This window comes from Paractinoplanes rishiriensis, assembly GCF_016862375.1.
Taxonomy (GTDB): domain Bacteria; phylum Actinomycetota; class Actinomycetes; order Mycobacteriales; family Micromonosporaceae; genus Actinoplanes; species Actinoplanes rishiriensis.
Genome location: NZ_BOMV01000028.1, coordinates 1 through 56,417 on the forward strand (window position 1 = coordinate 1; position 56,417 = coordinate 56,417).

51 protein-coding genes (1 of these 51 running past the window's edge) are annotated in these 56,417 nt (G+C 71.1%); 29 read left to right on the forward strand and 22 right to left on the reverse strand.

Features of this window, described 5'->3' with window-relative positions; all coding sequences use genetic code 11:
* Nucleotides 1-1,040, forward strand: a 1,040-nt coding sequence (locus Ari01nite_RS14160) for a glycoside hydrolase family 5 protein (protein ID WP_203781684.1), incomplete at its 5' end; no start/stop codon positions are given.
* 35 nt (nt 1,041-1,075) lie between these two features.
* Complete coding sequence (locus Ari01nite_RS14165; protein WP_239162742.1) at nt 1,076-1,849, forward strand: esterase/lipase family protein; 774 nt, start codon at nt 1,076-1,078, stop codon at nt 1,847-1,849.
* Here Ari01nite_RS14165 and Ari01nite_RS14170 read toward each other — a convergent pair.
* From Ari01nite_RS14170 to Ari01nite_RS14180, 3 genes are read right to left on the reverse strand one after another with little or no spacing between them, the layout of a single operon-like run.
* Nucleotides 1,846-2,679: an ABC transporter permease gene (locus Ari01nite_RS14170; protein WP_203781685.1), complete on the reverse strand. Its 834-nt coding sequence runs from the start codon at nt 2,677-2,679 to the stop codon at nt 1,846-1,848. The two genes, Ari01nite_RS14165 and Ari01nite_RS14170, sit on opposite strands and share 4 nt — an antisense overlap.
* Nucleotides 2,676-3,584: an ABC transporter ATP-binding protein gene (locus Ari01nite_RS14175; RefSeq protein WP_203781686.1), complete on the reverse strand. Its 909-nt coding sequence runs from the start codon at nt 3,582-3,584 to the stop codon at nt 2,676-2,678. Before Ari01nite_RS14175 ends, Ari01nite_RS14170 begins: the two co-directional genes overlap by 4 nt.
* A complete protein-coding gene (locus tag Ari01nite_RS14180; RefSeq protein WP_203781687.1) occupies nt 3,581-4,702 on the reverse strand; it encodes a LolA-like protein in 1,122 nt (373 codons plus the stop codon). The genes Ari01nite_RS14175 and Ari01nite_RS14180 overlap by 4 nt, the downstream gene beginning before the upstream one ends.
* A gap of 86 nt (nt 4,703-4,788) precedes the next feature.
* On the opposite strand from Ari01nite_RS14180, the gene Ari01nite_RS14185 reads away from it, so the two are divergent.
* Nucleotides 4,789-6,585 (forward strand): arylamine N-acetyltransferase, encoded by a 1,797-nt coding sequence (locus Ari01nite_RS14185; RefSeq protein ID WP_203781688.1) that lies wholly within the window; start codon nt 4,789-4,791, stop codon nt 6,583-6,585.
* 34 nt (nt 6,586-6,619) lie between these two features.
* Here Ari01nite_RS14185 and Ari01nite_RS14190 read toward each other — a convergent pair whose 3' ends face one another.
* Entirely contained in the window at nt 6,620-7,504 is an 885-nt protein-coding gene (locus tag Ari01nite_RS14190; RefSeq protein WP_203781689.1) for a phosphotransferase, read from the reverse strand.
* 36 nt (nt 7,505-7,540) lie between these two features.
* Between Ari01nite_RS14190 and Ari01nite_RS14195 the strand changes: the two genes are divergently transcribed.
* Genes Ari01nite_RS14195 through Ari01nite_RS14215 form a run of 5 tightly spaced genes read left to right on the forward strand, consistent with a single transcriptional unit; the run spans nt 7,541 to nt 10,589 of the window.
* Nucleotides 7,541-7,954 carry a VOC family protein gene (locus Ari01nite_RS14195; RefSeq protein WP_203781690.1) on the forward strand — a complete coding sequence of 138 codons (414 nt, stop codon included), beginning with the start codon at nt 7,541-7,543 and terminating at the stop codon, nt 7,952-7,954.
* A gap of 55 nt (nt 7,955-8,009) precedes the next feature.
* A complete protein-coding gene (locus Ari01nite_RS14200; protein WP_203781691.1) occupies nt 8,010-8,798 on the forward strand; it encodes a phosphotransferase in 789 nt (262 codons plus the stop codon).
* A complete protein-coding gene (locus Ari01nite_RS14205) occupies nt 8,780-9,535 on the forward strand; it encodes an SDR family oxidoreductase (RefSeq protein ID WP_203781692.1) in 756 nt (251 codons plus the stop codon). The genes Ari01nite_RS14200 and Ari01nite_RS14205 overlap by 19 nt, the downstream gene beginning before the upstream one ends.
* A gap of 45 nt (nt 9,536-9,580) precedes the next feature.
* Nucleotides 9,581-10,069, forward strand: coding sequence for a hypothetical protein (locus Ari01nite_RS14210; RefSeq protein WP_203781693.1), 489 nt, complete (start codon nt 9,581-9,583; stop codon nt 10,067-10,069).
* A 43-nt stretch (nt 10,070-10,112) separates the two neighbouring features.
* Nucleotides 10,113-10,589 carry a hypothetical protein gene (locus Ari01nite_RS14215; RefSeq protein ID WP_203781694.1) on the forward strand — a complete coding sequence of 159 codons (477 nt, stop codon included), beginning with the start codon at nt 10,113-10,115 and terminating at the stop codon, nt 10,587-10,589.
* Nucleotides 10,590-10,595: 6 nt separating this feature from the next.
* Here the strand turns inward: Ari01nite_RS14215 and Ari01nite_RS14220 are convergent, their stop codons facing one another.
* Together Ari01nite_RS14220 and Ari01nite_RS14225 are read right to left on the reverse strand one after the other, a co-directional pair.
* Entirely contained in the window at nt 10,596-11,027 is a 432-nt protein-coding gene (locus Ari01nite_RS14220; protein WP_203781695.1) for a VOC family protein, read from the reverse strand.
* 37 nt (nt 11,028-11,064) lie between these two features.
* On the reverse strand, nt 11,065-12,033 hold the full coding sequence (locus Ari01nite_RS14225; protein WP_203781733.1) for an AraC family transcriptional regulator: 969 nt from the start codon (nt 12,031-12,033) through the stop codon (nt 11,065-11,067).
* A 106-nt stretch (nt 12,034-12,139) separates the two neighbouring features.
* On the opposite strand from Ari01nite_RS14225, the gene Ari01nite_RS14230 reads away from it, so the two are divergent.
* From Ari01nite_RS14230 to Ari01nite_RS14240, 3 genes are all read left to right on the forward strand, one after another.
* Nucleotides 12,140-12,964: an NmrA family NAD(P)-binding protein gene (locus Ari01nite_RS14230; protein ID WP_203781696.1), complete on the forward strand. Its 825-nt coding sequence runs from the start codon at nt 12,140-12,142 to the stop codon at nt 12,962-12,964.
* A 33-nt stretch (nt 12,965-12,997) separates the two neighbouring features.
* Nucleotides 12,998-13,843: an SDR family NAD(P)-dependent oxidoreductase gene (locus Ari01nite_RS14235; protein ID WP_203781697.1), complete on the forward strand. Its 846-nt coding sequence runs from the start codon at nt 12,998-13,000 to the stop codon at nt 13,841-13,843.
* Between the two features lie 86 nt (nt 13,844-13,929).
* Entirely contained in the window at nt 13,930-15,021 is a 1,092-nt protein-coding gene (locus Ari01nite_RS14240; protein WP_203781698.1) for a hypothetical protein, read from the forward strand.
* Nucleotides 15,022-15,062: 41 nt separating this feature from the next.
* On the opposite strand, the gene Ari01nite_RS14245 is transcribed toward Ari01nite_RS14240, so the two are convergent.
* Nucleotides 15,063-15,338, reverse strand: a complete 276-nt coding sequence (locus tag Ari01nite_RS14245; RefSeq protein WP_203781699.1) for a hypothetical protein — start codon at nt 15,336-15,338, stop codon at nt 15,063-15,065.
* Between the two features lie 566 nt (nt 15,339-15,904).
* Between Ari01nite_RS14245 and Ari01nite_RS14250 the strand changes: the two genes are divergently transcribed.
* The gene (locus Ari01nite_RS14250; protein WP_203781700.1) at nt 15,905-16,069 is read left to right on the forward strand and encodes a hypothetical protein; all 165 of its coding nucleotides are present in this window, start codon (nt 15,905-15,907) and stop codon (nt 16,067-16,069) included.
* Nucleotides 16,070-16,084: 15 nt separating this feature from the next.
* Here Ari01nite_RS14250 and Ari01nite_RS14255 read toward each other — a convergent pair whose 3' ends face one another.
* From Ari01nite_RS14255 to Ari01nite_RS14265, 3 genes are all read right to left on the reverse strand, one after another.
* On the reverse strand, nt 16,085-16,591 hold the full coding sequence (locus Ari01nite_RS14255; protein ID WP_203781701.1) for a hypothetical protein: 507 nt from the start codon (nt 16,589-16,591) through the stop codon (nt 16,085-16,087).
* Nucleotides 16,592-16,626: 35 nt separating this feature from the next.
* Nucleotides 16,627-18,582: a putative bifunctional diguanylate cyclase/phosphodiesterase gene (locus tag Ari01nite_RS14260; RefSeq protein WP_203781702.1), complete on the reverse strand. Its 1,956-nt coding sequence runs from the start codon at nt 18,580-18,582 to the stop codon at nt 16,627-16,629.
* Nucleotides 18,583-18,665: 83 nt separating this feature from the next.
* Complete coding sequence (locus tag Ari01nite_RS14265; protein WP_203781703.1) at nt 18,666-19,607, reverse strand: substrate-binding domain-containing protein; 942 nt, start codon at nt 19,605-19,607, stop codon at nt 18,666-18,668.
* 255 nt (nt 19,608-19,862) lie between these two features.
* On the opposite strand from Ari01nite_RS14265, the gene Ari01nite_RS14270 reads away from it, so the two are divergent.
* Both Ari01nite_RS14270 and Ari01nite_RS14275 read left to right on the forward strand, forming a co-directional pair.
* On the forward strand, nt 19,863-20,768 hold the full coding sequence (locus Ari01nite_RS14270; protein WP_203781704.1) for an NADP-dependent oxidoreductase: 906 nt from the start codon (nt 19,863-19,865) through the stop codon (nt 20,766-20,768).
* A gap of 12 nt (nt 20,769-20,780) precedes the next feature.
* Entirely contained in the window at nt 20,781-21,215 is a 435-nt protein-coding gene (locus Ari01nite_RS14275) for a Clp protease N-terminal domain-containing protein (RefSeq protein WP_203781705.1), read from the forward strand.
* A gap of 9 nt (nt 21,216-21,224) precedes the next feature.
* On the opposite strand, the gene Ari01nite_RS14280 is transcribed toward Ari01nite_RS14275, so the two are convergent.
* From Ari01nite_RS14280 to Ari01nite_RS14315, 8 genes are all read right to left on the reverse strand, one after another.
* Nucleotides 21,225-21,779 carry a hypothetical protein gene (locus tag Ari01nite_RS14280; RefSeq protein WP_203781706.1) on the reverse strand — a complete coding sequence of 185 codons (555 nt, stop codon included), beginning with the start codon at nt 21,777-21,779 and terminating at the stop codon, nt 21,225-21,227.
* A gap of 95 nt (nt 21,780-21,874) precedes the next feature.
* Nucleotides 21,875-23,050, reverse strand: coding sequence for an erythromycin esterase family protein (locus tag Ari01nite_RS14285; RefSeq protein WP_203781707.1), 1,176 nt, complete (start codon nt 23,048-23,050; stop codon nt 21,875-21,877).
* 84 nt (nt 23,051-23,134) lie between these two features.
* Nucleotides 23,135-24,769: a fatty acyl-AMP ligase gene (locus Ari01nite_RS14290; protein ID WP_203781708.1), complete on the reverse strand. Its 1,635-nt coding sequence runs from the start codon at nt 24,767-24,769 to the stop codon at nt 23,135-23,137.
* Nucleotides 24,770-24,805: 36 nt separating this feature from the next.
* A complete protein-coding gene (locus Ari01nite_RS14295) occupies nt 24,806-25,594 on the reverse strand; it encodes a family 16 glycosylhydrolase (protein ID WP_203781709.1) in 789 nt (262 codons plus the stop codon).
* A gap of 112 nt (nt 25,595-25,706) precedes the next feature.
* Nucleotides 25,707-30,206, reverse strand: a complete 4,500-nt coding sequence (locus Ari01nite_RS14300; protein WP_203781710.1) for a glycoside hydrolase family 2 TIM barrel-domain containing protein — start codon at nt 30,204-30,206, stop codon at nt 25,707-25,709.
* Between the two features lie 143 nt (nt 30,207-30,349).
* Nucleotides 30,350-31,372: a neprosin family prolyl endopeptidase gene (locus Ari01nite_RS14305; protein WP_239162743.1), complete on the reverse strand. Its 1,023-nt coding sequence runs from the start codon at nt 31,370-31,372 to the stop codon at nt 30,350-30,352.
* 139 nt (nt 31,373-31,511) lie between these two features.
* Complete coding sequence (locus Ari01nite_RS14310) at nt 31,512-33,608, reverse strand: 3-hydroxyacyl-CoA dehydrogenase NAD-binding domain-containing protein (protein ID WP_203781711.1); 2,097 nt, start codon at nt 33,606-33,608, stop codon at nt 31,512-31,514.
* 17 nt (nt 33,609-33,625) lie between these two features.
* A complete protein-coding gene (locus Ari01nite_RS14315) occupies nt 33,626-34,840 on the reverse strand; it encodes an acetyl-CoA C-acetyltransferase (protein WP_203781712.1) in 1,215 nt (404 codons plus the stop codon).
* A 116-nt stretch (nt 34,841-34,956) separates the two neighbouring features.
* Here Ari01nite_RS14315 and Ari01nite_RS14320 point away from each other — a divergent pair, with 116 nt between their 5' ends.
* The 3 genes from Ari01nite_RS14320 to Ari01nite_RS14330 all read left to right on the forward strand — a co-directional run bounded on the left by Ari01nite_RS14320 (nt 34,957) and on the right by Ari01nite_RS14330 (nt 38,857).
* Entirely contained in the window at nt 34,957-36,129 is a 1,173-nt protein-coding gene (locus Ari01nite_RS14320; protein WP_203781713.1) for a TetR/AcrR family transcriptional regulator, read from the forward strand.
* Between the two features lie 104 nt (nt 36,130-36,233).
* A complete protein-coding gene (locus Ari01nite_RS14325) occupies nt 36,234-37,046 on the forward strand; it encodes an oxygenase MpaB family protein (RefSeq protein ID WP_203781714.1) in 813 nt (270 codons plus the stop codon).
* A gap of 14 nt (nt 37,047-37,060) precedes the next feature.
* On the forward strand, nt 37,061-38,857 hold the full coding sequence (locus Ari01nite_RS14330) for an AMP-dependent synthetase/ligase (protein ID WP_203781715.1): 1,797 nt from the start codon (nt 37,061-37,063) through the stop codon (nt 38,855-38,857).
* A gap of 319 nt (nt 38,858-39,176) precedes the next feature.
* Here Ari01nite_RS14330 and Ari01nite_RS14335 read toward each other — a convergent pair whose 3' ends face one another.
* Nucleotides 39,177-39,914 carry a DUF4142 domain-containing protein gene (locus Ari01nite_RS14335; RefSeq protein ID WP_203781716.1) on the reverse strand — a complete coding sequence of 246 codons (738 nt, stop codon included), beginning with the start codon at nt 39,912-39,914 and terminating at the stop codon, nt 39,177-39,179.
* A gap of 83 nt (nt 39,915-39,997) precedes the next feature.
* Between Ari01nite_RS14335 and Ari01nite_RS14340 the strand changes: the two genes are divergently transcribed.
* Together Ari01nite_RS14340 and dgoD are read left to right on the forward strand one after the other, a co-directional pair.
* Nucleotides 39,998-40,747 (forward strand): SDR family NAD(P)-dependent oxidoreductase, encoded by a 750-nt coding sequence (locus Ari01nite_RS14340; RefSeq protein ID WP_203781717.1) that lies wholly within the window; start codon nt 39,998-40,000, stop codon nt 40,745-40,747.
* Nucleotides 40,744-41,889 carry a galactonate dehydratase gene (gene dgoD, locus Ari01nite_RS14345; RefSeq protein ID WP_203781718.1) on the forward strand — a complete coding sequence of 382 codons (1,146 nt, stop codon included), beginning with the start codon at nt 40,744-40,746 and terminating at the stop codon, nt 41,887-41,889. The genes Ari01nite_RS14340 and dgoD overlap by 4 nt, the downstream gene beginning before the upstream one ends.
* A 1-nt stretch (nt 41,890) precedes the next feature.
* Here the strand turns inward: dgoD and Ari01nite_RS14350 are convergent, their stop codons facing one another.
* Complete coding sequence (locus Ari01nite_RS14350) at nt 41,891-43,036, reverse strand: acyl-CoA dehydrogenase family protein (RefSeq protein ID WP_203781719.1); 1,146 nt, start codon at nt 43,034-43,036, stop codon at nt 41,891-41,893.
* 74 nt (nt 43,037-43,110) lie between these two features.
* Between Ari01nite_RS14350 and Ari01nite_RS14355 the strand changes: the two genes are divergently transcribed.
* Complete coding sequence (locus Ari01nite_RS14355; protein WP_239162744.1) at nt 43,111-44,529, forward strand: aldehyde dehydrogenase family protein; 1,419 nt, start codon at nt 43,111-43,113, stop codon at nt 44,527-44,529.
* A gap of 3 nt (nt 44,530-44,532) precedes the next feature.
* On the opposite strand, the gene Ari01nite_RS14360 is transcribed toward Ari01nite_RS14355, so the two are convergent.
* On the reverse strand, nt 44,533-45,192 hold the full coding sequence (locus Ari01nite_RS14360) for a GntR family transcriptional regulator (RefSeq protein ID WP_203781720.1): 660 nt from the start codon (nt 45,190-45,192) through the stop codon (nt 44,533-44,535).
* A 48-nt stretch (nt 45,193-45,240) separates the two neighbouring features.
* Between Ari01nite_RS14360 and Ari01nite_RS14365 the strand changes: the two genes are divergently transcribed.
* The 4 genes from Ari01nite_RS14365 (at nt 45,241) to Ari01nite_RS14380 (ending at nt 51,333) form a co-directional block, all read left to right on the forward strand.
* Nucleotides 45,241-46,269, forward strand: a complete 1,029-nt coding sequence (locus Ari01nite_RS14365; protein WP_203781721.1) for an LLM class F420-dependent oxidoreductase — start codon at nt 45,241-45,243, stop codon at nt 46,267-46,269.
* Nucleotides 46,269-47,144: an oxygenase MpaB family protein gene (locus Ari01nite_RS14370; protein ID WP_203781722.1), complete on the forward strand. Its 876-nt coding sequence runs from the start codon at nt 46,269-46,271 to the stop codon at nt 47,142-47,144. Before Ari01nite_RS14365 ends, Ari01nite_RS14370 begins: the two co-directional genes overlap by 1 nt.
* Nucleotides 47,145-47,468: 324 nt before the next feature.
* Nucleotides 47,469-48,590, forward strand: a complete 1,122-nt coding sequence (locus tag Ari01nite_RS14375; RefSeq protein ID WP_203781723.1) for a type 2 periplasmic-binding domain-containing protein — start codon at nt 47,469-47,471, stop codon at nt 48,588-48,590.
* A 52-nt stretch (nt 48,591-48,642) separates the two neighbouring features.
* Entirely contained in the window at nt 48,643-51,333 is a 2,691-nt protein-coding gene (locus Ari01nite_RS14380; RefSeq protein WP_203781724.1) for an AfsR/SARP family transcriptional regulator, read from the forward strand.
* 4 nt (nt 51,334-51,337) lie between these two features.
* On the opposite strand, the gene Ari01nite_RS14385 is transcribed toward Ari01nite_RS14380, so the two are convergent.
* Complete coding sequence (locus Ari01nite_RS14385; protein ID WP_203781725.1) at nt 51,338-52,096, reverse strand: calcium-binding protein; 759 nt, start codon at nt 52,094-52,096, stop codon at nt 51,338-51,340.
* A gap of 126 nt (nt 52,097-52,222) precedes the next feature.
* On the opposite strand from Ari01nite_RS14385, the gene Ari01nite_RS14390 reads away from it, so the two are divergent.
* The 5 genes from Ari01nite_RS14390 to Ari01nite_RS14410 form a co-directional block, all read left to right on the forward strand.
* Complete coding sequence (locus Ari01nite_RS14390) at nt 52,223-52,735, forward strand: Uma2 family endonuclease (RefSeq protein WP_239162745.1); 513 nt, start codon at nt 52,223-52,225, stop codon at nt 52,733-52,735.
* Nucleotides 52,736-52,761: 26 nt separating this feature from the next.
* Complete coding sequence (locus tag Ari01nite_RS14395) at nt 52,762-53,508, forward strand: SDR family oxidoreductase (protein ID WP_203781726.1); 747 nt, start codon at nt 52,762-52,764, stop codon at nt 53,506-53,508.
* Between the two features lie 155 nt (nt 53,509-53,663).
* Nucleotides 53,664-54,956 carry an ABC transporter substrate-binding protein gene (locus tag Ari01nite_RS14400; RefSeq protein ID WP_203781727.1) on the forward strand — a complete coding sequence of 431 codons (1,293 nt, stop codon included), beginning with the start codon at nt 53,664-53,666 and terminating at the stop codon, nt 54,954-54,956.
* A 3-nt stretch (nt 54,957-54,959) separates the two neighbouring features.
* Nucleotides 54,960-55,865: a carbohydrate ABC transporter permease gene (locus Ari01nite_RS14405; protein WP_203781728.1), complete on the forward strand. Its 906-nt coding sequence runs from the start codon at nt 54,960-54,962 to the stop codon at nt 55,863-55,865.
* Nucleotides 55,862-56,417 carry the 5' portion of a carbohydrate ABC transporter permease gene (locus Ari01nite_RS14410; protein ID WP_203781729.1) on the forward strand. 296 nt of this gene lie beyond the right edge of the window, so 556 of the gene's 852 nt are visible here — the first part of the coding sequence; its start codon is at nt 55,862-55,864; the stop codon falls past the right edge of the window. The genes Ari01nite_RS14405 and Ari01nite_RS14410 overlap by 4 nt, the downstream gene beginning before the upstream one ends.

The window sequence follows — 56,417 nt, forward strand, 5'->3', positions numbered from 1 at the left end:
AGCTGCAGACCTGCAGCCTCGATCAAAATGCGGCTCCGGAGCCGGAAGCCACGACGGCAGCCCCGGAACCGGAAGTGCCGGCGGCGCCGGTGGTCAACGACGCTCCGGCCGGTTCCCCGGTCGCGGTCAACGGCAAGCTCAGCGTCTGCGGCGTCAACCTGTGCAACGAGGCCGGCACCGAGATCCAGCTGCGCGGCATGAGCAGCCACGGCCTGCAGTTCTTCCCCAACTGCGTGAACACCGACTCGCTGGAGGCGCTGCGCAACGACTGGAAGGCCGACTTCGTCCGGTTGTCCATGTATGTGCAGGAGGGTGGCCTGGAGACCGACCCGGTGGGCTTCACCGCCAAGGTGAACGGCCTGGTCGACGACGCCACCGCGCTGGGCCTCTACGTGATCGTCGACTTCCACATCCTCACGCCGGGTGACCCGCTGTTCAACCTCGACCGGGCCAAGACGTTCTTCGAGGACGTGAGCACGGAGCACGCCGACAAGGACAACGTGATCTACGAGATCGCCAACGAACCCAACAACACCAGCTGGGACAACATCAAGTCGTACGCCGACCAGGTGATCCCGGTGATCCGGGGCAACGTGCCGGACAGCGTGGTGCTGGTCGGTACCCGCGGCTTCTCCTCGCTGGGCCTGAGCGACGGCTCCGACGAGCGGGAGGTCATCGAGGACCCGGTCGACTTCGAGAACATCATGTACACGTTCCACTTCTACGCGGCCTCGCACGGCGCGGACCGGCGTGCGGTGGTGCAGCGGGCGGCGGCCAGCCTGCCGCTGTTCGTCTCCGAGTTCGGCACCCAGACGTTCACCGGGGACGGCAACAACGACCTGGCCAGCGCCACCGCGTGGCTCGATCTGCTGAAGAGTCTCAAGATCGGGTACGCGATGTGGAGCTTCTCCGACGGCCGGGAGACCAACTCGGCGTTCAAGCAGGGCACCTGCGCGGGCACCGACTACGCCGGCAACGGCGTGCTCACCGAGTCGGGTGCGTTCATCCGGGACCGGATCCTCTCCGGTTCGTCCAGCTGACCATGCGTGGGCGGCAAGCGCGGCATGATTGACCGGTGTCTCCCCGGCGGCGGCTCCTGCTGATCTGTGTCGGCGTCGCGCTTGCCGGCCTGCTGACGGTGCTCGGCCTGCGGCTGGTCGCGGGCGGCGGCGACTCGGGCGTCCGCCCCGACCAGGCGCGGCCGGGCACCGTTCTGCTGGTGCCCGGCTACGGCGGCAGCCGCGCCGCCCTCACCACCCTGGCCGGCCGCCTCGAGGCGGCCGGCCGCACCGCGAAGGTGCTGACCCTGCCCGGCGACGGCACCGGCGAGCTGGAGATCCAGGCCGACATGCTGGACGAGGCGGTCCGCGCCGAACTGTCCGGGGGAGCCGCCTCGGTGGACATCGTCGGCTACTCGGCCGGCGGCGTGGTGACCCGGCTGTGGGTCGACCGGCACGACGGCGCCGAAGTGGCCCGCCGGATCGTCTCGCTGGGCTCGCCGCTGCACGGCACCCGGATCGCCGGTGTCGGCGCGGCCCTCGCCCCCGGCTCGTGCCCGGCGGCCTGCCGCGACCTGGCCCCCGGCAGCACCCTGCTGGACGACCTCGACGACGAGCCGCTGCCCGACGACCTGCCCTGGCTGTCGATCTGGACCGAGAACGACGAGACCGTGCAGCCCCCCGACTCGGCCCGGCTGGACGGCGCGGTCAACCTGTCGCTGCAGAGCCTGTGCCCGGCGGCCCGGGTCTCGCACAGCGAGCTGCCCACCAACCCGGCGGTGACCGCGCTGGTGCTGACGGCGCTCGGCACCGAGCCGCTCACCGAGCCGGCGAGCTGCCCGTCGGCCTAGTTGGCGATGTCCTTGGTGAGGAAGTTGGCCCAGGCGGCGCCCAGCAGCACCACCAGATAGACCAGTTGGATGCCGGCGCCGCGTTCGATGTCGCGCCACAGCACCGGGTCGCGGAAGAAGTCGATCCAGGCCAGCCAGTACCGGGTCGGCAGGTAGGGCCGGATCGCCGCGGCCGCCTCCAGCGTCACCAGCACCTGGCTGGTCACCAGCACCGCGAGCGCGCCCATCGCGGCGCCCAGCGCCGAGTCGGTCACGGTGGACAGGAACAGCGCGATCGCGGCCACCCCGAGCATCGAGACGACGATGTACGCGACCGTGCCGAGCAGCCGCAGCACCAGGCCGAACGGGCTGATCGTCACCCCGGACAGCGAGGTCACGTCGGGTGGCAACACCACGCCGGCCGAGGACGCCTGCACGCCGAACAGGGCCAGCCCGGTCAGGTAGGACGTCACCAGCACCGCGCCGATCGCGAACAGCACGAACACGATAAGCGAGATCAGCTTGGCGACCAGCAGCCGGGTGCGTCCCACCGGCCGGATCAGCAGGTAGCGCAGGGTGCCGGAGGTCGCCTCGCCGGCCACCGCGTCACCGGCCAGCACGGCCACCGACACCGGCAGGAAGATCGGCAGCACCAGCGCCATCGCGGCGGCCGGATAGAGCGCGCCGTTGCTCAGCACCGCGGACAGGAACACGCCACCCTGTCCCGGCGGCGGCGGGATCCGGGTGGTGGCCAGGAAGACGGCCACGATGAAGGGCAAGGCACAGAGCAAACCCGCGATCACGTACGTGCGGCGGCGGCGGAACATCTTGGCCAGTTCGACCCGGATCATCGGCTCGCCTCCACCCGGTCGGAGCTGCCGGTGGTCGCCTCGAGCACCACCTGTTCGAGGGTGCGCCGCTCGGCACCGATCGCGTCAACCGTGATCCCGGCGGCGACCAGTTCGGCGTTCAGCGCCCCCGCGTCGGTGTGCCGGACGGTCAGCGTCTCGCCGTCGCGCACCTCCACCCGCCCGTCCAGCAGGGCGACGACCTTGTCCGGGTCGGGTGTGCCGACCACCACCCGGCCGGTCGGCGCCCGCAGCGTGGCCAGGTCGTCCTGGAGCACGAGCCGGCCGCGGTCCATCACGCCGACCCGGTCGCACAACGCGTCGATCTCGGCCAGCAGGTGGCTGGAGAGGAAGACCGTGGTGCCCTCGCCGTTCAGCTCGGTGAGCAGGTCGCGCACCTCGCGGATGCCGCGCGGGTCGAGCCCGTTGGTGGGCTCGTCCAGGATCAGCAGGCGCGGCCGGCGCAGCAGGGCGCCGGCCAGCCCGAGCCGCTGCCGCATGCCGAGGGAGTATGCGCGGACCGGCCGCTTGTCGATCCCGGCCAGCCCGACCCGTTCGAGGGCCTCGTCGACCCGGTGGCGCCGGTCGCGCCGCGCCGACCCGCCGGCCGCGTCGAACAGCGCCAGGTTGGTGCGCCCGGACAGATGTGGGTAGGCCCCCGGGCCCTCGACCATCGCGCCGATCGACGGCAGCACGTCGTGCACCTGCCTGGGTACCGGCCGGCCGAGCACCTCGATCTCGCCCCGGGTCGCGAAGACCAGCCCCAGCAGCATCCGGACCAGCGTGGTCTTGCCCGACCCGTTCGGACCGAGCAGCCCGTACCGGTCGCCCTCGCGCACGTCGAGCGCCACGCTGTCGACCGCCACGATCCCGCCGTACCGCTTGGTCAGATCTTTGGTTTTGATCATGGAACGGTCCTCGCGAGATCGGCGGCCGCGCGCTGGAGCACGACCGGCTGCACGAACCCCGCCGCCAGGTAGGTGCGCTCGCCGGTCTGGACCACCAGCACGGTGAGAAGTCCGGTGGCGATCAGCGCGGCGGCTCCCGCGGGCACCTCCACCGCGGTGCCGAACGCGGCCACCCGCTGATAGGCCTGGCCGCCGATCCGGCGGGGCAGGGCGGTGACCACGAACGAGGTGAGCCCGGTGCCGTAGGCGGCCGCCGCGGTCAGCCCCGGCACCCCCTCGCGGCGCGCGTGACCGCCCAGGTCAGCCGGCAGAGCCACGGGACGGCGGCGGTTGATGAGGCCGAGGATGTCCGGTGCCTCGGTGACGTGGAAACCGATCTCCGGGTTGCGCACCGGCGGCACCAGCACGGCCGGATCGGGCGCCGTGAAGTGCACCTCGAGGAACCGGGTGACGAACACCGGCCGGGTGCCGCCCCGGGCCGTGACCTCGGCCTGCAGCGGCAGCCCGGTGTCCGGATCGGCCCACATGTCGACGTGCGCCACCGTGGTGTCGGCGCTGCCCGGCACCAGGCGCAGGCCGGCCGCCGCGACGCCCGCGACCCGCTTGGCCGCCAGTGGCTCGACCCGGTCGCCGGCGGCCAGCCCGAGCACCCGGCGCACCAGCTCGGGCGGGGTCAGGTCGGACGCCCGGGGGAGCCGGATCGGCTGGTCGCCCTCGATGCCGGTGAGGTGGTTGTCGCCGAAGTCCCAGATGTATTGGGCACCCGGTGTCTGGTAGATGTCGCGCTCGGTGCCCGGCCCCAGCACGTCGACCCGCCAGCGGTCGGCGGCGGCATACCAGGACCGCATCTCGGTGGTCCCGCTGGCCAGCGCGGTCACCTCGGACAGGTTGGGCAGGGCGGGCAGCCCGAGCAGTCCGGTGCTCTGCGCGTACCCGGAATGGGGTTGATCTGTTGATGTGATCATGCGCTCCCGCAGCGCCGCGACATCCACCGCCGCGGCCCGCACCGGCCAGACGTCGAGCACGACCGGGATGGCCGCCAGCACCGCGAACACCCCGAGCACGGCGAACCATCGGCGCAGCTCATGCGCCGAGACGACGGTCCGACGGGCAACCATAGGCCAGCAAAGGTACTCCGGTTGGCGGTGGTACCAAGCCTGCGCTAACGTCGATCGTGTTAATCGATTAACACGGGAGTCGGCCGATGAAGTCGCACGCCACGCTCAAGACCGTCGCCGAGGCCGCGGGGGTGTCGACGGCCGCGGTGTCGTACGCGTTCAACCGCCCGGACCGGCTGTCGGCCCAGGCGCGCGAACACATCCTGGCGGTGGCGGACGCGCTGGGCTACGCCGGCCCGGACGCGACGGCGCGCTCGCTGCGCACCCGGCGGGCCGGCGCCATCGGTGCGGTCTTCACGGTCGGCCTGCCCTACGCCTTCCGGGATCCGTACATGACCGAGATGCTGGCCGGGCTGACCGAGATCACCGAGGAGACCCGGACCGGGCTGACGCTGATCCCGTACGAGTCCACCGACGTGACGGCGGTGCAGCGCGCGGTGATCGACGGCGCCGTGGCGGACGGGCTCGGCGACGATCATCCGGCGGTCCGGGCGCTGGCGGCTCGCAAGATCCCGCTGGTGCAGTCGTCGGCCACCGCCGCCGGCCGGTGCGTGGTGATCGACGACCGGGAGGGCGGCCGGCGGATCGGGCGCCATCTGGCCGGGCTGGGACACACCGAGGTGGTCGTGGTGGTGGCCTACCCGACGACGCCGGGGCAGGTGGTGCCCGAGGTCGACGAGGCCAAGTTGTATCCCTACTCGCGGCTGCGGCTGGAGGGAATCCGGGAGGCCGTCGGTGCGGTCCGGGTGGTGAGCGCGGGCCGCAACGCCGAGGAATCGGGCCGGGTCGCCGCCCTGGCCGCTCTCGCCGGCACGCCCCGGCCGACCGCGATCGCCGCGGACAGCGACGTGCTCGCGGCCGGCGTGCTGTCGGTGGTCGGCCGCGACCTCGCGGTGACCGGTTTTGACGACGCTCCCTTCGCCGCCGCGGCCGGTCTCACCACGATCCGCCAGCCGATCCGCGAGAAGGGCCGCCTGATGGGCCGCATGCTGCTCGATCCCACCTTCACGGCCGAGCGCGTCGAACTGCCCACCTCCCTGATCGTCCGGGCCAGCAGCGCGCCGGCCGGCACGCCCGCGCCGGACGAGTGGGGCGTCGACCGGCTCGACCTGGACGCGTACCTGCTCAGGGTTGGCATCACCGGCCCGCTGCGGGCCGACGAGGACACGCTCACCGCCCTGCACCGTGCGCACATCGCCGCCATCCCGTTCGAAAACCTCGACGTCATCCTGGGCCGCGGCATCTCCGTCGACCTCGACGACGTGCAGGCCAAACTGGTCACCCGGCACCGCGGCGGCTACTGCTACGAGCACGGCATCCTGTTCGCCGCGGTGCTGGAGCGGGCCGGCTTCCGGGTGGACCGCCTGCTGGCCCGCACCGGCGACCCGGCCGAGCATCCCCGCCCGCGCTCGCACCTGGTGCTGCGGGTCCGCGCCGGCGACCGGGACTGGCTGGCCGACGTGGGCTTCGGCTCCGGCCTGCTCACCCCGCTGCCGCTGGCCGCCACCGGCCCGCAGCGGCAGGGCGCCTGGCAGTACGAACTCGTCCCCGGCCGGGACGGTGCCTGGCGGCTGCGCGAACACGACGGCACCGGCTGGCGGACCATCCAGACCTTCACCACCGAGCCGCAGCACCTGGTCGACATCGAGGTCGCCAACGAGAACACCAGCACCAGCCCGGGATCGCCGTTCACCCAGCGCCCGATCGTGGTCCGCAAGGACGAGACCGCGGTGCGGCGGCTGCTCGGCCGCGAGTACACGCTGGACCGGCCGGGCCAACCCGCCATCACCCGGACGGTGGGTGACGACCTGGGCGAATGCCTGGCCGGCCTAGGTTTGGTGCTCACCGCTGAGGAGGTGGCAGCGCTTTGCGGCTGGCAGTGATCGTGGCCAGAGTCCGCCAGGACCGCCTGGCCCCCTACGGCGGCATCTCCGGCAGACTGCGCGCGGTGGAGCAGCTTCGTGCGACGCCGAGCTCGATGAGGCACCGCCTGCCGATCGCGGCCGCAACCGGCTTGCGAAGGGTTGCCAGCGCGGCCGCCTTGACCAGGGCGATCGCCCGGGCGCGCGCCACCGTCGCCGGGTCGGCGCCGCCGTAGCCGTCGAACATCGCCGGCATGGCCGCGGCGGGCAGCAGCAGGTGCGCGAAACCGAGGTCCACCGCCGGGTCGCCGCTCGCGATGTCCGACCAGTCGATGATGCCGCCGAACGCGCCGCCCCGCGAGATCACGTTGAACGGGTGCAGATCGGCGTGGATCCAGACCCGCGGGCCGTCGTCGGGCACCGCCGTGGCGGCAAGCCACAGCGCGGCCGCCGCGTCCCGGTCCACGTGTCCGTCCAGCCGGTCGAGGGCCTGGCGCAACGTGGGTTCCCGCGCGGTCAGCCCGACGCTCTGCTCGCTGTTCCACGGCGCGTCCGCGGGCGCCGGCTGGTGGATCTCGGCCAGCGCCCGGCCCAGTGCCGGCGCCGCCGCAGCGTCCAGCGGCCGGTCCGCGGCCAGCTCGCCGGGCAGCCACGACGTCACCGCCCAGCACCACGGGAAGCCCGCGCCCGGCCGGCCCACGGCGACGATCCGCTGAGTGGGGAAGGACCAGCGCTGCGCCAGCCGACCCATCCACCGGATCTCGGCCTGCAACGAGCCGACCGATCCGTGGTGTCTCGGCAACCGGACCGCGAGGTCGGCGCCGAGCCGGAACACCGCCATGTCGGCACCCTCGAAAGGCGCGGCGATGTCCCGGCCGGCCCACTCGGGAAACTGCTCGGCGAGCAACGCCCGCACGAGGTCCGGGTCGGGTGTCGGCATGGCCGCCACGCTACTTCCGTCCGGTAGAAACATCACATGCGCATGCTCCACCTCGGGCTCCGGGTTACCGACCTGGACCGTTCGCTGGCCTTCTACCGGGCCGTCGGCTACCAGGTGCTGGGCACCGTCCCGGACACGCCGTTCGGCAGCCTGACGATGCTCAAGCTCCCCGGCGACCCCTTTGTCAGCCTCGAACTGGTGCACAGGCCGGGCCGCGAGATCGACATCAGCGCCATCAATCACCTGGTCATCCAGGTCGACGCGATGGCGGGGGCGACGGCCGCGCTGACCGCCGCCGGCCTCGAGGTGGAGGACGTCAACGTGCACGACGCGGACACCGGCTTCAGCACCGCGTGGCTCACCGACCCGGACGGCTACCGCATCGAGCTGGTGCAGTGGCCGGCTGGCCACCCGGCGGGCATGACCGAAGCCGACTTCAAGCCGGAGTGACGGCGGCGAGCCAAATTGGGTGTCGCCGCCGGCCGCCGCCCGCTACACAGGACGGATGAGTAAGACGAAACTGCCCGGCGGCAACACCACCGGGGCCGTGCTGATCGGCGATGTCGTCCACAAGCGGGCCCGGTCGTGGACGCCGACGGTGCACGCGTTGCTGCAGCATCTCGAGGGTGCCGGCTTCGACGCCGCGCCGCGTGCGCTGGGCTTCGACGACGAGGGCCGGGAGATGCTCACCTTCCTGCCGGGCGAGACGATCGGCGAGCGCCACCCGTGGCCCGACTGGGTCTGGGCCGACTCGCTGCTGACCCAGGTGGGCCGATGGCTGCGCCGTGTCCATGACCTGACAGCCGGCTTCACGCCACCGGCGGACGAGCGGTGGTTCCTCGGTGCCACCAAGCAACCCGGCCAGATCATCGGCCACCAGGACGCCGCACCGTACAACGCGGTGGTCGACGGCGACCGGCTGGTCGGCTTCTGCGACTGGGACATCGCCGGCCCGTCGACCCGCGAGTGGGACCTGGCGTTCGCGATCCTGCCCTGGGTGCCGCTGGCGTCCCCCCGCCCCGGTGAGCCGGCGGCCGACCCGCGCGAACGGGCCCGCCGCTTCCACCTGCTGCTGGACGCGTACGGCTATGAGGACGACCGGCACACCTTCGCCACGGTCATCCCGCAGCGGGCCCGGCGGCAGGCGGAGGCCATCCGCGCGATGGCCGCGGCCGGCGACCCGGCGGCGCGGGCGCTGCTGCCGATCGCCGCCCTGCTCGACCAATCCGCCACCGACGTCGACGCCCTGCCGGAGAGCTTCTGGAGTCCGGGATCATGGCAACTCGACCGGTAGCCCTGATCACCGGGGTCGGCCGCACGGTCGGCATCGGAGCCGGTATCGCCGGCCGGCTGGCGGCCTCCGGCTGGGACATCGCCTTCACCTTCTGGACACCGTACGACCAACGCATGAGCTGGGGCGTCGAAGCCGGCGCCGCGGACGCCATCGCCGCGGAACTCACCGCGCGAGGCGCGGCCGTGGCCGCCATCGAGGCGGACCTCACCGACGTCACGGCGCCCGCGACGATCTACGACCGGGCCGAGGGCCGGCTCGGCCCGGTCACCGCCCTGGTGATGTGCCACTGCGAGTCGACCGACTCCGGGCTGCTCGACACCACCGTCGACAGTTTCGACCGGCACTTCGCGGTCAACGCCCGGGCCACCTGGCTGCTGATCCGCGAGCATGGGCTGCGCTTCCGCGGCGCCCGGGGCGACGGCCGCATCATCGCCCTGACCAGCGACCACACCGTCGGCAACCTGCCCTACGGCGCCAGCAAGGGAGCGCTCGACCGGATCACGCTGGCCGCGGCCCACGAACTGGCCCACCTCGGCATCAGCGCGAATGTGATCAACCCCGGCCCGATCGACACCGGCTGGATGACCGGCACGATCCGCGCCGACGGCATCCGGGCCACACCGCTCGGCCGGCTCGGCACCCCGCAGGACACCGCGAACCTGGTCGACTTCCTGTGTTCGCCGCAGGGCGAGTGGATCAACGGCCAGCTGCTGTTCAGCAACGGCGGGTTCGCCTGACGGTGCCGCCGGGGGAGGGGTGCGCCCGGCTGTCACGATGATCGTGTGGACCTGAAGGTAAAGGCACTGATTCCCACCCTGGCGCTCCTGGCGTGTCTGTTGGCGGGCTCGGTGCTGGTGGACATGGTGCGCGACGTGGTCTACCGGACGACCTGGTCTCCGGCGGTGGCGATCGTCGACGACGTCTACGAGAACGAGGCCGGCCGGCAGTACCGGCTGTCCTACCTGTGGAAGGGGGAGGCGCGGGGGGCGTGGACGGAGCGCGATGCCGGCGATCCGCAGCTCGGTGACCGGGTCGACATCCTCATCGACGACGACGACCCCGGCAACGTGGCGATGCGCGGCTGGGCGTGGGACAACCGCTTCAGCTACCTGGCGCGGTTCGGGGCGGCCGCTCTGGTCGCCGCGGGCGCTTTCCTGGTAGCACGTCATTTGTGGCGTAAGTCGGAACCCTCCCGGGCCATCCTGCGTCCGCGCGGAAATCCCGGCCCCCGCCATCCGCGGGCCCGCAAGAAGAACCGTCGTCGCGGGTAACCCAACCGGCAGGTATCCACGCTCATCAGTAGAGTCAGGTGCTGTGAACCGACTGACCATCTCCTCGGCAGCCTGCGCTGTTGCCCTTGCGCTCCTGGCCGGCTGCTCCTCGGACCAGCCCGCCGCCACCGGCACGGCGGCGCCCACGGCGTCCACCGCACCGAGCTCCGCTCCCGTCAGCGAGCCCGCGCCATCCGCTTCGGCCGCCCCGCAGGGCAAAGGCGCCGCGCTGTGCCAGGAGGTGGCCGCGGCCAAAGCGGCACTGAACGAGGAACTGAAGGGGGTCGTTTCGCCCGACGGCACGGTGCCCCCGGCGGAGTCCAAGAAGGTGATGACGGCCCTGTCCGCCAAGCTGACCGAACTGGCCGCCGCCGGCGAAGGCGACCTGGCCAAGGCGCTGAAGGGCCTGGCGGTCGAGGCGTCCAAGGCGGCTGCCGCCGCCGACCCGATGCGTTCGGCGCTGAGCACCTCGTTCGACGCCGCGGGCCAGAAGGTCGACGCCGCGTGCGCCAAGGCATGATCGGCTTCAGACCGCGAACAGCTGGGCGGGGTCCTGGAACGCTTTGAACTCCAGGGCGTTACCGGAGGGGTCCAGGAAGAACATCGTCCACTGCTCGCCCGGCTCGCCCTGGAACCGCACGTAGGGCGCGATGACGAACTCGGTGCCGGCATCGGTCAGCCGCTGGGCGAGCTGCCGAAAGCGCTCGACACTGAGCACGAGGCCGAAATGCGGCACCGGCACCTCGTGACCGTCGACCGGGTTGGTGCCGGCGACGGCGTTGACGTGGTTGTCAACCTGATGCGTGACAACCTGGTGGCCCTCGACGTTCCAGTCGGTCCAGCGCTCGGCGGAGCGCCCGCGACCAAAGCCGAGAACCTCCCCGTAGAACGCACGAGCGGCCTCGATGTCGTGGACGGGCACGGCGAGGTGAAAGGGCGGCAGTTGAGCTGAAGTCATGCGGAAAACGTACTGCGCGTCGCGGGCTTCGAGGACGTCAAGCTGCCGGCACCGTGTCCGCGAGGCCGGCCCGGAACTGCTGTGGCGTCGTACCCCGGACTCTTTTGAAAGCGACCGTCAGCGCGAACGCATTGGCATAGCCCACCTGCCGTGCGATCGCGGCGAGCGTGGCCTCGGAATTGCGCAGGGACTCGGCAGCGAGATCGAGACGCCAGTGGGTCAAATAGGTCATCGGTGGCTGGCCGACCAGTTCGGTGAAACGGCGGGCGAACGCGGCCCGGGACACCCCGGTGGCGGCCGCCAGCTCGGCGACCGTCCATGGTTTCGCCGGGTCCTCGTGGAGGATTCGCAGGGCGCGGCCGACGCAGGGGTCGCCATGCGCGCGGTACCAGCCGGGCGGGTCGCCGGCCGGACGGGCGAACCAGGCGCGTAGCGTGGCGATCAGCGCGAGGTCGAGCAGGCGGTCGAGGACGACCTGCTGGCCCGGCCCGTCGCGGCCCACCTCGACATGCAGCAGATCCATGATCGGTGATCTGATTCGGTCGCGCGGGACGTGGACGACGGTGGGCAGCGTGGCGAGCAGGCGGCCGCTCACGAAGCTGGAGACGTCGTAGACGCCGCTGGCGAGAATCGTGGAGCCGGCGCTCGGTTCGGCGCCGAAGCCGATCGCGCTGGTGGTGGCGGCGAGCTTCGTGGCGGCGGTGATGTCGGTGCCGTCCGCCGTGATCAGCCGGTTGCCGGGATGAACGAAAACAGTCGGGCGGGTGCCCGGGTGATCGGCCACCGTATATGGCGCCGGACCCTGCACGATCGCCACGTCGCCGGCCTCGACCAGGGTCGGCTCGCCGCCGTCGGGCACCACCCACGCGTGGCCGTGCAGCGGCGCGGCGAGGCCGAGCGCCGCCTCGTCGCAGATGCGTAACGCCCACGGCGGGTCGAGAACGGCCTGGCAGAACGCGGCGGTCCGGGCCCGTACGCCATCCAGAATGTCACCCAGCGGGTCCATGCCGCCGAAGCGTAGACGCTCAGACATGCGAACGAGGGCTGTGAACATGGAGTGTCTCACCAACTGCCATTTCACTGGGTAAATCAAAAACTTCCAGGAGGCAGAGATGTACGCGATCACCGGAGTCACCGGCCACGTCGGCTCAGCGGCGGCCCGCACCCTGCGCGCCGCGAACCAGCCGATCCGTACCGTTGCCCGCGACCCCTCGAAGGGTGACGTGGTCGCGGACTTCGCCGATACGTCCGCGCTGACAAAGGCGTTCGACGGCTGCGACGGCGCCTTCGTGCTGCTGCCCACGGTGCCGCCGTTCACCGAGGCGGCCCACCACGAGCTGTCCGCGTCCATCGCCGACGCCGTGCGGGCGAGCAGCCTCCGGCACGTCGTCCTGCTGTCGTCGTGGGGCGCCGACCTGCCCGCGGGCACCGGCCCGGTGCGCTGGCTCTACCACCTGGAAAATCTGCTGCGCGACACCGGCGCGACGGTGACCGCGATCCGTGCCCCGCACTTCCAGGAGAAGGTAGAGACCGTGCTGGAGGCGGCGACCGGTGCCGGCGTCTACCCGGTCTTCGGTGACTCGGCCGACGTCCCGGTGCCGATGGTGGCAACCCGCGACATCGGCGAGGCCGTCGCGAACGCCCTGGTCAGCCCGCCGGCGGCCAGCGAGATCGTGGTCCTGGAGGCGCCGTCGTACACCGAGCGGCAGGTTGCCGACGCGCTCGGCGAGCAACTCGGCAGGCCGCTGAGCGTGGTCACGATTCCCCGGCCCGGCTGGCTGGGCGCGTTGACGGCGGCGGCCGTACCGGAGCAACTGGCCGAGGAACTGGTGGCTCTCTACGCGGCAGACGCCGACGGGCGCCTGTTGCCGCGCGGCGACCGGCGGGTCCGCTGCACCACCGGGATCACCGCGACGCTGCGGGAGGTGACCGGCTGAGTCTTGTCGTACCCCTCTGCCATCCTCACCGCCATGACCGAGCAACGGGTAGCGGTGGTGACCGGTGCGAGCCGGGGAGTGGGCAAGGGGATCGCGGTGGCGCTCGGCGCGGCCGGTCACGTGGTGTATGTGACCGGCCGTTCGACCGGCGACCGGGTGACGTTCCCGACGGTGGGCGGCACGGTCGAGGAGACTGCCCGGGCGGTGACCACGGCCGGCGGCACCGGCGTGGCGGTGGTCTGCGACCACACCGACGACGAGCAGACCGCCGCACTGTTCGCACGCGTGCGGGCCGAGCAGGGCGGTTTGGACCTGCTGGTCAACAATGTCTGGGGCGGCTACGCCGCCTACCACGAGGACCGCCACGAAGAAATGCAAGGCCCGTTCTGGGAGCAGCCGTTACGGGTGTGGGACGACATGTTCACGTCGGGGGTCCGGGCACACTATGCGGCCACCGTGCTCGCCGTGCCGGTGCTCCGGCCCGGTGCGCTTGTCGTGACGGTGTCGTTCTTCCCCGGCAGCTATCTCAACGGCGACGACCAGGTCGCGTACAGCGTGGCCAAGGCAGCCGACGACCGGATGGTCGCGGTGACCGCCGCCCAGCTGGCCGCGCGCGAGGTCACCGCGGTCGCGCTCTATCCCGGCCTGGTACGCACCGAGAGCGTGCTGCGGGCAGCGGAGTTCTTTGACCTGTCCAACTCGGAATCGCCCGAGTTCGCCGGCCGCGCGGTCGCCGCCCTCGCGGCAGATCCCGACGCACGGCGCCACACCGGCCGCTGCCTGGTCGCGGCCGAGCTGGCCGAGGAGTACGGCTTCACCGATGTCGACGGCTCCCGCCCGTCGTCGATCCGACCGCACTTTGCCAAGCCCGTTCCATAGCGATGCAGCGGTGATGCAGGTTCGATGAAGGGGCACAGGGAAACTTCCCCATGCCTAAAACTTCAAGATCCACCTGGCGTCGACGATTGGCGGCGCCGCTGGCCGCGGCCTGCGTGGCGGTGGTCACCGCGGTGCTCGGGGTGGTGCACGCGCAGCCAGCCGCAGCGGCGGTCGGTGACGTCCACTGGTTCCTCTCCAACGACCGGGGCAACCTCGGACCGTGGGACGTGTACCAGCACCTCAGGCGGCCTGACGGCACGTTCGCCAGCCGGGTCAGGGTCACCGCTCAGGCCGGTGTGGTCCAGGGCAACAACTACAGCCTCAGCGCGGTCAAGCTCCTCGGCCGGATGCACCTGTTCATGTCGGCCGACACGCTGGGATGCGTCACATGCCCTCGCAACGGCGCCCTGCACTACTCCATGCAGAACGCCGACGGCACGTGGCCCGCGTGGACCACCATCCTCGCCCAGACGGGGAATATCATTCCCCACGTCGTCGCCGCGGCCGTCGGTGCCGAGTTGCACGTGGTCGTCACGGGGCCCCCGCGCGGGGAGAACACCGTCACGCTCCTGCACTCGGTCAGGGACTTCGCCACCGGGCAGTGGCGGCCGTTCCAGGAATTCGCCTCCTTCGCCTCCCACGCGAACTCCCCGAGACTGATGGCAGCGGCCGGCACCTCGAGCGGTCTCCTGCACGTGGTCGTGAACGGGTCACCCGCGAGCGGGCCCGAGCGCATGCTCCACACCGTCCGATCGCCGAACGGCACGTGGAGCACCATGGCCAACATCCTCGGAGAGACCGGCCGGCCTTGGACGGCAACGGACAACCCGCCGTACGGACCGAGAAAGCTGGTCGCCGCTGCGGTCGGCAGCGAGATCCACCTCCTCTACGAGAACTTCGGCGTAATCTTCCACACGATCCGCGGCACCAACGGCAGCTGGCTGCCCTTCGGCAACATGAGCACCGTCACCGGCCTAGCGCGTAACGACCTCGAGAAGCTGAGCGCGACCGCCCTGGGCCTCAACGGCGACCTCCTGGTCGCCGGCGTTCACGGGCCCGCCAACGACCTCCGCTACACGATCCGGCGCGCGAACGGCAGCTGGGACGCGTGGACCTCCAACCCCTTGGCACCCACCTCCATCGACGACATCGGCAAGCTGGTTGTCGCCAGCGGGTAACCCGTCCGCACCGTGGGGCCCGCCGTGCCACACGGCGGGCCTCATCGTCGATCGGCCCTCCCTCCGCCAGGCAGCAGCGGACGGACCTGCTCGCCGCTGGCGGCGTTGTCCAGCACCACCAGAGCCCGTACGCGGACGAGCCGGTCGCGGTACAGAGCGATCCGGGCCGCGAGATCATGCGGCAGACGCAGGAACCCATCTAGCACGGCGGCCGGGTCGGCCGGCGGCTCGCCGGGATCGGAGTGCAAGCCGCGAAGGTTGACGAACAGCACCCGATCGACGGCCTTCTCCCGCGTCATCAGGTGCCCGGCGTGCACAGCCAATTGGGGTCTTGCCGGCGCCTGCCATCCCCTCGATGGCAGAGATCAGCACCGCCCCGCCGGCCTCCCCGGCACGGCGGAGAGCGCCGCGGAGCTGGTCCAGCTCGCCGGTACGGCCGGTGAACTCGGACATGTCCGCCGGCAACGTGTCGCGGACCCGGACCTGGGACGCCGCCTCGGTCTCCCCGGCGATCACCCGTAGCGTCTGGCGCCACAGCCCACGTATCCGGTGTCGAGGTGCAACGCCTGGACGATCGCCACGACCAAGTCGACGTTGAGTCTTCGCCGGCGGGAATTGAAGCAGTCCGCGACCGTGGCTCGGTTGGTCAGTTCGCCGGCCGGTCGGCCCGCTGAGGCCCACGCCGCGTTGACCCGCTTCGTGATCTCCTGACAGGAGGGATCACCGGCCCAGATCTTCAACCGGAGTCGCCGGACCAAATGACAACGGCATCGTCCTGCCCCAGGGTGCACTGAACTCGGCGCGTCCGCCCTGAAGGTACTCAGGCGCAGGTGAGTACGGCGGCTCACGCGGCGTTCGGTGGCTCGTTCCTAGGTTGATGTCCATGACTTCGACCATCGAACTTGAGCGACTTGTCCGACCGTCTGATCTGCACGGGCGCCAAGGTCGCCACAGCCGCCCCGGACGCCACCGTGGCTGGCTGGTCACTCTGACCGTCGCGGTCGCGTTCGCCGCTATCACCGCGGTGACCACGGCCGTCGTCGCCTGAACCTGGGGAGCCGGGTTACCAGGGCCATTGCGCCAGCAGGCTCTCCGCCGATTCTCCCGGCCAGATTACGAACAGGCTGTCGGCGGAGTCGTCGAACACCAGCTGCGGCCCGCCGCTCACCGCCAGCGCACCGGCCGCGGCCAGGACCGCCGCGGTGTTCGGCTTGCGGAACGATATCGCCTCGATGAGGGCCTCCGGCTCGACCCCGTCATCGCCCTCGACCTGCCCGGCCACGGTGAACCGGACTTCGCCCAGATCGAGACGGGCCGTGCCGTAGCAGGCATGCGGATCCGGGCATTCCGCCAACGGCTCCGTCGTACCGTCACTGACGATTTTGAACCATGCTGTTCCGTGGCAGCCCGCCGCTCGGAGGGCGGCAAGAACATCCCGCGCCGACAACAACGGCAGCGGGTCCGGAATCTGCTCGGGCACCCCGCGCGAGAATTCCGCCGACGCGGCCCAAACGAGCACCTCGGCGCCGGTCGGCCCGGACAGCGGGACAACGTGCATCCACCAGCTCACGACTCGGCATGGTGCCACAGGTGACGGCCGCTCACTCACCTGACCGGCGTCGCCGGGTCGGTCGCCAGCGTCGCACCGGCGGCCGTGCGGTGGCGGGCCAGCCACGGTGCGAAATCCGCCGCCGGCATCGGCTTGCCGAGGTAGAAGCCCTGGATGACGTCGCACCCGAGCGAGTCGAGGGTGGTCCAGGTGTCGAGATCCTCGATGCCCTCGGCCACCACCTGGAGGTGGAAACCGTGGCCGAGTTCCAGCAGGGCGCGGACGATGGTGCCGTCGGTGTCGTCGGAGCCCATCCGGGTGACGAAGGTCCGGTCCAGCTTCACCTCGTGGACGGGCAGTTTCTGCAGGAGCGAGATCGACGAGTATCCGGTGCCGAAGTCGTCGATGGAGAGCCGGATTCCCAGTGCGCCGAGTTCGCGGACCACCGCGGTGGCGCGGGCGGGATTGCTGATCATCGCGCTTTCGGTCAGCTCCAGGGTGAGCATCTCCGACGGCACGGCGTACCGGGCGAGCGATTCCGATACGGCGGCGGGGAACTCGTCGTTCTGAAGGCAGTCGACGCCGACGTTCACCGACATCGGCAGCCGCTCGCCGGCGTCCAGCCAGGTGCGGCACTGGGCCAGGGCGTTGTTAAGCACCCAGTAGGTCAGCGGTTCGATCAGCCCGTTCTCCTCCGCGGTCGAGATGAAGTCGGCGGGGCCGAGCAGGCCGCGCTGGGGGTGCCGCCAGCGCACCAGGGCCTCGACGCCGCAGATCTCGCCGCTGTGGGCGTTGGCCTGAGGCTGGTAGTGCAGGACCAGCTCGTCGCGCTCGATGGCTTTCCGCAGCTCGCCGATCAGGGTGAGCTGGGCGGTGTTGTGCCGGTCGAGGCCGGCCTCGTAGACGATGACGCCGTGCCGGCCGCGCTTGGCGGCGTACATGGCGACGTCGGCGTGCTGGAGCAACTGGTCGGGGGTGGCCCCGTGGTGCGGGTACACCGCGACCCCGATGCTGGCGCCGACCTCCAGGCGCATGCCCTCCATGTCGACGGGCGAGCAGAGCGCGTCGTGGATCCGGGTCGCGATCGCCGTCGCGTTGGCGACCCCGTCGATCCCGGGCAGCAGGATGGCGAACTCGTCACCGCCGAGGCGCGCCACCAGGTCGACCTCGCGGCTGGCCGTCCGGAGCCGGTCGGCCACCTGGCGGAGCAGCAGGTCGCCGACGTGATGGCCGAGGGTGTCGTTGACCTCCTTGAACTTGTTGAGGTCGATGAGCAGCAGCCCGATCGGAGCGGCGGAGCGGTCGGTGCTCAGGATGGCCCGTTCGGTCTGCTCCGTGAACAGGGTGCGGTTGCCCAGCCCGGTGAGGCCGTCGTGCAGGGCGTCGTGGTGGCTCTGTGCGGCCTGCCGCCGGATCCGGCGCTGGTTTTCCAGCAGGATGAGGGAGCAGAGCCCGAGCAGCACCACGTCGATGGTGAACGCGATCCCGGTGAGGGTGCGCAGCTTCCGGTTGGACTGGTCGGCTTCGAGCAGGTACTGGGTGGTCTGGTTGCGCTTGCCCGCCACGACCTGGGAGATCTGCTTCTGCAGCGACGACGCGGCGAACGCACCGAGGTCGGCCTGCAACGCCGCGCTCGCCAGGTCCCCGCGCTCGCCGAGTGCCACGACCTCGCGGACCGCGGCCGTGTACGTCACATACGTCTGCCGGATCCGCCGGGCGGCCTCGATGTCCGCGGCGTCGCCCCGGTTCTGCAGCCATTCCAGGTCGTCGTCCGCTCCACCCACGGCGGACGCGAGCGGGTTGCGTGACTCCGGGCTCCCGCCCCGCACGAAGGAGTCGAGGGCGTCCTCCTCAATTCTGGTTTTCTGCTGGATCCGGCCCCATCGGTCACCGATCTCGTTCATCTCGCCGATCCGATCGGCGGCCCGCTGGTTGGCGACCGTGCTCCACAGGGCGAGCCCGGCGAGGGCCATCAGGCCGAGGGCCAGCCCCGCCAGGGCCAGTCGGGCCATCGCCCTGGACGCCAGTTTCGTGGTCCGCATCATCACCCCCCGATCGGCGCCGGGCAACGACGCAACGCGAGATCCCCTACGAATCAGCCGGCCGGGCTCAGCGGTTTGGTGTGCTTCGCAAGATCGGCGGTCAGCTCGTCGATCCGCGGCTTGAACCAGGCGGCCTTCTCGTTGTCGGACTGCTGGCGCTTGATGATCTCCGGCAGGTTCTTCGTGGTGATCACCAGACTCGGTGTCTGAACCCAGCCCTGCGGCAGCGCGATGCCGTCCTGCGCGTGCCGGACCTGCAACCACCCCGCCATGGCGCCGGACAGGTAGTGCTCGGGCGAGGCGATGGCGACGAGTTCGCCGTCCTGCAGGGCGGTGACGGTCTTGGGGTTCAGGTCGAAGCCGGCGCCCAGCCATTTGGCCTTCGTCTCGGTGTGCACCGCCGCGATGCTGGGCCCGTCCGTGCTGCCGGTGCCGATCAGCGCCAGCGCCCCGGGCGTGGCGGCGGCCAGCCGCTTCCAGGCCGCCTGGTTGGCCGCCGGATCGGTCTGGGTGTCGAACGGCCCGGCCACCTTCACACCGGGCAGCTTCGCGGCGAATCGGTCGCGAATGCCCTGCAGGCGCTGTTCCATGACCGGCAGACCCGGGCGCGTCGAACCCACCACCACCATTCCGGTGCTGCCGGCCGGCAGGCGTCCGATGAGTTCGTCGGCAAGCCGCTCGCCGAGCTGGTGGTTGTCGTTGCCGACGAACGTCTTGACGCCGGAGGTCGCCGCCGGCCTGATGTCCACCGCGATTACCGGGAATCCGCCCTGTACCGCCGCCGCCAGATCCCGTGCGATCAGCTCGGTGTCGGATGCCTGGATGGCGACGCCGCCTTTGGCGCTGTTCATCATCTGCTTGAAGATTTCGACCTGCTTGGGCGGATCGGCTTGTGGCGGCCCGGACACCACCGCCTCGGCGCCGAGCAGACCGGCGGTGTAGGTGAAGCCCGCGCCAAGTTCCTTACCGGCGCTGAGCTGGGAACTGGACAGCACGAGGGCCACCTTCGGCCGCTGGACTGACGGGGTCTCCGCGGGCTTCTCGCCGCCGCAACCGGACAGGAGAGCACCGGCGACCAACACCGACGCGATGCGCCTTGAACGTCTTACCATCGCGCTACCTCCCCTTTTAAAGAACGGTAGTGATGCTATTCGCCAGCCAATTTGGCCAGGCGCGTTTCGGCAATCTTGGATGCCGGCACGGGCGGATCGGGCAGGCCGGCGCGTGACTCCGGTTCGTAGGATGGGCGCATGCGTGCCGTGGTGGTCACTGCGCTGGGTGGGCCGGACTCCCTTGAGATCGTCGAGCGGCCCGACCCCGTGCCCGGCCGCGGCGAGGTGCTCCTGCGCGTCCGGGCGGTGTGCGTCCATCCCGCCGACATCGCCGCCCGGATCGGTCAGATCCCGGGTGGACCGGTCGCGCCGCCGTTCCTGCTCGGCTGGGACATCGCCGGTGACGTGGTGGCGCTCGGCGCGGGCGTGACCGGCATCGGTGTCGGCGACGCGGTGGTCGGGATGATCCCGTGGTACCTCACCCGCGGAGCTGTCGGCGGATACGCCGAGCTGGTGGCGGCCGACGCCGAGTGGCTGGTGCCGGTGCCGGCGGGCCTCGATCCCGTCGTCGCCGCCACCGTGCCGCTCAACGCGCTCACCGCGCACCGGGCCCTCGACCTGATGGCGCTGGCCGAGCCCAGCACGGTCCTGGTGACCGGCGCGAGCGGTGCGGTGGGCGGGTTCGCGGCCCAACTGGCGGTGCAGGCCGGACACACCGTGCACGCGTCGGCCACCCACGACGACGAGGACTGGGTGGCCGGCCTGGGCGTGCACAGCGTGATTCCTCGTTCGGCCGGCCTGGTCCCGGCACCGGCGGTGCTGGACGCGGTGCCGGTGGGTGGTCCGGCGGGCGAGGCGGTCACCGCGGGTGGAGTCTTGGTGAGTACGCGACCGACCCCGCCCGTCGATCCCGCCCGTCGCGTGCGTCAGGAGGTGGTGCTGGTACGCCTCGACCGGCCGGCGCTACGCCACCTCGTCGAGGCCGTCGCGAACGGCCAACTCCGCACCCGGGTGGCCGCGACGTTCCCACTGGCGGACGCGGCCGAGGCCCACCGCCGGTTCGAGGCCGGCCACCTCCGCGGCAAGATAGTCCTGCTCCCGTAGCCGGAGGACCGCATGATCCACGACCAGTCGGCCCTGTCCCACCTCGACAATCTCGGGAAACGGGCCGTGATCCTGGCTCGCCGCCGGGCCGAGGAAAGCCAGAGCGAGGGGATCGCGCCGGAGCACCTGCTGCTTGCCCTGCTCGCGCTGCGGAAAGGGCTGGCGGCCCGGACGGTGGCCAACCTTTCCGGCTCGCCCGACCAGGTGACGGAGGTCCGCGGACGCCGTCCCTCGCCGTCGCACCTACCGTTCACGGCAGCCACTGAGGAGGGCCTGGTCCGGGCCGCCGAGCAGGCGCGGCAGTGGGGCGACGACCACATCGGCACCGAGCACATGTTGCTGGGGCTGCTCGCCGCCACGGACAACGCCGCCGTGCGCCGGCTGCGCGAGGCGGGCGTCACCTATCAGGCCGCCAGCGCCGAGATCATCCGGCTGCGCGCGGCCTGAGCCGTCCATTCACCGCTGGGCGTTGAGGAAACCCACCACGGTGGCGGTCCACCAGCCGGCCTGGGAGACAGTGGCGACGAGGACCGCGGTCAGCATGAGTTTGGCCGGCGGCTGCCGGCCGTCGAGGGCCAGCAACCGCCGCTGCACCACGGCCGCGCCGAGACCGTTGATGGCCACGGCCAGCACCGCCAGCAGCTTGAGGACCGTCCACGGTGATCCGGTGTCCGGGCCGAGCAGCATCCCGCTCAGGGTCAGGCCGCCGAGGCCCAGCCAGATCGGCACGTGCACCACCTGCGCCACCCGGACGAGCGTGAACAGGTCGTGGTGCCGGAGGATCCACATCAGGCCGGACCAGTCCAGGGTCAGCACCGCGCCGAAGCCCAGCACCAGCGAGGCCAGGTGCACGAAGAGCGCGATGCGGTGGACGCCGTCGCTCGTCCGCAGGTGCGGCGCGGTCAGCAACACCACCGTCCAGCCGGCCAGGATCGCCAGGACCGGCACGTACGCTGGTCGCCGGCGTCGGAGGCGATGTGCACCGACCCGGGTCGGGTTCGTGACGGTCACGACAACCTCCGGCATTCATGGGAGCGCTCCCATGATTGCAGAACATCAATGTCCTGCATACCGAAACATCGGTCTGACCGGGGGATTTGCGCACGTTACCGCGGAATGGCCGAGGCATCTTTGACGAACACGATCCCGTCCGTGCCGCCCACGTGTGCCGGGTCCAGCGGGGCATAGCCGTACCACGGCGACACCCGCGGCACCGGTGCCGCGTCGCCGAGGATGGCGGCCAGCTCGGCGGTGCCGACGACAGCGTTATCCTGGGGGAGCGCGTACAGGATCCCCTCGATGGTGTCCGGCGGCGGTGCCTCGACGCCGCGGTGCCGGAGCTCGCCGAGGGCCGTGGCCACAAACGCATACTCCGGGCCCAGCCTGCCGCTCACGACCGCACCGGCGCTCCACCACTCCAGCGGCCGCCCACCCATCTGCATCCCGCTCTGGTGCCGCTGGAAGTGCCCGTTGTGCGCATGCGCCAAAACCGGACCCCGTTCGGCGAGGGCCAGGAGATTCGCCGCCATCATCGATGCCCGGACGCCCGCCAGCCCCTCCCATCGAGCCGGCGACGTGTCCGCCAGCCAGTGGTGATACCGCAGCAGCCCCACCGCCGTCCGCCCGAACAGCCGAGCCCGTTCGGCGTCCCCGCCCAGCTGCGGCTCGTGCATGTCCAGCAGCCCCACCAGATCATCAGCGATCAGCCGCAACTCCCGAGCCGCGCCCGTCCGCCCCACGCCCTGCGCGGGATCACGCATCACCGCAGGATTAGTCCACCGCTCGTCACCCCCAAGTAGCCGGTCAAGCGCCTCCGCATCGCAAGGCAACCGGGAGGGGGAGAGCCGTGCGGCGAGGTAACCGTGCAGCCCGCCCAGCGCATGCCGAGGGCTAGCCGCATGCGTCATCTCCAGCGGCCCGTCGAACCCGGCAAAGCGCACCCACTCCGCCGCCGGCCGTCCCTCGTTGTAATCCCGCATCCACCGCACCAGCGCCCGATTCCCCGCACCGGCGCCGAGCTCGTGATGGCTGAACCCACGCTCCATGACCTCGTCAAGGTCACCCTCGCCCGTGGTGACGTACCGGTCCGTGACCAGCCCCGCCAGGCAGTCACTCTCGAGCGCGACGGTCCGATACCCCTCAAGCTCCACCAGCTCCCGAAAGAGCGAGTTCCGCACCCCCAACAGCACATCAGCCCCATGCGTGGGCTCCCCGAGACAAAGCACCCGAGGCCGCCGACCCACCATCCCCACAACAGCCGAAGCATCCACCAGACCAGTCATGCCACTAAACGCTATCGCTGAACTCCCGAGTGAACCTCAAGGGCAAAACCCAGCGCACAAAGCCGCCCAACCCTCAAACGGGCGTCAGTCCAGCAACCCCCGGGCCGCAGCCCGCCGCAGCTTCCCCGAGGGAGTCTTAGGCAGAGACCCGGGCGGCAGAACTTTGACGACAGCCGGCCGAACGTCGATCTCGGCAACCACCCGGGCCGTAACCGACCGCCGGATCATTTCCTCGGCCGCGGCATCCCCCGCAGCCCGGGACTCGGCCAGAACCGCGAAGGACTCCCGGGACAGACTTTCCCCCGCGGACAACCGAACAGCGACGACATTGCCGGACCGCACCCCTTCGACATGCCCCGCCGCCCGCTCGATGTCCGTCGGGTAGATGTTCCGGCCGCCCATGATGATGACGTCCTTGCGGCGCCCGCAGATCACGATCTGCCCGTCGGCCAGGTATCCCTCGTCGCCGATGTCCAGCCACCCGTCCGCGTCCCGGGCCGGCTCGAAGCCCGACGTGGTCAGGTATCCGTCGGTCACCGATTCGCCGCGCAGCTGGATGCGTCCCACCAGACGCTCGCCGAGCGGCTTCCCGTCGTCGTCGACGACCCGCACCTCGACGCTCGGGAAGGGCCGCCCCAGCATCGGCAGCCGCCGGACGCCGGAAGCCGACGTAGCCGACAGTGCGCGCCCCGAATTTTCCAGTTCGTCCGCCGACACCACGTCCACCAGCATCGGGTCGCCCATCTCCGACATCGAGATGACCAGCGTGCTCTCCGCCGCGCCGTAGCAGCAGTTGACCGCGGACGCCGGCAACCCGAACCGCGACGCCGTGGTGACGAACGCGGTCATGGTCTCCGGATCGATCGGCTCGGCACCGTTGCCGGCCACCCGCAGCGCCGAGAGGTCGAGTTCGCCGTCGGACACCTGGGCCAGCCGGCGCCCCAGCACCGCCCACGCGAAGTTGGGCGCCGTGGTGATCGTCGCGCGGTGCCGGCTCATCAGCTCGGCCCACAGCGTGGGCCGGCTCAGGAAGTCGGCCGGGGTGACGCTGACCAGTTCCATCCCGCTCAGCATCGGCAGCAGCAGGCAGCCCACCATGCCCATGTCGTGGAACATCGGCAGCCACGACACCATCACCCCGGACGGGTCGCAGCCCAGGTGCCGGGCCGCGTCGGTGAGGTTGGCGTACAGGTTGCGGTGGGTGATCCGCACCGCCTTGGGCTCGGCGGTCGACCCGCTGGTGAGCTGCAGCAGCGCGATGCCGTCCTCGGCCGCCTCGACCGGCGTGAAGTCCGGCCCGTCGAACAGCGAGAGGGCGAGATGATGCGTGATCCCGTACGCCGCCAGGACCTCAGCCATCGGTTCGAAGGGTGACCCGATCACCACCTGCTTGGCGTCGATCATGCGGAGCACCCGGATCGTGTCGTCCCGCCAGGTCGCCAGGTCGGTGCGCGGGGTGGGCTGGTGCAGCATCGTCATGCTGCCGCCGGCCAGCCAGATCGCCTGGGCCACCGGGGCGATCTCGGCGGGCGAGCCGGCCAGCACCGCGACCGCGTCGCCGGGTTGCAGGCCGGCGCCGGCCAGCCCGCCGGCTATCCGCCGGGCCAGTCGGTGCAGGTCGGACCAGGTGCGGCGGGACACGGCGTCCGGTCCCCCGGTCACCATGCCCGTCGGGGCGGTGGCGGCTGTTTCGATCACGCCTTCGACGAATCGGCTCACCCGCCCAGCCTATGGGCCGTTCGAAGAAACAGGCAGCTACGCGCGCGACCGGCCGAGGTAAACGTTGCGGGCCGTGTAGTAGGTCGTACCGGTCGGGCCGGGGGAGCCGGACGAGCCCTCCATCTGCAGGTTGATGATGATCCACATGGGCTTGTTCACGAAGTTCGCGCCCCGGTGCTGGCCCTTCCACACGCCGTCCAGGTAGTAGTGGATGTCGACGTCGGTGGCGTTCACCTTGGCGATCCAGACCCGGTACGAGTGCCAGGCCGCCGGGTTCGACACGCTCACGATCGTGTTCGACCAGCCGCCGGACGCGTTCTTGTAGGTGTTGAACCAGTTCCGGTTGTCGCCCTTGTATTCCAGGATGTCGCTTTCCGGCGGCCAGCTGGTGGCACCGGTGATCCAGAACGCCGGCCAGGTGCCCCGGGCCGACGGCGCCTGGAACTCGCCGCGCAGCTCGTACTGCGGGAACGTGTCGTTGACCAGCACCTGGTCCTTGGCCCAGACCGCGCCGGACTCGTAGTGGATGTTGCCCTGGCCGCTCACCGGGTTGGCCTTGATCTGCAGCGTGCCGGCGCTGGGCAGGTACACGTGGCTGTTGTCGGTGGCGCTGCCGATCATCCGGGCTGAGCCGTTGTGGGTGGGGCCCCACGGGTAGTTGAAGTTCCACTCGGAGGTCAGCGTGGCCCGGCTCTGGAACGAGTTCTCGATCAGCGTCTCCCAGGTGGCCGCCTCGGCGTCGCGGCCGGGGGCGCTGATCGCGACCACGCCGGCGGTGGCCATCACCGCTAGTGCCGCGCCGGCCGTCCGTAGCTGTTTCTTCATCGTTCGTGTCCTTCCGCAGGACGTGGGGGATGGGGGTCCCCCCTTGGTAATAGATCGATGAACATCACGCTATGGGGTAGTCCCGTTCGTGCAAAAACGAACACGACCGCAACTATCCGGCGCAGGCCAGGCGGGCTGCGGCCCAGTCGGCGTGATCACCGCCGTTCCCGTCGCCGCCGTCGTTGACCCGGAGCTGGAGAACCTGGCCGCCGGTCAGGTCGGCGTCGACGGGGGCGGCCGGGCCCGCGCCGGTGCGAACGCCGCTGTCGGCCACCTTGGCGCCGTCCACCCAGACCTCGAAGCCGACCGACCCGCGGCTGCCGATCTCGTCGTCCACGCCCACGTCGGCGCGGAACCGGGTGCAGTCGCCGCCCAGGTCGACCAGGATCGACGACACCGCGTGCGCGCCCAGGCCCTTGGCGTACGTGACGCCGCCGATGGTGAGTGTCTGCCCGTCCGCGGCGCCCTGCTCGCCGTTGCTGCGGTCCGGCTCGACCGGGCCCCAGCCGTTGCTCTGCACGGTGTACGGCCGGTCGCTGAGCCACGTGTAGCCCGGCGGCAGCGGCGCAGCCGTCGAGGCGGTCGCGGTGGTGGTCGACACGAAGCCCTCGGCCGTGCTGGTCACCGCGGTCGCGGTCAGCTGGTACGTGCCCACGTCGGTCCCGGCCGGCGCGGTCACCTGGAAGGTGGCGGTCGCCGACGACGCGACCCGGCCGAGCTCGACCACCGCGGGCGTCACCGTCCAGCCGGCCGGCGCGGCCAGCCGGACCGACGCGCTCGCCAGCCCGGCCGCGCACGCCGTCGACACGGTCACCCGTACCTCCTCGGGCTTTGCACCCTCGATGGCGCCGTCGGTCGCGGCAGTCAGCCCGGGCGGGCACGGAGCCGGCGTCGAGGCATCCGGCACCCCGCCCGCGCGGATCTCACCCGCGGTGAGCGGGCGCAGCACCAACTCGTGCGAGTACGCCCTGGTCGGCGACAGCTTGAACGGGTCGAGCACCGAGTTCGGCGTCTCGCCCATGCCCGTCTCGCCGGCCTCCGCGTGCAGCGTGACCCAGCCGTCGTTGCGCACCAGCGGCAGTTGGTGGTCGTATTCGGCCCGGTCCAGGTCGTCCCGGTCGGTGACGCTCACGTCGGTCATCCCGCCGACCAGCAGGCCGGCGCGGCCGTCGTGCAGGCTGGCCCACCGGGCGTCGGTGTGGTTGCCGTTCGCCTGCGGGCGCGAGTAGCGCACATACTCGCCGGCCACCGTGCTGCGGTAGACGCCCATCCGGGCCCCGCTGCGCCGGTCGTTGTAGGTCTCGTGCGGCCCACGGGCGTAGTAGGCGAACTTCTGCATGCTGTCCGGCAGCCGCAGCGAGATGCCGACCCGCGGCAGGTAGGGCAGTGACGCGGCGCCGCTGCCCTGCGGCGTCACGTTCTGGGTCAGCGTGATCGTGCCGCGCCGGTCGATGCGGTAGCGCAGCACCTGGTCGAAGGAGATCGTCGTGCCGGCCACCGTGCTGCGCACCTCGACGACGACGGCATCCGCCGCGGTGGAGGACTGCACCCCGGTCACCGTGGTGCGCAGCCGGTCCAGGCCGACCTGATGCCAGATCCGGCGGTCGTCGGTGCCCCAGCCGTAGGTCTCGTTGCTGGTCGGCGGCCGGTACACGTCCAGCTGCGGACCGCCGGCCAGCAGTTCGCGGCCGCCGGCCCTCATCGAGGCGAGATCGCCCTTGTCGAAACGGTAGGAGAAGCCGGCGCCGGACACCGTGACCGTGTCGCCGTTCTCGGCCAGATGCGGCCGGCCGTCGACCGGGAGGGGCAGGATCCCGCCGACCGCGCGCCCGCCGACCGCGAACTGGTCATAGCCGACCACCCAGCCTTCCGCGGTGGAGGCGGTCACGTTGAGGAATCGTTCCCGATCACCGGGGTTGGGCGGTGCCGCACCAAGATCTAAATCGTGCGTGACGCCGGGTTCAAGCCGCCGGGTCAAAACGCCGGCCCGCAGGCGACCGCCCTGTTCCTCAAAAGACCAATGAAGCCGTACGTCGAAAGCCCCGGCCTGCTGCTCGTTGTGCACCCGGACCTTACCGGCGCGCGCGTCGACCGCGGTGAACCGGACCGGCGCCTGGGCCCAGGCCATCTCGGCCGTCTCCGGCTGCAGATAGCGGTCCGACCCGACCAGCCCGTCGGTGCCGGACAGGCTCAGCCCCAGGCTCAGGAAGTCGCCGCGGCGCTGGAAGGAGTCGAAGTTGAGCGCGAGAACGGCGTTGTCAACAGGGTCACCGGCCAGCTCGGCCGCGGTGAGTGCCCGCCCGTAGATCCGCGCGTCGTCGATCACCCCGGTGCCGGTGCGGGCGTTCCACAGGTCGCTGTCCTGCTGCGTCTCGGCGTTGCGGCCCAGGTTGACCTCGAACAGTCCCGGGTCCACCGCGCCGGTCCGGGCCGTCGCCGCGACCTGGGTCCCGTCGATGAACAGCCGGAGCTCGGCACCGTCGTAGACGCCGGACACCCGGTGCCAGGCCCCGTACCAGTCGGCCGGCACGTCGAACGCCACCGCCGCCCAGCCGCCCGCGTTCACCCCGAACTCCAGAGTGTCCCGGTCGCGCATCTGCAGGGCGTACGCCTGCCCCTTGGTGAGGATCGGGAAGCTGCCGGCCCAGGCACCCGGCTTGACCCACGCGTCCAGCGTGAGCGGCCCGGTGAGGTCGAGCCGCCGGTCCCGGAACACGTCGACGAAGTCGTCCAGGCCGGACAGGCTCACCGCCTGCCCGCGCCGCCCGGACACCGGGGTGGGCTTGCCGACCAGGAACGACTGGATCCGGTTGCGCGAGGCGTCGGGCGTGTGGATCAGCGGCTGGCGCAGGTCCTGCTCGGCCCAGTCCCAGATGAAGCCGCCCTGCATCTGCGGGTTGCGCCGGGCCAGCGCCCAGAACTGGTCGAAGTTGCCGAGGCCGTTGCCCATGGCGTGGGCGTACTCGCCCATCACGATCGGCTTGGCGGAGCTGTTGGTGCGCGCCTCGAGCCGCGCCGGGGTCGGGTATCGCGGACCGTCCACGTCGGCGAACGGCGCGTCCCCGTCCGGGCTGTTGGACTGGTGGTAGAGCAGCCGGGTCGGCTCGTTCGCGTCCGCCCAGGCGGCCATCGCGTGGTGCGCGGTGCCCAGCCCGGCCTCGTTGCCGGTGTCCCAGAAGATCACGCTCGGGTGGTTCTTGTCCCGCTCCACCATGGCCTGGAACCGGTCGGCGAACGCCTTCTGCCACTCCGGACGCGAGGCCAGGCAGTTCGACGGGCAGTTCTCGTGGTTGTGCGTCTCGATGTCCACCTCGTCGTCGACCCACAGGCCGTGGCGGTCGGCGAGCCGGTACAGGTACGGGTCCGAGGGGTAGTGCGAGGTGCGGACCGCGTTCAGGTGCAGCCGCTTCATCAGCGTCACGTCGGAGCGCTGCCGCTCGCGGGTGTTGTAGCGGCCGGTGTCCGGGTCGGTCTCGGCGCGGTTGACGCCCTTGACCAGGATGCGCTTGCCGTTCACCAGGATCTGCTTGTCGCGTACCTCGACCTCCCGGAAACCCACCGGCTGGCTCGCGGTGTGCAGCACGGTGCCGTCCGCGCCGACGAGTTGCAGTACCAGGGCATACAGGTTCGGATCCTCGGCACTCCACTTCGCCGGGTTCCGCACCGGCACGCTCAGGGCCACCTGCGCTCCGGCTTCGCCGTCCGCCTCCGCGGTGGTCACGGTCCGTGCGGAGGGGTCACGCAGATTTGCCCGTACGGTGTAACCGCCGGCCGGCCCGGCGACGTCGACCCGCGCGGTCAGCGTGGCATCCCGGTACTGGTCGTCCAGGTCGGTGGTCAGGTAGGCGTCGCGCAGGTAGGCGGGTTCGGTCCGGTACAGCCAGACGTCGCGGAAGATGCCGCTGTACCGCCACTGGTCCACGTCCTCCAGGTAGGCACCGGAACCCCAGCGGTGCACCTGCACGGCGATCTGATTGCGGCCGGCCTTGAGCAGGCTGGTCACGTCGAACTCGGCCGGGGTGTAGCCGCCCTGGTCGTAACCCGCGTAACCGCCGTTGACCCAGACGAAGAACCCGCTGGTCACGCCCTCGAAGCGGAGCACCACCCGGTCGCCGGCCCAGTCCGCGGGCAGTGTCACGGTGCGCACGTACGCGCCGGTCGGGTTGACGTCGCGGGGCACCCGCGGCGGGTCGTCCGGGACGATCTCGGTGGGGATGTTGCGGAACACCGGGTGGTCGATGAAGTCGGACTGCCAGGTGTGCGGCACCTGGGCGACCGGCCACCCGGACGCGTCGAAACCGGCATCGTGGAACGCGGCGGGCACGTCGTCCGGCCGGTCGTAGATCTTCAGGCGCCAGCCGCCGTTGAGTGTGGTCACGTTCGGGTTGGCGGCGTTGCGCTCGTGCAGGTCGGCCAGCGCGCTGCGGGCGTCGGGGTAGGGCCGCAGGTCGGCGTGCGGTGGCTCCTGCCCCTCGGCGGTCATCTCCGGGTCGTCGAGGTAGCGGTAGACGTCGGCCACGGAGCCAGGACCGGCGGCCGGCGCGGCCCGCACCGGGGTCACCGGGATCAGCGCGAAGGCGAGCACTGACGCGAGGGCGAAACGGAGGCTCATCGGTTGACTCCTTGCGACCAGCCGCACACAGATTGATGAGTCTCCATGCTTAACTGTGTTTGGCTATGAGTCAACGTGTGAGTTGGTGCGCACATGAAAAACCGCCCGGCCGACGAGCGACCGGGCGGTTCGGCGGATCGGGATCAGCAGGTGATGCCCGAGTCCGCGCTGTAGGAGGGGGTTCCGCCGTACTGGAACGTGCGGGCACTGCGCAGGTTGACCGTGTAGTGCGAGCTGGTGGACTGGAGGTCCAGCGCCACGACGGGACCGTTCAGGTAGCTGATGCTGCCGATCACCGCGGCACCCGGGTCCTTGCCGGGCAGGCCGTTGCCCATCTGCGAACACGGGTTGGCGGAGCCGGCGACCTCGCCGAAGAGCTGCACCAGGCCGGTCTGCCGGAATGACTCGACGCCGCCCTCCTCGGTCCAGAGCTTCTCGGGGAAGTAGCCGATGAACTCGGAGTCGTACGAGATCCACCAGGCGTCGTCGACGAACTGGATGCCGAACCGCTTGGCCCCGGTGGCGAGCTTGGCGCCCGGCTTGACGGTCGGGTGGGTCTGCACCCAGCCGCAGCCGTTGTAGCAGGACGTCTTGCCGTTGACCCAGTGGTAGACGAAGAGGTGCGGCTCCTCGCTGCCGTTGTTGACCGCGCGGTCGACGGTCCAGCCGACCTCGACGATCTGCTTGCTGTCGCCGGACTGCACGGCCAGCTCGGCGAGCGAGTGTGCGTCCTTGGCGTGCAGCCGGGGCTTGGCGATCGAGAGGTTGGCGTAGTAGCCGTCGGTGACCGCGACGTGCCGCCCGAAGTTGTAGAAATAGCTGGTCGCAGCGGCCAGCGTGGTGGATTTCGCGGTCTCGGCGGCCACGCCCGGGCGACCCTTGGGGGCATAGCGGCCGACCGGCTCGGTCGCCCCCCGCGGGTCGAGCGCCGCGCTCAGGCCCGCGGCGCGGAGCTCCTCGCTGCTCATCCCGGCCTTACCGGTGCGGATCCTGGATGGCTTCTCACCCCAGGGCAGCAGCGCCGGTGGGGTCGAGTCAGCTGCTTGCGAGCCGGTTGCGGCGGTGACCGGGGTCGCCTCCGCATCCACCATCGCGGCGACGCCGAGGGCGCCCACCACTGTTACGGCCAGCCCGGCGGTCAGTAGACCGCGGCGCAACTTCAGCACGTGTCCGTCCTTGTTGATCGGGGTCCCGTGAGCACCCGCAACGATATAACTTCTTCAATACCGAAACGGTTGCTCGCGGAACTTCAGCCCGAACGTCGGAAGGGACCAACCGACCCGTGGAAGCGCCCCAGGTGAGAGGCTATGCGAAGACGCTTCTTTCACGGGCCTTGCCGAGCAGCAGCGCCGGCGGGGTGAAACGGTCGCCGTACCGGGCCGCCAACTGCTCGGCGCGGGCCACGAAGCCGGGCAGCCCCCCGGCGTACTGGTTGATGTACTGCAGGACGCCGCCGGTCCAGCCGGGATAGCCGATGCCCAGGATCGAGCCCACGTTCGCCTCCGCGACCGAGGTGAGCACGCCCTCGTCGAGGCAGCGGACGCTCTCGATCGCCTCGATGAACAGCATCCGCTCGCGCAGATCCTCGAACGGCACCCGCACGTCGGGGCGGGCGAACGCCGCCAGGCCCGGCCAGAGCCGGGTGCGGCGGCCCTCGGCGTACTCGTAAAAGCCCTTGCCCGACGACCGGCCCGGCCGTCCGAACTCGTCGATCATGCGATCCACCACGGCGTCGGCGGGGTGCGGGGTCCAGCCGGGGCCGGCCGCCGCCCGGTACTCCTCGCGGATCTTGCGGGGGAGCGTCAGGGTGAGCTCGTCCATCAGCGCCAGCACCGGCGCCGGGTAGCCGGCCTGCATGCTGGCCTGCTCGATGCTGGCCGGCGGCACGCCCTCGGCGAGCATCGCGATGCCCTCGTTGGTGAAGGTGCCGATCACCCGGCTGGTGAAGAAGCCGCGGCTGTCGTTGACCACGATCGGGGTCTTGCGCAGCCGGCGCACCACGTCGAGCGCCCGGCGCACCGCCTCGTCGCCGGTCTTGGCGCCGGGGATCACCTCGACCAGCGGCATCTTGTCGACCGGGGAGAAGAAGTGCAGCCCGATGAAGTCGGCCGGGCGGCGCACCCCGTCGGCGAGCAGCGTGATCGGCAGCGTCGACGTGTTCGAGCAGAGCAGTGCGCCCGGCGCCACCACGTCCTCGATCTCGGCGAACACCCGCTGCTTGAGCGCCACGTCCTCGAAGACCGCCTCGATCACCAGGTCGGCGCCGGCCAGGTCGGCCACGTCCGCGGTCGCGGTGATCCGGGCGAGCAGCTCCGGCTTGCCGAGCTTCGCCGCGTACGAGCGACCGCGTTCGGCGGCCTCGAGGGAGACGTCCCGGAGCACCACGTCCAGGCCGGCGCGGGCGCAGACGAACGCGATCGCGGCACCCATCATGCCGGCGCCGAGCACCGCGACCTTGGTGACCGGGGGCACCTCGCCGATGTCGCGCCTGCTCACCGCGTTCAGGTCGAAGAAGAACGCCTGGATCATGTTCTTGGCGACCGGGCCGGTGACCAGTTCGACGAAGTACCGGCTCTCGATCACGAACGCGGTGTCCACGTCGACCTGGCAGCCCTCGACCGCGGCGCAGAGGATGTTGCGCGGCGCCGGGTAGGGCGCGCCCTTGAGCTGCTTGCGCAGGGTGGCCGGGAACGCGGGCAACTGCGCCGCGAGCGCCGGGGTGGACGGGGTGCCGCCGGGAATGCGGTAACCCTCGGTGTCCCACGGCTGCCGGGCGTCCGGGTTGGCGCGGATCCACGCACGGGCCGTGGCAAGCAGCTCCTCCGGGGTGTCCGCCACGTCGTCGATCAGGCCCAGCTCGGCCGCCGCGGCGAGTTTGTGCCGGGTGCCCCGCAGCAGGACCTGGGTCAGAGCAGAGATCAAACCCAGCAGCCGTACGGTGCGGACCACGCCACCACCGGCCGGCAGCAGACCGAGCGTCACCTCGGGCAGTCCCACCTCGAGCCGCGGGTCGCGCAGCGCGATCCGCCGGTGGCAGGCCAGCGCCAGCTCCAGCCCGCCGCCCAGCGCCGACCCGTTGAGCGCCGCCACCACCGGCCGGCCCAGCGTCTCCAGCCGGCGCAGCTGCCCCTTCACATAGCTGGCCTGCTCGAACGCTGCGGCGCCCTGGTCCGGCCCGATCGCCTTGAGCCCGTCCAGGTCGCCGCCGGCGAACCAGGACTTCTTGGCCGACGTGATGATCACGCCGGTGATGTCGTCGCGTTCCGCCTCGAGCCGGTCGACGGTGGCCGCCATGCTCCGCACGTACGCCTCGTTCATGGTGTTCGCGCCGCGGGCCGGGTCGTCGAGGGTGAGCACGACGATGCCGTCGTCCCCGCGATCCCAGCGGATGGTCTCGGTCATTAAGGCGTCCTCCGTGCTCAGAGCCGCTCGACGACGGTGGCGATGCCCATCCCGCCGCCGATGCAGAGAGTGACCAGGCCGTACCGGCCGCCGCGCCGCTCGAGTTCGTCGACGACGGTGCCGAGGAGCATGGCGCCGGTGGCGCCGAGCGGGTGACCGAGTGCGATCGCCCCGCCGTTGACGTTCACGATCTCCGTATCGATCTTGAGATCGTCGATGAAGTGCAGGACCACCGCCGCGAACGCCTCGTTGATCTCGACCAGGTCGAGGTCGTCGACGGTCAGGCCGGCCCGGTCCAGGGCCTTGCGGCAGGCCGGCGCCGGCCCGGTCAGCATGATGGTCGGGTCGGCGCCGCTCAGCGCGGCCGACACGATCCGGGCCCGCGGGGTGATGCCGGCCCGCTCGCCGGCCGCCGCCGAGCCGATCAGGGTGAGCGCCGCGCCGTCCACGATGCCGGACGAGTTGCCGGCCGTGTGCACGTGCTCGATCCGTTCGACCCAGTGGTATTTCTCCAGCGCCACCGCGTCGAACCCGCCCTGCTTGCCGATCGTGGCGAAGGACGGCTTGAGCGCCGCCAGCCCCTCGGCCGTGGTGTCCGGCCGGTGGTGCTCGTCGCGCTCCAGCACGACCAGGCCGTTGCGGTCGAGCACCGGCACGACCGAGCGCGCGAAGTGTCCGTTCTGCCAGGCCTGCGCGGCCCGCTGCTGCGAGCGCAGCGCCCAGGCGTCGACATCCTGCTGGGAGAAGCCGTCCAGGGTGGCGATCAGGTCGGCGCCGACGCCCTGCGGGACGAAGTCGGTGGCCAGGTTGGTCTCCGGGTCGAGCGCCCAGGCGCCGCCGTCCGAGCCCATCGGGACCCGGGACATCGACTCGACGCCGCCGGCCAGCACCAGGTCGGCCCAGCCGGCCCGGACCTGCTGGGCGGCGCTGTTCACGGCCTCCAGCCCGGAGCCGCAGAAGCGGTTGAGCTGCACGCCGGCCACCGTGTACGGCAGGCCGGCCGCGAGCGCCGCGGTCTTGGCCAGGTCGGCGCCCTGCTCGCCGATCGGGGAGACGACGCCGAGCACCACGTCGTCGAGGTCGGCCGGATCGAGGTCCGGCAGCCGGCGGCGCAACTCGCCGATCAGGCCGACGACCAGCGAGACCGGTTTGACGCCGTGCAGCGCCCCGGTCCGCTTGCCGCGGCCGCGCGGGGTGCGTACGGCCTCGTAGAGAAACGCCTCGCCAGTCACCGCGGCCTCCGTTCGTATGCGAATCCCCATTAACTTATTGGTTCGTTTCCGCTCGCTGTCAAGGTTCTCGATGCCGGTCTGGCGCGAATCACAGCTAACCCGGCTACGCTGTCGCGGTGTCCAGCGCAGCGGTTCGCAAGCGGCCCAAGGACCGCAAGGCCCAGATCGCCCAGGTCTCGGCGGAACTGTTCTGCGTCCATGGCTACCACGGCGTCAGCCTCGAGGAGATCGCCGCCACGGTCGGCATCAGCGCCCCCGCGGTCTACCGGCACTTCCCGAGCAAGTACGCGATCCTGGTCGCCGCCACCCGCGGCCTGATCGACGCCACCCTCGACGCCACCGGCCTGCCGCCGGCCGCCGATCCGTGGGCCACGCTGGACGCCCAGGTCGGCGCGCTGGCCCGGCTCTCGGTGGCGCACCGCCGCACCGGCGGGCTCTATCAGTGGGAGTGGCGCTACCTCACCGACGAGCACCGGACCGAGTTCGGCACCGACCTGCTGGTGCTGCGCGAGCGGCTCGTAGCGCCGCTGCTGGCGGCCCGGACGGAGATCGCCCCCGAGGACGCCGACGCGCTGGTCCGGGCGGTGCTCAGCGTGTTCGGCAGCCTCAGCACCCACCGCGGACCGATCGCCAAGGGCCGGGCCGAGCAGTTGCTGTCCCGGGTCGCCCGGTCGGTGCTGCGCGGCGAGCCGCCCACCCCGGTGCCGCCGCCCGGCGCCCCGGTCCCGCCGGTCCGGCCGGCCACCCGCCGCGAGATCCTGCTGGCCGAGGCGATCCGGCTGTTCCGCCGCCGCGGCTACCACGCGGTCAACCTCGAGGACATCGGCCGGGCCGCGGGCACCACGGCGTCCAGCGTCTACCGCTACTTCCCGAGCAAGGCCGACCTGCTCGCGGCCGCCTTCTACCGGGCCTCCGAACGGGTCGCCGAGGCCACCGCGGCGGCCCTGGCCGGCGCGGACGACGACGCGAGCGCGCTGGCGCGGATGGTCGACTCGTACGTGGATCTGACCTTCGAGCGCAGCGACCTGGTCTCGGTCTACCTCGCCGAGAACAACAACCTGCCCGAGGCCGACCGGCACGAACTGCGCAAGGTGCAGCGGCTGCACGTCGAGGAGTGGGTGCGCCTGCTCGGCGCGGCGCGGCCCGGCCTGGCCGTCCCGGAGGCGCGGGTGCTGGTGCACGCCGCGCTCAACATCGTGACCGACCTGAGCCGCTGGGTCCGGTTCGACCGGCGCACCGGGATGGACCGGCACCTGAGCCGGCTCATGCACGCGGTGATGAGCGCCTAAAGTTAATCCAGATTCTCGTCTAGCGCTAGGTTCGACCTGCCCAAAATCGCGCCCTGAGCACGCGAGCCTTCCCAAGAAGTTAATCGCGGTTTACGTTCTTGGTCATGGACACAGGTCTCTTTGAGGACGCCGCGGTCATCCGTCAGGTGGCCGGCGAAGGACTCCTGCTGGCCGGCGGCGGGCGCGCGACGCTGCTCCAGATCGCGCACCCCGGTGTCGCGCAAGGGGTGTACGACCACAGCAACTACGCCGAGCGCCCGCTCGACCGGCTGCGCACCACCCTGAGTTACGTGTACGGGGTGCTGTTCGGCACCCGCGAGGAGGGCCGGCAGATCAGCCGGGCCGTCGAAGCCATGCACCGCCGGATCACCGGGCCCGGCTACTACGCCAACGACCCCGACCTGCAGGTCTGGGTCAACGCCACGCTGTACGACACCGCCGTGGTGCTCTACCAGCGGGTGGTCCGGCCGCTGTCGGCCGCCGAGGCCGACGTCTGCTACCGCCAGTACAGCGTGCTGGCCACCTCGATCGGCTGCCCCGAAGACGCCTGGCCGGCCGACCGGGAATCTTTCGAGCGCTACTACGCCCACATGATCGACACCATTCAGGTCGGCGACGCCGGCCGGCACATCGCGAACGCGCTGCTCTGGCCGGAGAACCTGCCGCTGCCGCTGCGCCCGGCGATCCCGGTCAACCGGTTCGTCACCATCGGCCTGCTGCCCGCACCGATCCGGGCCGGTTTCGGCTACCCGTGGTCGGCCCGCCGGCAGCGGCTGCTCGACCGCAACCTCAACCTCACCGCCGCGGTGTATCCGCGGCTGCCGCGCGTCCTGCGGCACATACCCAAGGACTACTACCTCAGGGATCTCCGCCAGCGAACCGCCCGGCGCCGCAAACCGATCGCGGCCGAGGGCTGAAGGAGGCCAATGTCATGGACACCCCCCTCGGGTTGACCGTTCCCGCGTTGCTGCACCGCAACGCCACCGAGTATCCCGACCTGCCCGCGCTGACCCTGCTCGGCGCGGGGACGACCCGCACCTGGCGGCAGCTGCGCGACGAGGTGGCCGCGCTGTCCCGCGGCCTGGCCGAGCTCGGCCTGAGCTCCGGCGACCGGATGCTGATCATGATGTCCAGCCGCCCCGAGCACTGGCTCGTCGACCTCGCGGCCATGCACCTGGGCGCGGTTCCGTCCACCGTGTACGCCACGCTCGCCTCCGACCAGTTGCGCTACCTCGCCGAGCACAGCCGGGCCGAGATCGTGGTGCTGGAGAACGAGGCGGCGCTGGCCAAGTGGCAGCCGTTCCTGGCCGACCTGCCCGGGGTGCGGCACGTGGTGGTCGTGGACTCTCCCGATGAGGGCGGGCGCATCATCGCGCTGCAAACGGTCGCCGCCCGGGGCGCCGAGGCACACGCCGCCGACCCCGCCGCGTTCGAGAAAACCTGGCGGGAGATCCGGCCGGAGCAGCCGGTGACGCTGCTCTACACCTCGGGCACCACCGGCGACCCCAAGGGCGTGGTGCTCACCCACCACAACGTGGTCTATCAGGCCGTCGCGCTGGAAAACACCGTCGAGACCCCGCCGCACGCGCCGACGCTGGCCTACCTGCCGCTGGCGCACATCGCGGAACGCATGCTCGGCATCTACATCCCGATCTACCGGGCCGGGCACGTGACCATCTGCCCCGACCCGACCCAGGTGCTGGCCGGCCTGGTCGGCGTGCGCCCGGCGTCGTTCTTCGGGGTGCCACGGGTGTGGGAGAAGATGGTGGCCGGCCTGCAGGCCCAGCTCGGGCTCGCCGATCCCCCGGTGCGGGCCGCGGTCGACTCGGCCCGCGCGGTCGCCGCCGAGGTCTACAAGCTGCGCGGCGCCGAACAGCCGATCCCGCCTGACCTGGCCGCCCGGCACGCCGCGATGGACGCCCAGATCCTGCGCCCGATCCGCGCCAAGCTCGGCCTGGACAACGTGGTGATGGCCGGCAGCGGTGCCGCGCCGATCCCGGTCGAGGTGCTGTACTACCTGGCCAGCATCGGGGTGGACGTGCTCGAGGTGTGGGGGATGACCGAGACCACCGGCACCGCCACGATCAACACGCCGGAGCACTTCCGCACCGGCTCGGTGGGCCGGCCCAACGCCGGCATGGAGATCCGGCTGGCCGGCGACGGCGAGATCCTGGTACGCGGCCCGCTCGTGTGCGCCGGATACCTGCGCCCCGACGGCGGCGTCGAGCCGATCACCGATGCCGACGGCTGGCTGGCGACGGGTGACGTGGGGACGATCGACGGCGAGGGCTACCTGACCATCACCGACCGCAAGAAGGAACTGATCATCAACTCGAGCGGGAAGAACATCTCACCCGCCCAGATCGAAAACCTGCTGCGCGCGCACCCGCTGGTGGCACAGGCCGTGGCGATCGGCGACCGCCGCCCGTACGTGACCGCCTTGATTGTCCTGGACGCGGAGACGCTGCCACTGTGGGCCCGCGGGCGCGGCCTTTCGCCGGCTCCCGTTTCCACGCTCGCTGAAGATCCGGTGCTGCTGGCCGAGATCGCCGGCGTCGTGGCCGCGGCGAACTCGAAGCTGTCCCGCCCCGAGCAGGTCAAGTCGTTCCGGGTGCTCCCGACGGCGTGGACACCGGAGAGTGGCGAGCTCACACCCACCCTCAAGCTGCGGCGCCGCGTCGTGCAGGAGCGGTACGCGGACGCCATCGACCAGTTGTACGCCGGATGAGCGCGGCGGAGGGCCGCACCCCCTGGAGATCACCCTTCCGGCCTTCTCCGGCGACGACGTCCGCGCCGGCCAGGTCTTCATCCGAGCGGGCACCGTACGAAGCAACAACCTCTCCGTAGCCGGCGACCTTGTCGATTTCCGGTCACGACGGCGGCGTCGGATGGTGGCGGCGCCGAAGCCGCGATGCTGACTGGCCGTTGTGTGGGCGGCGCAGGAGCCGGCGGGAGCGCGGATCGCGCGGCCGGGATGCCGCCGATGCGTGATGGGTGGGGCCTCCGGGCCGGCTCGGCGGGCGGGCCGGCCGGCCCGGAGGGGGTCCTCAGTGGCGGCGGTGGCGTGGGGGATTGGTGATGCGGCGCCAGGTGGACCAGGCGATCAGCAGGGCCAAGGCGAGCACCAGCAGCGCCACCGGCCAGCGCGGCCACAGGAAGCCGTCGCCGCTGCGGGCCTGGGAGAGCATTTCCGGGTCGGCGTTGGGGCCGGGTCGGGCGGCGGCTCGGGCGGTGGCCAGCGTCTGGGCCGGCAGGGCCATGAAGTCGACCATTCCCGAGCTTTCCAGCAACGGGAGCTGGGCCATCATCGTGCTGGCGGTTCGGTGGGCCAGGTCGCGGATCACGTCGTTGCGGGTGTGGACCCGCACCGTGACAGCCAGTTCGAGCAGGGAGCCGTCGGAGGTTCGCAGGCGGTCTATGTAGGCCGCGGCGAAGTCCTCGCCCGAACTTGTCTCCAGGGTGGCCAGGTCGGTGCCGGTGGGGGTGGGCAGCACGATCTGCAGGCGGGTGGCGGCGGTGCGCACCCGGTCGGCCAGCTGGCGGTCCTGCTCCAGGACCTTTCTTCCGATGGTCTGGATCTGAGTGCCGGCGCCGCTGGTTTCGGCCAGTTCGCTGGCGGCTACGGCGAAGGTGGCGGTGTTGTGGGCCTGGGCGACGAAGTCGCGGTCGGTGGCCGACACGGGGCCGGCCGCTTGGGCTGGTGCGGGCACGAGCAGGGTGCCGGCCAGGGCAGCCAGCAGGGTGGTGACGGCTCGCGCGGCGTGGGGCAGGCGAGAAATTGTCATTTCGGGAGGCACTCAAACTCACGGGTGGACGCGGCGTCAAATCGGCAAAGACAGCGCTAAGGAGGAAATAAGCTGTCGCGGTGATGGATGAAGGTCGATTTTCCGGGCGCACGGCACTGGTCACCGCGGCGGCCTCGGGGATCGGGGCGGCCGTCTCGCGGAGGCTGGCGGCAGAGGGCGCGGACGTGCTGCTGATGGACATCGCGGACGACGCCGGGGCGGCGATCGTTGCCGAGATCAAGAGCAACGGCGGCAGGGCAGCGTACGCGCACGGCGACGTGACCGAGGCGGCGGCGTGGCAGAACGTGGCCGCGCAACTCGAAAGCCTGGACGTGCTGCACCTGAACGGGCCGGGGCGGGTGGTGCCGGCGCGGCCGATCCACGACATGCCGGCCGGCGACTGGGACCGGCAGATCAGCGTGGTGCTGAAAGCGACCTATCTCGGCATGCATCATCTGCACAAGCGCCTGAGTCCGGACGCGGCGGTCGTGCTGACCTCCTCGGTGCACGCGCGGACCGGGATCAGGGGCTGTGCGCCGTACGCGGCCGCCAAGGGAGCGCTCGAATCGCTGGCCCGGCAGCTTGCGGTCGAGTACGCGCCGGGCGTACGCGTGAATGTGGTTGTTCCTGGCCCGATCATGAGCCCGGCCTGGGACGGCATCGACGAGGACGGCCGGGCCGCCACCATCCGGGAGACGCCCGCCGGACGGTTCGGCCGGCCGGACGAGGTGGCCGCCGCGGTCGCCTTCCTGGCCGCGCCCGAGGCGTCCTTCATCACCGGAGCCTGCCTGGTGGTCGACGGCGGCTGGAGCGTTTCGACGGAGTCGTCGTGAAGATCACCGCGCTGGATACTTTCCTGGTCCCGCCGCGCTGGGTGTTTCTGCGCGTCCGGACCGATGCGGGCATCACCGGGTGGGGGGAGCCGGTTGTCGAGGGTCGCGCCGAAACTGTGCGGGCCGCCGTTGCCGAGCTCAGCGAATATCTGATCGGGCGGGACCCACGGCACATCGAGGATCACTGGCAGGTGCTGACTCGGGGTGGCTTCTACCGGGGCGGGCCGGTGCTCAGCAGCGCCGTCGCCGGGATCGACCAGGCACTGTGGGACATCACCGGCAAAGCTTCCAACCTTCCGGTGTACGCGCTGCTCGGCGGCCCGGTGCGGGACAAGATCCGGACGTACGCCTGGGTGGGTGGTGACCGCCCGGCGGAGGTGGCCGACCAGGCCCGGGCCCAGGTCGAGGCCGGCTTCACCGCGGTCAAGATGAACGGGTCGGCCGAGATGACCGCGATCGACACCCCGGCCCGCACCCGCGAGGTCGTCGACCGGGTCGCGGCGGTGCGGGCGGCCATCGGCGACACCAACGACGTGGCCGTCGACTTCCACGGCCGGATGTCGACCGCGCAGGCCCGCCGGGTGCTGCCGCTGCTGGAGCCGCTGCTGCCGATGTTCGTCGAGGAGGCCGTGCTGCCCGAGCACAGCGCCCACCTCGGCGCGCTGTCCCGGCAGACCTCGGTGCCGCTGGCCACCGGCGAGCGGCTCTACTCCCGGTGGGACTTCCGCGACGTGCTGCCGTCCGGTATCGCGGTGGCCCAGCCGGACGTCAGTCATGCCGGCGGCATTTCCGAGGTACGCCGGATCGCCGCGATGGCCGAGGCCTACGACGTCGCGCTGGCACCGCACTGCCCGCTCGGGCCGATCGCGCTGGCCGCCAGCCTCCAACTCGGTTTCGCCGTACCCAATCTGCTGATCCAGGAGCAGAGCCTGGGCATTCATTACCACCACGGCAACGATCTGCTCGACTACCTCGTCGACACCGGGCCGCTGCGGGTGGAACAAGGCGAGGTCCGCCGGACCAGAGCGGCGGGATTGGGTATCGAAATCGATGAGGCCGCCGTCGAGCGCGCCGCTCAACAGGGCCACCGCTGGCGGAATCCCGTCTGGCGCCACCCAGACGGGTCCTTCGCGGAGTGGTGAATCAGAGGCCGTACGTCTTGCCGATGATGTCCCGCTGGATCTCGCTGGTGCCGCCGTAGACCGTGCTGATCAGGGTGGCCCGCACGTGCCGCTCCATGTCGTACTCGGTGGCGTACCCGTACCCGCCCATCATCTGCATGCCGGCCAGGGCCACCTCCTTGGCCACCTCGGTGGTCTTGAGCTTGACCATCGAGCTCTCCCGGGGCAGCACCCGCGACGGGTCCCGGTCGACCAGTTCGGCGGTGCGGTAGACGAGCAGGCCGCAGCAGGCGATCTCGGTGGCCAGGTCGGCGATCCGGTGCCGCAGCACCTGGAAGCTGCCGATCGGCCGGCCGAACTGCTTGCGTTCCCGCACGTACGCGAGCGTGTCGTCGAACGTGCGCCGTGCGGTGCCGAGCATCAGCGCCGCCAGGATGAGCCGTTCCAGGTTGAGCCCGGCCATCAGCTGCCACCAGCCCTGGTCGACCGCGCCCACCACCGCGTCGGCCGGGACCGTGCAGTCGGTGAAGTACAGGTCGTTGACCTCGCGGCCGCCCATCGTGTCGATGCCGCTGATCCGCAGACCCGCGGCGTCGGTGGGCACCAGCAGCATGGTGAGGCCGTCGTGGTCGCCGGGGGACCCGCCGGTGCGGGCCACCAGCAGGATCGCGTCGGCGAAGTGCGCGTTCGAGCACCAGGTCTTCTGGCCGTTGAGCACATAGGAGCCGTCCGGTCCGGCGACCGCCCGGCAGCTCAGGTTGGCCACGTCGGAGCCGGCCTCGGGCTCGGACATCGCGATCGAGTAGGTGCGCCCGGCGGCCACGCCACCGAGCACCGTCTCCTGCTGGGCGGCCGAGCCGAAGCGCTGCACCGCACCGGCCACGATGGCCGAGGTGGCGAACCCGCCGATCGGCAGCATCCCGTACGCGGTGTGTTCGAGGAACAGGCAGGTGTCGACCATGCCCCCGCCGGCGCCGCCCCGGTCCTCCGGTATCGAGACGCCGAGCCAGCCGAGGTCGGCCATCTTCTGATAGAGGCCCTGATGGTGTGAGTGCTGGCCGCCGCCGGTCAGCGTGTCACGCAGTTGCCGGGTGCCGGCCTCCCGCTTGGCGAAGTCGGTGAGGGCCTCCGTGAAGGCCCGCTGCTCATCGGTGAAATCAAGATCCATGTCAATCTCATCTCCGGTGCGACCAGGGATTGACAGCGAACGTAGCATATCAAATATCAAATCTTGGAGGCACCGTGTCCGAGGATGTCGTGTACGAGGATGAGGTCATCCAGGCTGTGGACCGGGCCCGCGTCGCGGCCGCCTGGTGGGCCGGGCTTTCGTTCGGGGAGCGGAAGGAAAGGCTCCTCGGCTGGAAACGGATCATCGCGTCCCGGTCCGACGAGCTGTCCGCCGTGATCCACGAGGAGACCGGCAAGCCGGTGGGTGACGCGCTGCTCGAGGTGATGCTCGCGGTCGAGCACCTGGACTGGGCCGCCCGCCGGGCCGGGCACGTGCTGGGCCGGCGCCGGGTCCGCTCCGGGCTGCTCGCCGCCGACCAGGGCGCCGCGCTGGAATACCGGCCGCTCGGCGTGATCGGTGCGATCGGGCCGTGGAACTATCCGGTCTACACGCCGCTCGGCTCGATCTCGTACGCGCTTGCGGCCGGCAACGCGGTGGTCTTCAAGCCCAGCGAACACACACCGCGCACCGGCGTCTGGCTCGCCGGCGCCTGGGCCGAGGCGGTGCCGGACCAGCCCGTGCTCCAGGCCGTCACCGGCGACGGCGCCGTCGGCGCGGCGCTGTGCCGGGCCGGGGTCGACAAGGTGGCGTTCACCGGCTCGGCCGCCACCGCCCGCCGGGTGCTGGCCGCCTGCGCCGAGACGCTCACCCCCGCGGTCATCGAGGGCGGCGGCAAGGACGCCATGATCGTGGCCGCCGACGCCGACCTGGACGCGGCCGCCAAGGCCGCGGCGTTCGGCGGCTTCGGCAACGCGGGCCAGACCTGCGCCGGCGTCGAGCGGGTGTACGTGCAGCGCACCGTCTACGCCGACTTCCTGGCCCGGCTCACCGCGATCGCCGAGACGCTGCGGCCCGGCGCGGACGACGCGGCACCGTACGGGCCGATGACCGTGCCGGCCCAGGTCGACGTCATCCGGCGGCACGTCGATGACGCCATCGACCGGGGCGGCAAGGCGGTGGTCGGCGGGCCCGAGGCGATCCGGGCCCCGTACGTGCATCCGGTGGTGCTCGCCGAGGTGCCCGAGGACAGCACCGCGATGACCGAGGAGACCTTCGGCCCGACCCTCGTGGTCAACCCGGTGGACAGCCTGGACGAGGCGGTGCGGCTGGCCAACGCGTCCCGCTACGGCCTGGCCGCGTCCATCTTCTCGGCCGACCGCAGGGCCGCGGTGGGAGTGGCTCGCCGGCTGCGCACGGGGGCCGCGTCGATCAACGCGGTGCTGGGTTTCGCGGCGGTGCCGGCGCTCCCGTTCGGCGGGGTGGGCGACTCCGGCTTCGGCCGGGTGCACGGCGCCGACGGCCTCCGCGAGTTCAGCCGGGCGCAGTCGGTGACCTGGCGGCGCTTCCGCGCCCCGATGGACCTGATGAGCTTCGGCCGCGACCCGGCCGTGCTGGAACGCGCCAAGCGACTATTCAAGATGCGGCACGGCTAGATTTCAGTCCCAGATGGCGAGGTCGTCCAGATGCTTGATCAGCAGGTCGGCGCCGTCGGTGAAGTGCCGGGTCATCACCGACCGGGCGGCGTCGGCGTCCTGCGCGGCGAACGCGGCCAGCAGCGCCTCGTGGTCGGCCCGCATGCCGTCGCGCCAGGCCGGGTCGGCGGCGTAGAAGCGGGCCGGGGTGTACCGGGTGGCGGTGTGCAGGAACCAGCTGAGCTTGCGGGCGCCGGCCAGCCGGTTGATGGTGCGGTGGAACTCGTACTCCAGGCGCTCGATGTCGGCGGTGCGGCGCGACCCGGCGGCCCGCAGCAGGGCCTTGTTGGCCAGCGCCAGCTCGTCGCGTTCGGCCTCGGTGATCCGGGCGGCCACCCGGGCGGCCAGCTCGCCGGCGATGTCGCCCTGCAGCTGGAACAGGTCGATCACGTCCTGCTGGGAGAGTGGGGCCACCACGTACCCCTTGCGGGGTTCGAGCTCGACCATGTCCTCGCCGCGCAGGGTGAGCAGCGCCTCGCGGACCGGCGTGATGCTCACCCCCAGGTCGGCGGCGACCTCCTCGAGCCGGACCCGGGCGCCGGGACGCAGCTCGCCCGACATGATGCGGCCGCGGAGGGTGGCGGCCACCTCGTCGGAGAGCTGGGGTCGGCGAAGGTCGGCCATGCGGGGAACAGTATCAAATATCAAATTATTGTCGACGGAGGGTGAATCGTGCGGCTGGCCACGACATTGATGTACGCGGGCGACCCGCGGGAGACCGCCGACCAGGTGGCCGGGTGGGAACGCGCCGGCCTGGACATCGTCTGGGTTGCCGAGGCGTACGGCTTCGACGCGCCGACCATCATGGGTTACCTGGCCGCCCGCACCGAACGGGTGGAGATCGGCTCGGCCATCCTACCGATCTATTCGCGCACGCCCGCGCTGCTGGCACAGACCGCCGCGGGACTCGACGCGGTCTCCGGCGGGCGGGCGATCCTCGGGCTGGGCGCGTCCGGGCCGCAGGTGATCGAGGGGTGGCACGGCGTTCCGTACGACCGGCCGATCGCCCGTACCCGGGAGATCATCGAGATCTGCCGGGCCGCCTGGCGTCGCGAGGTGCTCGAACACGACGGCCTCTATCCGCTCCCGCTGCCCGCCGGGCGGGGCACCGGCCTCGGCAAGCCGCTCAAACTGCTGACCCGCCCGGTCCGCGACCGCATCCCGGTCTACGTGGCGGCGCTCGGCGACCGCAACGTCCGGATGACCGCCGAGTTAGCCGACGGCTGGCTGCCGTTCCTCTACGCGCCCGCACACGCCGCCGGGGTCTGGGGCGAGGCGCTGGCGGCCGGCCGGGAGAAGCGACCGGCCGAGCTGGCGCCGCTCGAGGTGGTCGCCGGCGGGCTGCTGGCCATCGGCGACGACGTCGAGGGCCTGCGCGACCTGGCCCGCCCGATGATCGCGCTGTACGTGGGCGGGATGGGCGCCCGCGGCCGCAACTTCTACCACGACCTGGTCAGCCGGTACGGGTACGCCGCCGAGGCCGACAAGATCCAGGAGTTGTACCTGTCCGGCCGCAAGGCCGAGGCGGCCGCGGCGGTGCCCGCCGACCTGCTGGAGCAGACCAGCCTGATCGGCACGGAGTCGTACGTCCGGGACCGCGTCGCCGCCTTCGCCGAGTCCGGCGCGACGGTCCTCAACGTGACCCCGGTCGGCGACGACCCGCTGCGCCTGCTGTCCCGGGTGAAGGAGCTGATGAGCTGATGGGCCGCCGCTACCGCCGCCGGGACGAAATCGCCACCCTCGACCCCGAACGCGACCACCTGGAGATCTATCAGCTGTCGGCCGGCTACGAGTTCCCCTGGGACTACACCCGGGCGCTGGAGTTCGCGCTGTTCCGCACCTACTGCGTCCCGAGCATCTCGAAGCTGCTGGCCGCCACCGGCGAGTTCGAGAAAAGACCGCAGAAGAGGTACGACGACACCGCGCTGCTGATGGGCGAGATCGCCGCACACGGGTACGACTCGCCGCGCGGCCGCGAGGCGCTCAAGGTGGTCAACCGGGCGCACGGCCGCTACCCGATCAGCAACGACGACATGCGCTACGTGCTGTCCACCTTCATCTACGACCCGATCGACTGGCTGGAGCGGTACGGCTGGCGGCCGCCGCACGACAACGAGCGCCTTGCCGCGTTCCACTATTACCGCGAGGTCGGCCGGCGGATGGGCATCCGCGACCTCCCGTCGACGTACGAGTCCTACGCCCAGTTCAAGCGCGACTACGAACGGACGCACTTCACCTACTCGGACACCAACCGGCGGGTCGGCGAGTACACGGTCGGTCTGTTCGCCGCCTGGTTCCCGGGTTTCCTGCGGCCGGCCGTCCGCCTCGGCGTGCGCGGCATGCTCGACGAGCCGATGCTGCGCGCCTTCGGCTTCGAACCGGCGCCGCGCTGGGTCGGCACCCTGGCCGTGGCCGGTCTGCGAGCCCGGGCCGCCGTCCTGCGTCTCTTTCCGCCGCGCCGCCGGTCGCTGCTCGGCGTCTCCAAGCACAACCGCACCTACCCGGGCTACCCCGACGGCTACCGGCCTGCCGACCTGGGGCCCGACGCGCCGGCCGAACGTCTGGGCCGAGCCTGACCGTGTCCGCCGCGTGTTGCTGCCGGCCGGGCTGATCCTGCTGCTGGCCCCGGCGCGCTGTTCCTGCTGCGCTACCGCGTGCCGGAGTCCGCGGTCCGCGGCCGGGTGCTGGCCGTGGCCTATCCCGGCGCCCGCTTCTTTCCCGACCGGGCCGCTCCCATGCTGCGCAATCTCGCCGTGGCCGGCGCCGCGCATGTTGACCAACCACTATCTACTTCGGGTCGCCGTCTGCTAATTTCTCCGCGCTGTGCTTACGGGTCCACGGAAGGGCTCTCGGTGACTGCGGAAACATCGGCTTACAACCCCGCCAGGTTCGGCTCGGAAATGGTCCGCTGGGTGCTGCCCGCGGTGGCCGCGATCGCTCTCGCGATCCGCATGGCGTTCGTCAATCCCGACGCCACCCTGCTCAACGTCCTCGGCTGGGCGGTGACCGCCGGGATCGCCGTGCTCGCCATCCTGCTGAACCGGGTCGGCAAGGCGTGGGTCGGCCGGCCGGTCACGGTGATCTCCGTGGTCGTCACGGTGTTGCTGGTGGTGCAGGCCGTCGTCTGGCCGCGACCGTACAACCAGGACGAGCCGTCGCTGTACTTCTCGGGCAAGATCCGGGTCGGGGTGTCCGGCGACATTCCGGGCTGGAACTCCTTCGACGCCAGACTGATCGGCTGGATCATGGAGCACTACGGCGTCGAGGACTGGGAATCGATCCGGCTGTTCCAGAATCAGCGCGACAAGGCACTGCAGAACGGCCGCGTCGATATCGTCGTCTCGTCGTACACCGCGAACACGTTGCGGGCCAAATCCGTGGACTTTGCCGGGCCCTATTACCTGGACACCGCCGGGGTCTGGGGAAACGCCGGCAAAATCCGGGAGGGCGCCTGGTTCAGCCCCGATGCCGAAAAGCACAATCCCACGGTGTGCGGCGTGCTGGGCACCACCGGGAACAGTTCCATGGCCAGTTTCCTCGCCACCCAGGACCCCAAGGCGGGCGGCGCGATCATGGCGACCGGCGTCTACCAGAACACCGCCGACTGCCTGCGCGACATGTTCGACCCCAACAGCGAGGTGGTGTACGCGGCGACCGACTGGAGCACGCTGAAGGCGTACAACCCGGACGCCGAGGTCGTCGACGCGAACCGGACGCATCCCCACATCGACCGCTCCACCGGTGCCCTGGTCGGCACCGATCCCGGGCTGGCCGGCTGGGACTCGGTGGACAAGCCGCAGTACTACGGCGTGGCCATCCGGGACGGCCACCCGGTGACCTGCCGCGACCTGACCACGGTCGTCCAGGAGTTCGTCGACCAGACCAGCAGCCTGGACCGCGGCTACAGCGAGGCGTACGCGCAGAGCATCGGGCCGCGGCTCGGCCCGGTGGCCACCGACTGGCACCGCCCCAACTTCGACGCGCTCAACTGGGGCGGCAGCGGTTCGCCGATTTGCGAGTAGTGCGAAGTAGGTGACAGCCCGGCGGCCCGCGCGCCGCTAGCCTTCCGGTGTCATGCGGGTGGAGTTCCGGGTTCTCGGCGCGGTCGAGGTGCTCATCGACGGCGCCCCGGTCGATGTCGGGCACGCCCGGCAGCGCCTGGTGCTGGCCGCCCTGCTGGTCGATGCGAACCGGACGGTGCCGGCCGGCGCCCTGCTCGACCGGGCCTGGGGCGACCGCCTGCCGCAGCACGCCCGGACCGCGCTGGCCGGTTACCTGTCCCGGCTGCGCGCGGCGCTGCGGCCGGCGCCCGGGGTCGCGATCCAGCGGCAGCGCGGTGGCTATCTGCTGTCGGTCGACCCGATGGCCGTCGACCTGCATCGCTTCCGCCACCTGGTGCAGGAGGGCCACCTCGACGGTGCGCTCGAACTGTGGCGCGGACCGGCCTTCGACGCCCTCTCCACCCCGTGGTGCGAAGCCGTCCGGGTGGCGCTGGAGCGCGAACGGCACGCGGCCGAACTCGACCGCAACGACCTGGCGCTGGCGGCCGGCGAACACGCCGCCCTGCTGACCACCCTGCTCGGCACCGCGGACCGGCATCCGCTCGACGAGCGGGTGGCCGCGCAGGTGATGCTGGCGCTGTACCGCTGCGGCCGGCAGGCGGAGGCGCTGCGGCGCTACGCGGATCTGCGCGCGGCGCTCGCCGACGAACTCGGCGCCGACCCGTCACCGGCGCTGCGCGACCTGCACCAGGCGATGCTCAGCAGCGAACCCGGCCTGGCCGCGGTGGGGGTGCGGCGTGCGGTGGGACTGCCGGTGCCGCGGCAGTTGCCGGCGGCGCCGCGGGCCTTCACCGGGCGTTCCGAGGAGCTGGGGCGGATGACGGCGGCGCTGGACGCCGGCGTGCTGGTGCTGGCGGTGTCGGGCACGGCCGGGGCCGGGAAGTCGGCGCTCGCGGTGCACTGGGCACACGCCGTGGCGGAGCGGTTCCCGGACGGGCTGCTCTTCGTCAACCTGCGCGGCTATCACCCGGGCGGCGGCGCCGTCCCGCCGGTGGCGGCGGTGCGCGGGTTTCTGGACGCCTTCGCGGTGCCGGCCGAGCGCATCCCGGCGGGGCTGGACGCGCAGGTGGGGCTCTATCGCAGCCTGCTCGCCGGGCGGCGGGTGCTGGTGGTGCTGGACAACTGCCGGGACGCCGGCCAGGTGCGGCCGCTGCTGCCGGGGACGCCCGGGTGTGCGGCCGTGGTGACCAGCCGGGACGCGCTCGCGGGACTGGTGGCGGTGGACGGGGCCGAACCGTTGCCGCTGGCGCTGCTGAGCCGGCGCGAGGCGGGGGAGTTGCTGGCCGGGCGGCTCGGGGCGGAGCGGGTGGCGGCCGAAACCGGGGCGGTGGCCGAGATCGTGCGGCGGTGTGCGCGGCTGCCGTTGGCGCTGTCCATCGTGGCCGGGCGGGCGGTGGCGCGGCCGGGGGCCGGGCTGGCGGCGCTGGCCGCGGACCTGCGGGCGGCGCGGCAGCAACTCGACGGCTTCGCCAGCAGCGATCCGGCGATCGACGTGCGGGCGGTGCTGTCCTGGTCGTACCGGGCGCTCGGCGCGGCGGCGGCACGGCTGTTCCGGCTGCTCGGCGTGCACCCCGGGCCGGACGTCACGATCGCGGCGGCGGCCAGCCTGGCGGCTGCGACGCTCGACGAGACCCGGGAGCTGATCGGCGAGCTGGTCACCGCCAACCTGGTGACGGAGCATCGCGCGGGGCGCTTTCAGCTGCACGATCTGTTGCGGGCGTACGCCGCGGAGCTGGCGGCCGAACCGGCCGCGGCCGGACGGATGCTCGAGCACTACCTGCACAGCGCCTTCCACGCCGATCAGCTGCTGTACCCGTACCGGGAAAAGATCTTGTTGGAACCTGCGGGGGCCGGTGTCGTGCCGGAGACGGCGGACGACGCGCTGGCCTGGTTCGTGGCCGAGCACGAGGTGCTGCTCGCGGTGGTGCTCTCGGCGGGCGACGATCGCGCGACCTGGCAGCTGGCCTGGACGCTGAGCACCTACCTGAACCTGCAGGGACAGTGGCGGGCGCAGGTCGCGGTGCAGACGGCGGCGCTGGCGGCGGCCGGGCGGCTGGGGGACCGGCCCGGGGAGGCGCACGCGTGCCGGGCGCTGGGGCGGGCGCACGACATGCTCGGCGCTGACGAGCCGGCGCAGCGGCACCTCGAGCGGGCACGGGAGCTGTTCGAGGCGCTCGGCGACCGGGCGGGACTGGCCACGACGTACGTCAACCTCGCCCGGCTGGCCGCCCGCCTGGGTGACCGGGACGCCGAGCTCAGCCACGACCGCCGGTCGCTGGCCCTGTTCGAAGAGGTGGGTGACCGGGCGGGGCAGGCACGCGCGCTGAACAACCTGGGGGTGGCGCTGGCCCGGCGCGGCGAACTGGCGGGCGCGCTGGACGCGTGCGACCGGGCGGTGCGGCTCAACCGCGAGATCGGCAACCGGCACGGCGAGGCGGCGGCCTGGGACAGCATCGGCATGGTGCACGGGCGGCGCGGCGAGCACGACCGGGCGGCCGACTGCTGTCAGCGCGGCCTGGAACTCTACCGGGACACCGGCGACCGGCCGGCGCAGGCGGAGACCCTGCTGAAGCTCGGCGACGCCAGGCGCGACGCGGGCCTGCAGGAACTGGCCCGGGACGCGTGGCAGGAGGCGTTGCACCTGCTCGACGAACTCGGGCACGACAACGGCGAGGCGCGGGCGCGCCTCGCCGGTTGCCGCTGACCCGTCAGCAGGTGGAGATGATGTCCCCGGTGTCGCCGACGCAGGTGTCCGGGCCGGCCGGCACGAACGGGCCGTCGCCCTCGAGGGTGTCGCCGGCCGCGCCGTCGACGCCGTTGATGGTGTCGTTGTCGTGGTTGCCGACCATGAAGTCGACGCCGCTGCCGCCGGTCATCTGGTCCGCACCGCGGTTGCCGTACATCCGGTCGTCGCCGGTGCCGCCGTTGATGGTGTCGGGTGCGCCACTGCCGGACAGGAAGTCGTTGTTGGCGCCGCCGTCCAGGAAGTCGACATCCTCCGAGCCACCGTAGATGCTGTCGTCGCCGGAGCCGCCGAACATGGTGTCCCGGCCGCCCCCGGAGAAGACGTCACCGCCGTCGATGTAGTCGTTGCCGGAGCTGCCGTAGATCTCGTCGTTGCCCCCGTAGCCGAACAGGTGGTCGGCGCCCGCCCCGCCGTCGAGCCGGTCGTTGTCGTTGACGTTGCCGGTGCACTGGGCGCAGTTGCCGTTGATGAAGTCGTCGCCGCCCAGCCCGCAGACCAGGTCGTTGCCGCCCAGCGCGAAGATGGTGTCGTGCCCGCTGGTTCCGACGATGACGTCGACCCCGGCGGTGCCGTTGGTGCGCAGGTCGGGCGCGGCGATCACGATGGTCGCGTTCTGCCCGAAGCAGGTCGTCGCGGCCACCGCGGCCGGCCCGGTGGCGGCCAGCCCGGCCGCCGCCAGCAGCAGCGCGAAGACGGCGGTCGCGATTCTCTGGAACCTCATTCCTCGTTCCCCCCTCGGTGTTCGGAAACTTGCCCGCACACCGTGACCGACGGGGTTTCGGAAAAGGTTCGGCGCTACGGTGCCGTCATGAGCTCAGAGGCTGTCGGCAGGTACATGCCCCCGGTCGTGACGCTCGACGACCTGACGGCGATGATGGCCGCGGACGATCACCATCGTTACGAGATCAGCCCCGAGGGAGTCCTCTCGATCCTGCCGCCGCCAGGGTACGCCCACGCGATTGTTGCGACCCGGCTGATGGTGTGGCTCGCCGCGGCTGGCGTGCCGGCCGACAGGATCGCGCAGGCGGTCGGCTTACGCATCGAGGGGCGAAACGGAGTCGGCGGGCGAATTCCTGACCTGGTCGTCTGGAGCAAGGCCCAGGCTGACGGCGTTTGGCTTCCGGTGGACGACGTGCTCCTCGTGGTGGAGATCATTTCACCTGGCTCCGAAGGTGTGGATACCGTCACCAAACGGAGTGAGTACGCCGCCGCAGGTATCCCGCAGTACTGGGTCGTCGACCTGGACCAGGCCCAGACCGTCACCATGCACCGCCTCGACGGTGAGGTTTACGCGGTCAAGGCGACCATGCCGTTGGCCTGGGTCCTCAACACCACCCCGGGCGAGCACGACCTCGGCTGAGCGCATCGTCGCCTACGGTGTGGGGCATGACGAAGGTGGTTCTGATCACCGGGGCCAGTGCCGGCCTCGGGGCGGAGATGGCCCGGCAGTTTGCGGCGCTCGGCTATGACCTGGCGCTGTGTGCCCGGCGGGTGGACCGGCTGGCGCAACTCCGGGATGAGATCGCCGGGCGGCATCCGGGGCGGCGGGTGGGCGTACGGGCTCTGGATGTCACCGACGACGCCGCGGTGACCGCGGTGTTCAAGGAGTTCGCCGCGGAGTTCGGGCGAGTCGACCGGGTGATCGTGAACGCCGGCCTGGGCAAGGGGGCGCCGCTCGGCACCGGGCGGGCGGACGCCAACCGGGAGACCGCGATGGTCAACTTCATGGCGGCGCTGGCGCAGAGCGAGGCGGCGCTGGAGATCTTTCGCGGGCAGGGGAGCGGGCACCTCGTCGTGATCTCGTCGATGTCGGCGCTGCGCGGGATGCGGCGATCGATGACCACGTACGCGGCCACCAAGGCGGGCGTGGCGGCGCTGGCCGAGGGGATCCGGTCGGAGCGGATTCCGGGCGTGGACGTGTCGGTGATCTTCCCGGGCTACATCCGGTCCGAGATGAACGAGCGGGTGCAGCAGCGGACGAAGTTCATGGTGGACACGGCGACCGGCGTGCGGGCCATGGTGCGGGCCATCGAGAAGCGCCGGGCCAAGGCGTACGTGCCCGCGTGGCCGTGGGTGCCGATCGGTGCGGCCATGCGGGTGTTGCCACTTTCGGTCGTACGCCGCATGGTCTGATCGGTTTTCCGGCGTCGAGCCGAGCGGCCTCCCGGTTGGGTGAAGAAACGGAACGGCATCACTTCCTATGACCCCTTGACGAAGGATTGGCGGAATCCCTAGGCTCCAGCCCATTAATCGGCCGGAAATATTCTCGACATAGGAGGCTGAGCAGGATGACTGGCCACTCGGCAGGTATTTCGCGGCGGCGTTTTCTCGGTATGGGCGCGGCGGCCGCGGGGGTCATCACCCTCACCGCGTGCGGTGCGGACAGCGACGGCGAGTCCGGTAAGGGCGGACCGCTCACGATGACGGTCTGGGGCGGCGACTCGGACCGGGTCGCGTACCAGAAGCGGCTCGATCTGCTCGTCGCCAAGTACCCGGACCTGTCGGTGAAGCTCCAGCTCATCCCGGACGAGACGTACGCGCAGAAGGTGCAGACCATGATCGCCGGCGGCACCGGGCCGGACATCATGGAGGTGGCCGAGAACGTCAACGCGTACGCCGGCAAGAACCAGCTGCTCCCGCTCGACGAGCTGGTCAAGAAGGCGGGCCTCGACCTGGCGGCCGGCTACGGCGCGGTCGGCGGCATCTACACGTACAAGAACCAGGTCTTTGCGATCCCGGACCGCTCGGGCGCGATGATCGTCTACTACAACAAGGCGCTCTTCACCAAGGCCGGCCTCAAGCTGCCGTCGGCCGAGTCGACCTGGGAGGAGATGCTCGCGTCGTTCCAGGCGCTGAGCATTCCGGGCAAGCAGTGGGGTTTCGCGGGTGCCGGGTGGTGGCCGCAGTGGTGGAGCCTCGCGTACCAGAACGGCGGGAAGATCATCGACGACGCGGGGCGGCCGGCCGTCAACAGCCCCGAGGTGGTCGAGGCGCTCGCCTGGGTCGGCGACCTGACCACCAGGCACAAGGTGGTGCCGACCAAGGAGCAGTACGCCGACATGGGCGCCGACGTGGGCGGCGACCAGGCGTTCGCGAACGGCAAGGTGGCCGTCAACATCACCGGGTTCTGGGCGATCTCCGGGCTGCTCAAGAGCGAGATCGACTGGGACATCGCGCCGATGTGGCGGGGTAAGCAGCAGGCGGTCAGCGCGTTCGGCAGCGGCCTGGCCATCTCGCGGACCGCGAAGAACCCGGACAACGCCTTCAAGGCCATTCAGTTCCTCACCTCGCCGGAGGCCCAGAAGACCATCATCGACCTCGGCCAGGACGTGCCGGCCAGCGTCGAGGTGCAGAAGAGCGACGCGTTCCTCAAACCGGCCTGGATGACCAAGTCGGTCAATATGAAAGCGTTCGGCGACTCGTCGGCGTTCGTCTACCGCGCGCCGTTCATCCCGGAGTGGAACGAGATGCAGAAGGCGTTCGACGACGGCCTGGCCAATTTCTTCCTCGGCAAGCAGGACGCCAAGAGCGCGCTGGACGCGATCCAGAAGCAGCTCGAGTCGATCATCAAGCCCGCGTAGCCGATGCCCCGGCTCAGCAAGCGCCGCCAGCAGGAGGCGTTCTGGTTCTACCTGTTCGTGTCGCCGTGGATCATCGGGTTTCTGGTCTTCCTGCTCGGCCCGATGATCAGCTCGCTGTACTTCTCGCTGACCGACTGGGACACGTTCACCCCGCCCAAGTGGGTCGGTCTGGACAACTACAAGCGGCTGCTCACCGACGACCCGATCTTCTGGAAGGCGCTCTGGAACACCTTCTACTACGCCGCCGTCTCGGTGCCGCTCGGCCTCGTGCTCGGGCTCTGGTTCGCGAACCTGCTCAACAAGCGGATCCGCGGCCGCAAGCTGTTCCGGACGCTGATCTATCTGCCCACGCTGGTGCCGCTGGTGGCCACCGCGATGATCTTCAAGATCGTGCTGGCGCCGTCCGGGCCGATGAACGACCTGCTCGGACTGTTCGGCATCAAGGGGCCGGCCTGGCTCCTCGAGGAGTTCTGGGTCAAACCGGCACTGGTGCTCCTGTCCGTGTGGGGTGCCGGCAGTGCCACCGTGCTCCTGCTTGCCGCGATGAAAGGCATACCCCGGGAGCTGTACGAGGCGGCCGAGGTCGACGGGGCCGGCCCGGTGCGGCAGTTCTGGAGCATCACGTTCCCGCAGCTCACCCCGATCATCTTCTTCAACCTGGTGATGGGCCTGATCGCGGCGTTCCAGATCTTCTCGCAGGTCTACGTGATCACCAGCCCGACCCGCGGCGGCCCGAACAACGCCAGCACGACCATGGTGCTGCTGCTGTTCGACCAGGCGTTCAGCTTCTACCACATGGGCTACGCGTCGGCGATCTCCTGGCTGCTGTTCCTGGTGATCCTCGGCTTCACGATCGTCGCGTTCCGGACGGCCCGGCGCTGGGTGTTCTACGAGACGGAGGTGAAGTGAGGGTTTCCGCCTTCCGGGCCTCGCCGTTCACGTACGCGACCCTCATGATCGTGTCGGCGCTGCTCTCGGTGCCCCTGGTGTTCGTGGTCTCGGTGGCCCTGGCCTCGGACCAGACCGTCAACACCAACACGTTCACGATCATCCCGCGCGAGTTCCACTGGGAGAACTTCGCCCGCGTCTTCGACACCTCGCTGCCGATGGGCATGTTCCTGGTCAACTCGATCATCATTTCGATCGGGTCGGTGGCCGGTCAGGTGCTCTCCAGCGGCCTGGTCGGGTACGCGTTCGCCCGGCTGCGCGCCCCCGGCAAGAACGCCCTGTTCATCATCGTCATCGCGACCATGATGATCCCCGCCCAGATCACCATGATTCCCCAGTTCATCCTGTTCAAGGAGCTGGGCTGGGTGAACACTTTCCTGCCGCTGATCGTGCCGAACTTCTTCTCGAACGCCTTCAACGTGTTCCTGATGCGCCAGTTCGTCTCGCGGTTGCCGCGCGAGGTCGACGAGGCCGCCATGGTCGACGGCCTGGGCTTCTTCGGCGTCTACCGGC

What these genes read in the sequence shown, in the direction of transcription:
- Ari01nite_RS14200 (WP_203781691.1), top strand. Translation starts at nt 8,010, where the DNA reads ATGAGTAAGACGAAACTGCCCGGCGGCAACACCACCGGGGCCGTGCTG.
- Ari01nite_RS14250 (WP_203781700.1), top strand. Translation starts at nt 15,905, where the DNA reads ATGACTTCGACCATCGAACTTGAGCGACTTGTCCGACCGTCTGATCTG.
- Ari01nite_RS14285 (WP_203781707.1), bottom strand. Translation starts at nt 23,050, where the DNA reads ATGACTGGTCTGGTGGATGCTTCGGCTGTTGTGGGGATGGTGGGTCGG.
- Ari01nite_RS14330 (WP_203781715.1), top strand. Translation starts at nt 37,061, where the DNA reads ATGGACACCCCCCTCGGGTTGACCGTTCCCGCGTTGCTGCACCGCAAC.
- Ari01nite_RS14300 (WP_203781710.1), bottom strand. Translation starts at nt 30,206, where the DNA reads ATGAGCCTCCGTTTCGCCCTCGCGTCAGTGCTCGCCTTCGCGCTGATC.
- Ari01nite_RS14220 (WP_203781695.1), bottom strand. Translation starts at nt 11,027, where the DNA reads ATGACTTCAGCTCAACTGCCGCCCTTTCACCTCGCCGTGCCCGTCCAC.
- Ari01nite_RS14235 (WP_203781697.1), top strand. Translation starts at nt 12,998, where the DNA reads ATGACCGAGCAACGGGTAGCGGTGGTGACCGGTGCGAGCCGGGGAGTG.
- Ari01nite_RS14350 (WP_203781719.1), bottom strand. Translation starts at nt 43,036, where the DNA reads ATGGATCTTGATTTCACCGATGAGCAGCGGGCCTTCACGGAGGCCCTC.
- Ari01nite_RS14175 (WP_203781686.1), bottom strand. Translation starts at nt 3,584, where the DNA reads ATGATCAAAACCAAAGATCTGACCAAGCGGTACGGCGGGATCGTGGCG.
- Ari01nite_RS14275 (WP_203781705.1), top strand. Translation starts at nt 20,781, where the DNA reads ATGATCCACGACCAGTCGGCCCTGTCCCACCTCGACAATCTCGGGAAA.
- Ari01nite_RS14310 (WP_203781711.1), bottom strand. Translation starts at nt 33,608, where the DNA reads ATGACCGAGACCATCCGCTGGGATCGCGGGGACGACGGCATCGTCGTG.
- Ari01nite_RS14230 (WP_203781696.1), top strand. Translation starts at nt 12,140, where the DNA reads ATGTACGCGATCACCGGAGTCACCGGCCACGTCGGCTCAGCGGCGGCC.
- Ari01nite_RS14360 (WP_203781720.1), bottom strand. Translation starts at nt 45,192, where the DNA reads ATGGCCGACCTTCGCCGACCCCAGCTCTCCGACGAGGTGGCCGCCACC.
- Ari01nite_RS14225 (WP_203781733.1), bottom strand. Translation starts at nt 12,033, where the DNA reads ATGGACCCGCTGGGTGACATTCTGGATGGCGTACGGGCCCGGACCGCC.
- Ari01nite_RS14395 (WP_203781726.1), top strand. Translation starts at nt 52,762, where the DNA reads ATGACGAAGGTGGTTCTGATCACCGGGGCCAGTGCCGGCCTCGGGGCG.
- Ari01nite_RS14375 (WP_203781723.1), top strand. Translation starts at nt 47,469, where the DNA reads ATGGTCCGCTGGGTGCTGCCCGCGGTGGCCGCGATCGCTCTCGCGATC.
- Ari01nite_RS14185 (WP_203781688.1), top strand. Translation starts at nt 4,789, where the DNA reads ATGAAGTCGCACGCCACGCTCAAGACCGTCGCCGAGGCCGCGGGGGTG.
- Ari01nite_RS14295 (WP_203781709.1), bottom strand. Translation starts at nt 25,594, where the DNA reads ATGAAGAAACAGCTACGGACGGCCGGCGCGGCACTAGCGGTGATGGCC.
- Ari01nite_RS14190 (WP_203781689.1), bottom strand. Translation starts at nt 7,504, where the DNA reads ATGCCGACACCCGACCCGGACCTCGTGCGGGCGTTGCTCGCCGAGCAG.
- Ari01nite_RS14270 (WP_203781704.1), top strand. Translation starts at nt 19,863, where the DNA reads ATGCGTGCCGTGGTGGTCACTGCGCTGGGTGGGCCGGACTCCCTTGAG.
- Ari01nite_RS14180 (WP_203781687.1), bottom strand. Translation starts at nt 4,702, where the DNA reads ATGGTTGCCCGTCGGACCGTCGTCTCGGCGCATGAGCTGCGCCGATGG.
- Ari01nite_RS14400 (WP_203781727.1), top strand. Translation starts at nt 53,664, where the DNA reads ATGACTGGCCACTCGGCAGGTATTTCGCGGCGGCGTTTTCTCGGTATG.
- Ari01nite_RS14385 (WP_203781725.1), bottom strand. Translation starts at nt 52,096, where the DNA reads ATGAGGTTCCAGAGAATCGCGACCGCCGTCTTCGCGCTGCTGCTGGCG.
- Ari01nite_RS14380 (WP_203781724.1), top strand. Translation starts at nt 48,643, where the DNA reads ATGCGGGTGGAGTTCCGGGTTCTCGGCGCGGTCGAGGTGCTCATCGAC.
- Ari01nite_RS14335 (WP_203781716.1), bottom strand. Translation starts at nt 39,914, where the DNA reads ATGACAATTTCTCGCCTGCCCCACGCCGCGCGAGCCGTCACCACCCTG.
- Ari01nite_RS14370 (WP_203781722.1), top strand. Translation starts at nt 46,269, where the DNA reads ATGGGCCGCCGCTACCGCCGCCGGGACGAAATCGCCACCCTCGACCCC.
- Ari01nite_RS14260 (WP_203781702.1), bottom strand. Translation starts at nt 18,582, where the DNA reads ATGGCCCGACTGGCCCTGGCGGGGCTGGCCCTCGGCCTGATGGCCCTC.
- Ari01nite_RS14405 (WP_203781728.1), top strand. Translation starts at nt 54,960, where the DNA reads ATGCCCCGGCTCAGCAAGCGCCGCCAGCAGGAGGCGTTCTGGTTCTAC.
- Ari01nite_RS14325 (WP_203781714.1), top strand. Translation starts at nt 36,234, where the DNA reads ATGGACACAGGTCTCTTTGAGGACGCCGCGGTCATCCGTCAGGTGGCC.
- Ari01nite_RS14195 (WP_203781690.1), top strand. Translation starts at nt 7,541, where the DNA reads ATGCGCATGCTCCACCTCGGGCTCCGGGTTACCGACCTGGACCGTTCG.
- Ari01nite_RS14170 (WP_203781685.1), bottom strand. Translation starts at nt 2,679, where the DNA reads ATGATCCGGGTCGAACTGGCCAAGATGTTCCGCCGCCGCCGCACGTAC.
- Ari01nite_RS14205 (WP_203781692.1), top strand. Translation starts at nt 8,780, where the DNA reads ATGGCAACTCGACCGGTAGCCCTGATCACCGGGGTCGGCCGCACGGTC.
- Ari01nite_RS14340 (WP_203781717.1), top strand. Translation starts at nt 39,998, where the DNA reads ATGGATGAAGGTCGATTTTCCGGGCGCACGGCACTGGTCACCGCGGCG.